The sequence below is a fragment of the Parablautia sp. Marseille-Q6255 genome, assembly GCF_951230155.1.
Classification (GTDB): Bacteria; Bacillota; Clostridia; order Lachnospirales; family Lachnospiraceae; genus Choladousia.
The window spans coordinates 57,672-115,342 of sequence record NZ_CATNVD010000006.1 but is presented as its reverse complement, the minus strand read 5'-3'; the positions used below and the strand labels follow the sequence as shown (position 1 = coordinate 115,342).

Annotated in this window: 50 protein-coding genes and 4 tRNA genes (2 of these 54 cut by a window edge); 16 read left to right on the top strand and 38 right to left on the bottom strand. The window is 49.1% G+C overall.

Going from position 1 to position 57,671, the window contains the following annotated elements; genetic code table 11:
• From QOX44_RS06075 to QOX44_RS06065, 3 genes are all read right to left on the bottom strand, one after another.
• Positions 1-10, bottom strand: the beginning of a protein-coding gene (locus QOX44_RS06075) for an HpcH/HpaI aldolase family protein (RefSeq protein WP_283682117.1). It extends 794 nt beyond the left edge of the window; 10 of the gene's 804 nt are visible here — the first part of the coding sequence; the start codon lies at positions 8-10; the stop codon falls past the left edge of the window.
• 41 nt (positions 11-51) lie between these two features.
• Complete coding sequence (locus tag QOX44_RS06070; protein ID WP_283682116.1) at positions 52-987, bottom strand: dihydrodipicolinate synthase family protein; 936 nt, start codon at positions 985-987, stop codon at positions 52-54.
• A gap of 221 nt (positions 988-1,208) precedes the next feature.
• Complete coding sequence (locus tag QOX44_RS06065; protein ID WP_283682115.1) at positions 1,209-2,732, bottom strand: PucR family transcriptional regulator; 1,524 nt, start codon at positions 2,730-2,732, stop codon at positions 1,209-1,211.
• 130 nt (positions 2,733-2,862) lie between these two features.
• Between QOX44_RS06065 and QOX44_RS06060 the strand changes: the two genes are divergently transcribed.
• Entirely contained in the window at positions 2,863-4,215 is a 1,353-nt protein-coding gene (locus QOX44_RS06060; RefSeq protein WP_283682114.1) for an aminomethyl transferase family protein, read from the top strand.
• Between the two features lie 125 nt (positions 4,216-4,340).
• Here QOX44_RS06060 and QOX44_RS06055 read toward each other — a convergent pair whose 3' ends face one another.
• Positions 4,341-5,513 carry an NAD(P)-dependent malic enzyme gene (locus tag QOX44_RS06055; RefSeq protein WP_283682113.1) on the bottom strand — a complete coding sequence of 391 codons (1,173 nt, stop codon included), beginning with the start codon at positions 5,511-5,513 and terminating at the stop codon, positions 4,341-4,343.
• A 227-nt stretch (positions 5,514-5,740) separates the two neighbouring features.
• On the opposite strand from QOX44_RS06055, the gene QOX44_RS06050 reads away from it, so the two are divergent.
• Positions 5,741-7,210, top strand: a complete 1,470-nt coding sequence (locus QOX44_RS06050; RefSeq protein ID WP_283682112.1) for a MotA/TolQ/ExbB proton channel family protein — start codon at positions 5,741-5,743, stop codon at positions 7,208-7,210.
• A 26-nt stretch (positions 7,211-7,236) separates the two neighbouring features.
• Positions 7,237-8,244 carry an OmpA family protein gene (locus tag QOX44_RS06045; RefSeq protein WP_283682111.1) on the top strand — a complete coding sequence of 336 codons (1,008 nt, stop codon included), beginning with the start codon at positions 7,237-7,239 and terminating at the stop codon, positions 8,242-8,244.
• 114 nt (positions 8,245-8,358) lie between these two features.
• Here QOX44_RS06045 and QOX44_RS06040 read toward each other — a convergent pair.
• Positions 8,359-8,429, bottom strand: a tRNA-Gly gene (locus QOX44_RS06040).
• 268 nt (positions 8,430-8,697) lie between these two features.
• Here QOX44_RS06040 and QOX44_RS06035 point away from each other — a divergent pair.
• The 4 genes from QOX44_RS06035 (at position 8,698) to QOX44_RS06020 (ending at position 12,524) form a co-directional block, all read left to right on the top strand.
• On the top strand, positions 8,698-9,153 hold the full coding sequence (locus tag QOX44_RS06035; protein WP_283682110.1) for a hypothetical protein: 456 nt from the start codon (positions 8,698-8,700) through the stop codon (positions 9,151-9,153).
• Positions 9,150-9,956: a serine/threonine protein kinase gene (locus QOX44_RS06030; protein WP_283682109.1), complete on the top strand. Its 807-nt coding sequence runs from the start codon at positions 9,150-9,152 to the stop codon at positions 9,954-9,956. The genes QOX44_RS06035 and QOX44_RS06030 overlap by 4 nt, the downstream gene beginning before the upstream one ends.
• A gap of 259 nt (positions 9,957-10,215) precedes the next feature.
• A complete protein-coding gene (locus QOX44_RS06025; RefSeq protein ID WP_283682108.1) occupies positions 10,216-12,087 on the top strand; it encodes an ABC-F family ATP-binding cassette domain-containing protein in 1,872 nt (623 codons plus the stop codon).
• 20 nt (positions 12,088-12,107) lie between these two features.
• A complete protein-coding gene (locus QOX44_RS06020) occupies positions 12,108-12,524 on the top strand; it encodes a hypothetical protein (RefSeq protein ID WP_283682107.1) in 417 nt (138 codons plus the stop codon).
• Positions 12,525-12,689: 165 nt separating this feature from the next.
• On the opposite strand, the gene rd is transcribed toward QOX44_RS06020, so the two are convergent.
• Entirely contained in the window at positions 12,690-12,848 is a 159-nt protein-coding gene (gene rd / locus QOX44_RS06015) for a rubredoxin (RefSeq protein ID WP_283682177.1), read from the bottom strand.
• Positions 12,849-13,067: 219 nt separating this feature from the next.
• Here rd and deoC point away from each other — a divergent pair, with 219 nt between their 5' ends.
• Complete coding sequence (deoC, locus tag QOX44_RS06010) at positions 13,068-13,730, top strand: deoxyribose-phosphate aldolase (RefSeq protein ID WP_283682105.1); 663 nt, start codon at positions 13,068-13,070, stop codon at positions 13,728-13,730.
• Between the two features lie 58 nt (positions 13,731-13,788).
• On the opposite strand, the gene QOX44_RS06005 is transcribed toward deoC, so the two are convergent.
• Entirely contained in the window at positions 13,789-14,895 is a 1,107-nt protein-coding gene (locus QOX44_RS06005; RefSeq protein WP_331488337.1) for an aminoglycoside phosphotransferase family protein, read from the bottom strand.
• A gap of 355 nt (positions 14,896-15,250) precedes the next feature.
• Between QOX44_RS06005 and QOX44_RS06000 the strand changes: the two genes are divergently transcribed.
• Entirely contained in the window at positions 15,251-16,171 is a 921-nt protein-coding gene (locus QOX44_RS06000) for an AraC family transcriptional regulator (RefSeq protein ID WP_283682103.1), read from the top strand.
• Between the two features lie 12 nt (positions 16,172-16,183).
• On the opposite strand, the gene cysK is transcribed toward QOX44_RS06000, so the two are convergent.
• Positions 16,184-17,116, bottom strand: coding sequence for a cysteine synthase A (gene cysK, locus QOX44_RS05995; RefSeq protein ID WP_283682101.1), 933 nt, complete (start codon positions 17,114-17,116; stop codon positions 16,184-16,186).
• Between the two features lie 181 nt (positions 17,117-17,297).
• Here cysK and QOX44_RS18070 point away from each other — a divergent pair, with 181 nt between their 5' ends.
• Positions 17,298-18,641, top strand: a complete 1,344-nt coding sequence (locus QOX44_RS18070) for a DUF1294 domain-containing protein (protein ID WP_331488336.1) — start codon at positions 17,298-17,300, stop codon at positions 18,639-18,641.
• Positions 18,642-18,771: 130 nt separating this feature from the next.
• On the opposite strand, the gene aspS is transcribed toward QOX44_RS18070, so the two are convergent.
• From aspS to QOX44_RS05945, 9 genes are all read right to left on the bottom strand, one after another.
• On the bottom strand, positions 18,772-20,571 hold the full coding sequence (gene aspS / locus QOX44_RS05985; RefSeq protein ID WP_283682099.1) for an aspartate--tRNA ligase: 1,800 nt from the start codon (positions 20,569-20,571) through the stop codon (positions 18,772-18,774).
• A 54-nt stretch (positions 20,572-20,625) separates the two neighbouring features.
• Positions 20,626-21,876 carry a histidine--tRNA ligase gene (gene hisS, locus QOX44_RS05980; RefSeq protein WP_283682097.1) on the bottom strand — a complete coding sequence of 417 codons (1,251 nt, stop codon included), beginning with the start codon at positions 21,874-21,876 and terminating at the stop codon, positions 20,626-20,628.
• A gap of 44 nt (positions 21,877-21,920) precedes the next feature.
• Positions 21,921-22,568, bottom strand: coding sequence for an HD-GYP domain-containing protein (locus QOX44_RS05975; RefSeq protein WP_283682095.1), 648 nt, complete (start codon positions 22,566-22,568; stop codon positions 21,921-21,923).
• Complete coding sequence (gene hemZ, locus QOX44_RS05970; protein WP_283682175.1) at positions 22,549-24,117, bottom strand: coproporphyrinogen dehydrogenase HemZ; 1,569 nt, start codon at positions 24,115-24,117, stop codon at positions 22,549-22,551. Before hemZ ends, QOX44_RS05975 begins: the two co-directional genes overlap by 20 nt.
• 5 nt (positions 24,118-24,122) lie before the next feature.
• Positions 24,123-24,749, bottom strand: a complete 627-nt coding sequence (locus QOX44_RS05965) for an MBL fold metallo-hydrolase (RefSeq protein WP_283682094.1) — start codon at positions 24,747-24,749, stop codon at positions 24,123-24,125.
• Between the two features lie 49 nt (positions 24,750-24,798).
• Positions 24,799-27,102, bottom strand: coding sequence for a RelA/SpoT family protein (locus QOX44_RS05960; RefSeq protein WP_283682093.1), 2,304 nt, complete (start codon positions 27,100-27,102; stop codon positions 24,799-24,801).
• Positions 27,103-27,166: 64 nt separating this feature from the next.
• Positions 27,167-27,691, bottom strand: a complete 525-nt coding sequence (locus tag QOX44_RS05955) for an adenine phosphoribosyltransferase (RefSeq protein ID WP_283682092.1) — start codon at positions 27,689-27,691, stop codon at positions 27,167-27,169.
• A gap of 103 nt (positions 27,692-27,794) precedes the next feature.
• Positions 27,795-28,310, bottom strand: a complete 516-nt coding sequence (locus QOX44_RS05950; RefSeq protein WP_283682090.1) for a DUF1700 domain-containing protein — start codon at positions 28,308-28,310, stop codon at positions 27,795-27,797.
• 104 nt (positions 28,311-28,414) lie between these two features.
• Positions 28,415-29,029 carry a YitT family protein gene (locus tag QOX44_RS05945; protein ID WP_283682088.1) on the bottom strand — a complete coding sequence of 205 codons (615 nt, stop codon included), beginning with the start codon at positions 29,027-29,029 and terminating at the stop codon, positions 28,415-28,417.
• A 171-nt stretch (positions 29,030-29,200) separates the two neighbouring features.
• Between QOX44_RS05945 and QOX44_RS05940 the strand changes: the two genes are divergently transcribed.
• A complete protein-coding gene (locus tag QOX44_RS05940) occupies positions 29,201-30,196 on the top strand; it encodes a ribokinase (protein ID WP_283682086.1) in 996 nt (331 codons plus the stop codon).
• 29 nt (positions 30,197-30,225) lie between these two features.
• Positions 30,226-30,837, top strand: a complete 612-nt coding sequence (locus tag QOX44_RS05935; protein WP_283682085.1) for a KpsF/GutQ family sugar-phosphate isomerase — start codon at positions 30,226-30,228, stop codon at positions 30,835-30,837.
• 116 nt (positions 30,838-30,953) lie between these two features.
• On the opposite strand, the gene QOX44_RS05930 is transcribed toward QOX44_RS05935, so the two are convergent.
• The gene (locus QOX44_RS05930) at positions 30,954-32,603 is read right to left on the bottom strand and encodes a Na/Pi cotransporter family protein (protein WP_283682082.1); all 1,650 of its coding nucleotides are present in this window, start codon (positions 32,601-32,603) and stop codon (positions 30,954-30,956) included.
• Positions 32,604-32,861: 258 nt separating this feature from the next.
• Here QOX44_RS05930 and QOX44_RS05925 point away from each other — a divergent pair.
• The 3 genes from QOX44_RS05925 (at position 32,862) to fba (ending at position 34,164) form a co-directional block, all read left to right on the top strand.
• Positions 32,862-32,933 (top strand) — tRNA-Gly (locus QOX44_RS05925).
• A gap of 28 nt (positions 32,934-32,961) precedes the next feature.
• Positions 32,962-33,033, top strand: a tRNA-Gly gene (locus tag QOX44_RS05920).
• Positions 33,034-33,195: 162 nt separating this feature from the next.
• Positions 33,196-34,164 (top strand): class II fructose-1,6-bisphosphate aldolase, encoded by a 969-nt coding sequence (gene fba / locus QOX44_RS05915; RefSeq protein WP_283682080.1) that lies wholly within the window; start codon positions 33,196-33,198, stop codon positions 34,162-34,164.
• An 88-nt stretch (positions 34,165-34,252) separates the two neighbouring features.
• On the opposite strand, the gene QOX44_RS05910 is transcribed toward fba, so the two are convergent.
• From QOX44_RS05910 to QOX44_RS05850, 13 genes are all read right to left on the bottom strand, one after another.
• Positions 34,253-35,038, bottom strand: coding sequence for a nitroreductase family protein (locus tag QOX44_RS05910; RefSeq protein ID WP_283682079.1), 786 nt, complete (start codon positions 35,036-35,038; stop codon positions 34,253-34,255).
• Positions 35,039-35,270: 232 nt separating this feature from the next.
• Positions 35,271-36,647, bottom strand: coding sequence for an MATE family efflux transporter (locus tag QOX44_RS05905; protein ID WP_283682076.1), 1,377 nt, complete (start codon positions 36,645-36,647; stop codon positions 35,271-35,273).
• The gene (locus QOX44_RS05900; RefSeq protein WP_283682073.1) at positions 36,644-38,131 is read right to left on the bottom strand and encodes a HEAT repeat domain-containing protein; all 1,488 of its coding nucleotides are present in this window, start codon (positions 38,129-38,131) and stop codon (positions 36,644-36,646) included. The genes QOX44_RS05905 and QOX44_RS05900 overlap by 4 nt, the downstream gene beginning before the upstream one ends.
• A gap of 68 nt (positions 38,132-38,199) precedes the next feature.
• Complete coding sequence (locus QOX44_RS05895; RefSeq protein ID WP_283682071.1) at positions 38,200-38,961, bottom strand: peptidoglycan recognition protein family protein; 762 nt, start codon at positions 38,959-38,961, stop codon at positions 38,200-38,202.
• Between the two features lie 307 nt (positions 38,962-39,268).
• Positions 39,269-40,723: an IMP dehydrogenase gene (gene guaB / locus QOX44_RS05890; protein ID WP_283682070.1), complete on the bottom strand. Its 1,455-nt coding sequence runs from the start codon at positions 40,721-40,723 to the stop codon at positions 39,269-39,271.
• A 116-nt stretch (positions 40,724-40,839) separates the two neighbouring features.
• Positions 40,840-41,337, bottom strand: a complete 498-nt coding sequence (locus QOX44_RS05885; protein ID WP_283682068.1) for a DUF6106 family protein — start codon at positions 41,335-41,337, stop codon at positions 40,840-40,842.
• Between the two features lie 36 nt (positions 41,338-41,373).
• Complete coding sequence (locus QOX44_RS05880) at positions 41,374-42,057, bottom strand: hypothetical protein (protein ID WP_283682067.1); 684 nt, start codon at positions 42,055-42,057, stop codon at positions 41,374-41,376.
• Positions 42,058-42,165: 108 nt separating this feature from the next.
• On the bottom strand, positions 42,166-43,785 hold the full coding sequence (groL, locus tag QOX44_RS05875) for a chaperonin GroEL (RefSeq protein WP_283682065.1): 1,620 nt from the start codon (positions 43,783-43,785) through the stop codon (positions 42,166-42,168).
• Between the two features lie 58 nt (positions 43,786-43,843).
• The gene (locus tag QOX44_RS05870) at positions 43,844-44,128 is read right to left on the bottom strand and encodes a co-chaperone GroES (protein ID WP_283682063.1); all 285 of its coding nucleotides are present in this window, start codon (positions 44,126-44,128) and stop codon (positions 43,844-43,846) included.
• Positions 44,129-44,506: 378 nt separating this feature from the next.
• The gene (gene codY, locus QOX44_RS05865; protein ID WP_283682061.1) at positions 44,507-45,286 is read right to left on the bottom strand and encodes a GTP-sensing pleiotropic transcriptional regulator CodY; all 780 of its coding nucleotides are present in this window, start codon (positions 45,284-45,286) and stop codon (positions 44,507-44,509) included.
• A 145-nt stretch (positions 45,287-45,431) separates the two neighbouring features.
• The gene (gene topA / locus QOX44_RS05860; RefSeq protein ID WP_283682046.1) at positions 45,432-47,492 is read right to left on the bottom strand and encodes a type I DNA topoisomerase; all 2,061 of its coding nucleotides are present in this window, start codon (positions 47,490-47,492) and stop codon (positions 45,432-45,434) included.
• 51 nt (positions 47,493-47,543) lie between these two features.
• Positions 47,544-48,632, bottom strand: a complete 1,089-nt coding sequence (gene dprA, locus QOX44_RS05855) for a DNA-processing protein DprA (protein WP_283682045.1) — start codon at positions 48,630-48,632, stop codon at positions 47,544-47,546.
• Between the two features lie 43 nt (positions 48,633-48,675).
• Entirely contained in the window at positions 48,676-50,199 is a 1,524-nt protein-coding gene (locus QOX44_RS05850) for a YifB family Mg chelatase-like AAA ATPase (RefSeq protein WP_283682043.1), read from the bottom strand.
• A 216-nt stretch (positions 50,200-50,415) separates the two neighbouring features.
• On the opposite strand from QOX44_RS05850, the gene QOX44_RS05845 reads away from it, so the two are divergent.
• Entirely contained in the window at positions 50,416-50,670 is a 255-nt protein-coding gene (locus QOX44_RS05845) for a hypothetical protein (RefSeq protein ID WP_283682041.1), read from the top strand.
• 23 nt (positions 50,671-50,693) lie between these two features.
• Here QOX44_RS05845 and QOX44_RS05840 read toward each other — a convergent pair whose 3' ends face one another.
• From QOX44_RS05840 to QOX44_RS05810, 7 genes are all read right to left on the bottom strand, one after another.
• Positions 50,694-51,335 carry an endonuclease III domain-containing protein gene (locus QOX44_RS05840; protein WP_283682039.1) on the bottom strand — a complete coding sequence of 214 codons (642 nt, stop codon included), beginning with the start codon at positions 51,333-51,335 and terminating at the stop codon, positions 50,694-50,696.
• A 91-nt stretch (positions 51,336-51,426) separates the two neighbouring features.
• On the bottom strand, positions 51,427-52,836 hold the full coding sequence (locus tag QOX44_RS05835; RefSeq protein WP_283682037.1) for an amidophosphoribosyltransferase: 1,410 nt from the start codon (positions 52,834-52,836) through the stop codon (positions 51,427-51,429).
• A gap of 232 nt (positions 52,837-53,068) precedes the next feature.
• Positions 53,069-53,142, bottom strand: a tRNA-Arg gene (locus tag QOX44_RS05830).
• A 175-nt stretch (positions 53,143-53,317) separates the two neighbouring features.
• Positions 53,318-54,730: a L,D-transpeptidase family protein gene (locus tag QOX44_RS05825; RefSeq protein WP_283682036.1), complete on the bottom strand. Its 1,413-nt coding sequence runs from the start codon at positions 54,728-54,730 to the stop codon at positions 53,318-53,320.
• A 177-nt stretch (positions 54,731-54,907) separates the two neighbouring features.
• Positions 54,908-56,227: a sensor histidine kinase gene (locus QOX44_RS05820; protein ID WP_283682035.1), complete on the bottom strand. Its 1,320-nt coding sequence runs from the start codon at positions 56,225-56,227 to the stop codon at positions 54,908-54,910.
• Positions 56,228-56,230: 3 nt separating this feature from the next.
• Entirely contained in the window at positions 56,231-56,911 is a 681-nt protein-coding gene (locus tag QOX44_RS05815) for a response regulator transcription factor (protein ID WP_283682033.1), read from the bottom strand.
• A gap of 126 nt (positions 56,912-57,037) precedes the next feature.
• A protein-coding gene (locus QOX44_RS05810) for a Na/Pi cotransporter family protein (RefSeq protein ID WP_283682031.1) crosses the window boundary here: on the bottom strand, positions 57,038-57,671 show its final stretch. The gene runs 1,196 nt beyond the window's last position; 634 of the gene's 1,830 nt are visible here — the last part of the coding sequence; the start codon falls outside the window, past its right edge; the stop codon is at positions 57,038-57,040.

The window sequence follows — 57,671 nt, the reverse complement described above, 5'->3', positions numbered from 1 at the left end:
CTCTTCTCATCACTTTCCCTCTTCTTTGCTGCTTGTGTCTGTTGTTTTTTATTATTTACAGTACTCCTCATACGTCCGGTTGCACAGACGGTCCATCATGCGGACCTCCTCTTTCCATGTCTCAAACAAAAGAGAATCATCCTGCACACGGCATTTCGTTGTCATCGGGAGCTTCTCGATCTCTTTCAGATGCCATTTTGCATTTACCGGATACAGCTGACGCTCGATCAGTGATGCTGCCATCAGGACCTCCTGTACGCGGTCTGCATTCTCCGGCTTGTCATTATAATGCTCGCACAGCCATACCCACAGCTCCGGATGGAAGTTTGCCATAATACCGCTGTAGCCAGCTGCTCCGTCACGCAGAGACTCAAGTGCTGTCGTCGCATTCGCATTATAAAGCTTCAGGTTCGTACCCTCGATCGCCTTCAGTTTCTCGCGGATATCAGCTGCCACACAGCAGGTATCCTTCAGGAAATAGAAACGGTTCGTCTTTGCGATCTCTGTGATCACCGGGATCGAAAGCAGTCTCTTGTATGGTCTCGGACACTCATATACGCCCAGCTTGATCTCCGGATCGATCATCTTCTCCAGCTTGTGATAATTCTCGATCCATACCTCATCGCTCTCATCTTCTTTTGCCAGACGGTTCGTCAGCAGGATCACCGCATCTACTCCCGTCTTCCACATTGTGTTGATATCCTTTGCCTGATCCTCAAGGCTGTCAGAAGTATGTCCGCTCGCAACAACCGGAACTCTGCCTGCCGCCGCATCTACTGTGATCTCGGCGATCCGCATTCTCTCCTCAAAGCTCAGCTCATGGATCTCACTCGACTGGCATGCAGCGAAAAGTCCTTTCACACCGCTCTCAATATACCAGTCAACCAGCGCGCGCAGCGCCTTCTCATCAATCTGGTTATCCTCTGTAAATGGAGTAAGCATAACCGGCCATACTCCACCCGGAAAATTATTCTTTGGATATTCCATTTTTTCTCCTCCCGTAATGCGCACATTTTCTTGTGCCGCTATCGCTCTGTACTCCTGTACTACAGCTATGCTACCACACAGTCCCATCCGTGTCTATTGACACATTAAGAAAAAGTAAAGATCGATTTTTGTATATTTCGCACAAAAATTCGCTGTTATATTTACTGTTCCAGCATACCCATTCAGAACCTGCGCTGTTGGAACAATAGCCGCAAAACGTGTTATATCTCTCCTGCAATATAGCACGACAAAAGCAGCCCCATGAGTTCATCGTCTGTCAGATATTCAAAACGCACATCTAATATTTCTTCCAATCGATCCAATCGATAAATCAGGGTATTTCTGTGCATTCCAAGTGCCTTTGCCGCATGTGCAATACTCCGGCCATTTGCAAGAAATGATTTGAGACAGTCAGGCAATACCTGATCTGACTTTTTCCTGCTTTCCTTCAACATTAAAATCGCCGGATGACAATATTTTCGTACTTCTTCCTTTCGCCCGAGCGCATTTATAATGTGTTTCACTTGCACATCTTTATATTTCAGGATTCTCAAATTTCCTTCTTCTGAATCTTCATTTTGATAAGCAAATGATGCCGCATAACAGCTCTGTTCACAAAAATACTGGCTATTTTCAAGCCCTCTAAACGAATAACTCACTCCACAATAAAAATCATATTGCAAAAGAAATTTCTGTAATGTTTCTCTCTGCCTTTTGCTATCCAGATCGTAGTCCAATTTTCGTACTGCAATTATGATCTGCTTATTATAAAGCCCTGTCACCGATTTAGGAAACTGCATATGAATCAGATTCATAAAAGAAGATAGTTCCATTTCCGAATGCGCCATATCTGGAAAGTCAAACGCAATCAGATAAAAAATATCCTCTGATTTCCAATGATATTTGTTTAACAATTTACGAATTGCATTTACATCATAGTCCCTATTCACCAGACGATTAAATGCTGTAGTAATGATTGTTCCTGATTCAACCGCATTGTACTGTGTACGAAAATAGAGTTCAAGCATATCGCGGATCATCTCCATAATCGCAATCTGCCCCTTTGAAAATGGTCCATTATTATCCAGTGCACCAATCGAACCGATTACGAGGTTCTGATCATATAAATTAATAGCATAATAAACATGCTGAGAATCTTTTTCCGGTCGAAACAAAACATGTCTGTGGCCTGCCAAATCCATCTGACTGCGGATTTTTTTCCATTCTTTAGGAGAATAAAAATCATAAATATTTAAATAGTTCCCATTCATAGTATCCCAGATCGTTCCTTTCGGAATCGTCTCATATCCCTTAGATCGTACAAGGATAAAACCATTGCCATCCATTAAACTAAATGGATTACGCACTTTAGTGGCCATAAGATCAATAATGGACTGTATATCTTCTCTTTCTAACATTTTCAACAAAATCTGTTCCTTCCAAAATGAAAATTCATCCATAATACTGCTGATCATTTGAATAACCATTTCACTTTTGCTCATTTCAGCTCCACAAAAGATATAACAATACCCTGCTTTAAGTCCATTTTCTATCAAGATATCCAGCAATTCCTCATTTCTTTTGTCAAATACCCATATATTTAAAGAAATATCCTGTATTTCAAACTGTTTTTTGTCATATGGATACACAGCACCCTGAATAAGCCCTTCAGATTGTTGCCTGTTTTCAACTGTTATTCCTTTTTCCTTCAGTTTTTCAATGATTATAGACAGACTAAGCTTCATAATATCCCCTTTTCGGTTAAAAATAACTAAAATTGCTTCTTAATCATTATAATACAACCATTTCTTTTTACATACAATCCGTATAAAATGAAGTCATCAAATAAAATCAATCACATTATGGAGGGAAAAAATGGCAGAAATAATGAATCCAGCATTAGAAGGCGCAACATTATTCATACCGCAGGGACCTGACTACATAGCTCCCTATTCATATACTGGTGTTGATGATGAAATCAAAGCATATCAGACAAGCGCCTGGATCGGCACAGCGCTTATGACATCGCCAATTTATGATGTGTGCGGGCCGGACGCAGCAAAATTATTAGGTCAGGTATGTACAAACGATTTTTCAACACTGGGAATGAATGGACTCCGACATGCTGTTATGTGTAATGAAAAAGGACAGATTTTAACAGATGGTGTTGTTATTCGCATTGAGGAGGAACGTTACAGAACTTATTGGCTAGACCCTGTCATCTCCTACTATGTCACTTCATCTGATCTCAATGTATACGGAAAAGTAATGACAGGAAAAGAATATTTCATTCAGATTGCAGGTGAAAAATCTCTTGAGATTCTTGAAAACGCGTTCCAGGCCAATCTGCACGATATCAAATTCGCAAAACACAGAATTCAGGACGTTAACGGAAAAAATATTCGTATTATTCGTCTTGGGATGTCTGGAAACCTTGCATATGAAATTCATGGTGATATGGAAGATTATGCTGAAATCTACAACCTGGTATGGGATGCCGGTAAAAAATTCGGTGCAAGAAAGCTTGGACTTCAGGCCTACAATCTGTTCAACCATACAGAAGCCGGTTTTCCAAACATTAATCTTCATTACCCTCTGCCCTGGTTTGAGACAAGTGAAGAAATGTCAAAGTACATGTATAGCGTACCCCATCTTTCTTTCTTCAACTTAAACCGCAGAATTTTCGGAAGTGTCGGCGACGAACTTCAAACACGCTTTGTGACACCTTATGATGTTGGTTGGGATTTTCTTGTAAAGAATAATCATGATTTCATTGGTAAAGAAGCACTGATAGAAATTTCAAAAAAGCCTTCCAGAACTTGCGTAACGCTGGAATGGAATGCCGAAGATGTCGCTAAAGTATTCGCAACAATGATCCAGCCCGGCGATGAACCATGCGAAGATATTTCAAAACCATCTGATACAGGCTATAATCTCTGCGTTCGAGAATTTCGTTTCGAATACAGGGCGGATAAAGTATTTGCCGGCAATAAGGAAATCGGCATTACATCCGGACGAATCATTTCCTATACATACAATAGTATGATCTCCCTTGGATTTATCGCACCGGAATATGCAGCCAAAGGTACCGAATTGGAAATTCTCTGGGGTACGCCTGGTACTCGTCAGATGAAGATTCGTGCAAAAGTAACAAACCTGCCTTATAATCAGGATTATATCCGTAATGAAAACCGGGATGTTTCTGATATTCCAGTTTTTAAAAAATAATTTTTATTGATGCACAATCTCGGTTTCTATTAAATTTATAAAGACCTGTAGAGTATTTATGAAAACATGTCATCATTACTCCACAGGTCTTTGTAGTTTTTTAAAGTCTTACTGTCAATCCTTCCTTAAATGCGTGCCACGCCGCTCTTCACTGCCGCCTCTGCAACTGCCTTTGCGACTGCATCCTTTACACGGTTGTCAAATGCTGCCGGAAGAATATAATCCGCACTGAGCTCTTCCTCACTTACAAGCTCTGCGATCGCACGTGCTGCGGCGATCTTCATCTCATCGTTGATATCAGATGCGCGCACATCAAGCGCACCGCGGAAGATTCCCGGGAACGCCAGCACATTGTTGACCTGGTTCGGGAAATCGCTGCGTCCTGTTGATACGACTGCTGCTCCGCCTGCCTTTGCCTCATCCGGGAAAATCTCCGGCGTTGGATTCGCACATGCGAAAATAATCGGATCCTTTGCCATCGTCTGCACCATTTCCTTAGTCAGAGTACCCGGAGCAGAAACACCGATAAATACGTCGGCGCCCTTGATCACCTCTTCGAGTGTCCCCTTCTCGCAGTTCTGGTTTGTGATCTCCGCCATCTCCTGCTTGATCGCATTGAGTCCTTCACGTCCTTTATAGATCGCGCCTGTGCGGTCTGTCATGATCACATTCTTCAAGCCCATGCTCATCAGCAGGCGGATGATCGCGATACCTGCGGCACCTGCTCCGCTTGTGACGATTTTTACCTCGCTGATATCCTTCCCGACGAACTTCAGCGCATTCAGAAGACCTGCCAGAGTGATCACTGCCGTACCGTGCTGATCATCGTGGAAGATCGGAATATCGCAGCGCTCTTTTAACTTCTTCTCAATCTCAAAGCAGCGCGGCGCACTGATATCCTCAAGGTTGACACCGCCAAAGCTGCCTGCGAGCAAAGCTACTGTATTTACAATCTCATCTACATCCTTGCTGCGCACGCAAAGCGGGATCGCATCTACATCGCCAAATGCTTTAAACAGCACACATTTTCCTTCCATAACCGGCATACCTGCCTCCGGTCCGATATCCCCAAGGCCAAGCACTGCTGTTCCATCTGTCACCACTGCAACTGTATTCCAGCGGCGTGTCAGGTCATAGCTCTTGCTGACATCCTTCTGTATCTCAAGACACGGCTGGGCAACGCCTGGAGTATAAGCAAGTGAAAGTGCTTCCTTGCTGTCAACCGCTGCTCTCGGTGTCATCTCAATCTTTCCCTTCCATTCTTCATGAAGCCTTAAAGATTCTTTTGCGTAATCCATTGTCCTTTTCCTCCTGCCATGATCTTTATGTTTCATTCTGCCCTCTTCTTAGTACCTGTCCGGGCATTTTTATCAGTTTCATTTCTATTTTACCTTTTTTTCTACCGCCGTCAACACTTCTTTTTGTGATTCGTATTTTTTTCTTAAAATTTTCAGTTTCGCTTTACGGCAAAGATTTCTTTTCTTATAATTAATTGTATAAAATCTTCAAAAAAGGGGGCGTTTTTTTGTACATCAGAAGATCTATTTCTGTCCTTGCCGCTGCTGTTTCGATCGGCATCTGCATCTTTATCACCTATATCAGCCGGGATGTGGAGTTTTCGACGATCCTGTTTAATCTGTCTTTTCTTGCTATTATGCTTGCTATGATCGCAGCCGCCTGCCTGATCGGTCTGCGCCGGCTGATCCAGGACTGCCGCGCGCTCAGACGTGCTGCCGAGTCCCTCAAAGACGGCAGCGCACAGCTTCTGCCGGACGGCACAGGTGATGCTCCGCTCTTTGACAACGCATTTCTTGACAGCTGCTACAGCCAGTACTGCCAGATGTCGCACAGCAACCCTGATGTCTCCTGCGACATTGCAGGTTTTATCAACGAAGATGTGATCGAAGAGCATGCGCATCGGAGTCTGCTTGAACTGATACCGGATATCCTGACAAGCCTGGGCATCCTCGGCACCTTTGTCGGGCTCGTTATGGGACTGCGCGAATTTGACCCGTCCGGTTATGAACAGATGGCCGGTTCTATCACTCCCCTGATCAACGGCATCAAGGTAGCCTTTATCACCTCTATCTACGGTATTTCGCTTTCACTCGCCTTCTCCTTTAACCTGCGCAGTGAATTTGCGAACCTCTCCGCACAGATTGAGGAATTTCTCGATACCTTTTACCTGTATGTAAAGCCTCCCTATGAGATGGATTCCCTCTCCAGGCTGCTGGAGGGACAGAAGTCACGGGAGGATATGGCACATGACCTCACTGCCGTTTTCGTCGAACAGATGGGAAAGAGCTTTGAGGAAGCGATCACGCCGGCATATGACCGCATGACAGAGGGGATCCGGCACATCGTAGATACTTTTACCCAAAATCAGGCACAGGTGATGACACAGATCTGCGAAACCGTTTCCCGCCAGATGAAAGAAGAGCTGCGCGAGGATTTTTCGCAGCTTCACAGCACTGTCACCCAGCTTCAGCAGGCTCAGGCATCCTGCACGGATTTTATGGATCACTCGCTGTCCCGCATACAGCAGGCATTTGTCACTATGAAGGAAAATATGGAGCAGACGGAGACATACTATGCCAAAACGATCCAACAGCTCTCTGACGCTCAGTCAGATGCTCTGCGTATCAATCAGGAGCAGATGCAGACCTATCAGGAATACGTCCGTTTTCTGTATGAATCCATCGAGCAGTTCTCCAGCGTCTGGGAAGCAAACAGTGCTCAGCTAAAGGAATATTCTGACAAGATCTCAGATATGGGTCCTGTCCGCTCCAATCTCCTGCTGCGCGAGAGCCTTGACCGCATTTCGGCTCAGTTAAAGGAGATCCAGAAGCATCAGCTTGCTTCTGATCTGAATGCAGAGCTTACCGCAGCCAATGATTCTCAGACAGCCATGCTCTCAAAGACACTGCGCAAGCTGGATGAGCTTGCAGATATAATAGAAACCCCGCGGCTCTTCCGGGGCATGCGCAGAAAATAGCAGTTTTAAAAAACGAGGGATATCCAATGTATAAGAAACGAAAGAAAACCTATGAGCGTCACAATATCTGGCGCTCCTACTCAGATATGATGGCCGGACTGCTCCTGCTCTTCGTACTTGTCCTGTGTATTTCCTTTATGCAGGCACAGAAAAATTATCAGGAAGCGCTTGCCGAAAAAGCCGCGCATCAGCTCACACAGGATCAGCTGCTCGCCGAGCTCCAGGAGCGCGAAGCGCTGCTTGCAACGCAGCAGACGGAACTGGACGAGCAGAATTCCCTGCTTGCCAGTCAGCAAAATGATCTGGATGAACAGGCAGCGCTTCTTGCCAGCCAGCAACAAGACCTCGATGAGCAGTCTGCGCTCGTCCTTTCCCAGCAAAAAGAACTCGAAAAGCAGAATGCCCTGATGGCGCAGCAGCAGGCGGCGCTCGATGAACAGGAAAATCTGATGGCGCAGCAGCAGCAGAAAATCGAGCAGATCATTGGCATCAAAGCAGATCTGATCTCTGATCTGAAACAGGAGTTTGACCAGCAAAGTCTAAACGTTGTGATCGATGAGACAGATGGGTCGATTGCCCTCGACTCCAATGTTCTCTTTGCCTACAATGAGAGTGTACTGACCGAAGAGGGCAACGCTATGCTCGGAGAAATCCTTCCGGTCTACTGCAAGGTACTGATGTCTGAAAAATACCAGAGCTATCTTGCGGAAGTCCGCATTGACGGCTACACAGATACGGACGGCGATTATCTCTACAACCTGCAGCTCTCCCAGGAGCGTGCGCTTGCAGTAGCAAACTATCTGTTCGTGAACGCCGCTTCTTTCCTTACCGGCGAAGAGCAGGAACAGCTCAAGGCCCGTCTCACTGCCAATGGGCACTCCATGAGCAATCCCGTGTACGATGAGAATGGTCAGATCAACATGGATGCCTCACGCCGCGTAGAGATCAAATTCAGCTTAAAAGACGAAGAAATGATCAATGAACTAAAGCAGGTCATGGATCAGGCATCGCAAAAGACACAGGCCGAAAACTGATCGATCGACGTTCCGGGCACCGCACAAGATCTTCTTTGCAAAGTAAAATACTCTGAAGGCCGGGAATCCCCGACTTTCAGAGTACAGATCAGACGCTGCCCCAGGCAGCAAAAAAGCGGGTGATGGGAATCGAACCCACGTATCCAGCTTGGAAGGCTGGTGTTCTACCATTGAACTACACCCGCATGATACCGAAGCTTTTCAGCTTACAGCAACTATTCTGTTTGACAACGGTGATATTCTATCTCAGTTTTTCTTTTTTGTCAAGCCCTAATTTTATCTTTTTTTCAGTCACCTGCCTGTGTTCTTATAGTAGACTTTTAGCTCTATGATTTCAAACAAATTGTCTCTCCCTTCTGCATGTGATATAATTTTTACAACTAATAATACTGTGCAGTGCATGTCTTCACGTTTCTGTTAGTTTATTATGAAGATAAAGCTGAGGTGATTTTTATGAAAAACCAGCAAAAAAACGGACTGACCACTTCGCAGCTTCTCTCTATTATCAAAAAATCAGGACATTTTTCAGAAGTGACCGCAGCCTACCACGATAAAGAGACCGAACCTGTTTTCTGTCATTTTCTCTATCATCTGATGGATAAATACGCAAAGACCCCGAAGGAGATCATCAGTGCCAGCGGGATTGAGCGCTCCTATTTCTATCATATCCTGAGTGGTCAGAAAACACCCGGACGCAACATCATCCTTCGGATCTGCCTGTGTCTGCCGGCCACACTCAGCGAGACAAACCAGCTGCTGCGTCTGGCACATCAGGGTACACTGTACGCCAAGGTTCGACGCGATGCGGCTGTTATTTTTGCGATCGAGAAGAAATATACCATGCAGCAGACGAACGACTTTCTGATCAGCGAGCAGGAACTTCCTCTGTACAGGGAGGAGCACTCATGAAGAGATTCCCGGAGCATATCCCAAGGATCCTCCCGCCAGCGCTCTCCCGTACCTACACGATCCGTTCCTGTCTGAAATATACAAAGCAGTCCGCTACTTATCTGCTGTCTACCAGAGCCTCAGCTCAGGAATACCTGCTGAAAACGGCCGTTCCTTCCGTCTATTCGGACATGCTGGCCAATGAAAAAAAGATTTTGGAGCATATCCACAGATCCTCTGACAGCGTGTTTGCGTGCGCATTCCCGCTTCCGGTCTATCTGGCTGTCCACAGAGGGATCACGTATTATATCCGTACCTACATCCCGGGTCAGACACTGGAAGATCTGTGTGAGATTAATTATACCAGACCCGGTATCGATCCCGATCTGGCTCTGGAGTACGTAATCTCGCTGACCAGACTGCTCCAGTTCATGCACAGCATGGAGCCCCCGCTCATCCACCGGGACATTAAGCCGCAAAATGTCGTCATTGATCCCGATGGCGGCTGTCATTTTATAGATCTGGGGATCTCGCAGCTTTACCGGACGGAGCTGTCCGATGATATTACCATCATGGGCACAAAGCTCACCGCGCCTCCGGAGCAGTTTCGCTGCCATCACACCGATATCCGCAGCGATCTGTATTCTCTCGGTATCCTTTTTTACTACTGTCTCACCGGAGAATACAAGGTAACGGATGCAATCCTCGACGAGCTTGGGCCGCATCTGGCACATATCATCCAGAAAGTGACGCGTCCCTGCCCAAAGGAGCGCTATCAGAGCGCCGCAGAGCTTCTGGCTGCGCTTCAAAGCGCCCGTACCTAATATGATTTTCCCCCTCAAAGCAGGAACAGCGAGGTGACCCTTTGCGTCCCCCGCTGCTTTCCTGTTTTTCTTTTCCCTTCTTTTTTTATTTCTTTTGAAATTCTGGTGCCAATTTTCCCCAAAATGCGGTATACTGGCTATAGCCTTTTATGACAATACAAAGGGAATCTGGCGCGCATCAGGATGCGACCCGGTGCCGGAAGCTCAAAGCATACTTCCGCACCGTTTTTATATTATACAGACTGAGGAGATATTTACTATGAATCTGCTGACAGCCGAACATCTGACCAAAATCTTCACCCAGCGCGTTCTTCTTGACGATGCTGATTTTTCCATCAATGAAGGAGAAAAAATCGGCATCATCGGTATCAATGGAACCGGAAAATCGACGCTTCTGCGTATCATCGCCGGTCTCGAAGAGCCTGATCAGGGTACCGTGACCCGGGGACGCAATATAACAGTCCGTTATCTTCCGCAAAGCCCCGTTTTTGACGAGGGAGCTACTGTTCTGGACGCGATCTTAAAAAATAATGTAAACAGCATGAATGAATGGAGCGCCAAGAGCGATGCGCTCGCAGCGATCAACCGGCTCGGGCTTCCGCCTGCTTGCGAAAAAGTCTCCCACCTTTCCGGCGGGCAGCGAAAAAGGATCGCACTGGCCAACGCTGTCCTTGCCCCGGTTGATATTCTCATCCTTGATGAGCCGACAAACCATCTCGACAGCGAGATGGCCGGATGGCTGGAAAACTACCTCGTTGATTTTCGCGGAGCGATCGTGATGGTCACACATGACCGCTATTTTCTTGACAGCATCGCGACCCGGATCGTAGAGATCGACAAAGGACGGCTCTACAGCTATCCCGGTGATTACGCCAGCTATCTGGCGCTCAGATCCGAACGCCAGGATATGGAGATTGCTTCGGAACGCAAGCGCCAGAGCCTGCTGCGTACAGAGCTTGCATGGCTTGCCAGAGGGGCGCGCGCACGTTCTACAAAGCAAAAAGCGCACATCGACCGTATCCGTGCCATGCAGGCAGTACAGGCTCCCACAGAAGACGCCCGCATACAGTTAAGCTCTGTGAGCAGCCGCATGGGGCGCACGACGATCGAGCTTGACCATATCTGCAAATCCTACGGAGAGAACTGCCTGATCCGGGACTATACCTATATTTTTCTGCGCAATGACCGTATCGGCATCACAGGTCCTAATGGATGCGGAAAAAGCACTCTGCTCAAAATCATCAACCAGATCATCCCACCAGATGAGGGTACTGTGACGATCGGGCAGACGATCCGTATCGGCTACTTCTCACAGGAGAGTGAGGATATGGACACCTCTCTTACCGCGATTGAATATGTCCGGGAGGTCGGAGAATACATCCAGACCGCCGATGGACGCATCACTGCCTCTCAGATGATGGAGCGCTTTCTGTTTGACGGGACCATGCAGTGGTCCAAAATCGAAAAGCTCTCCGGCGGTGAAAAACGCCGTCTTTATCTGATGCGCGTACTGATGAGCGGACCAAATGTACTGATCCTCGATGAGCCGACCAATGATCTGGATATCCAGACACTTGAGATCCTCGAGGAATATCTGGATCACTTTGACGGCATCGTCATCACAGTATCGCATGACCGCTACTTTCTGGATCGTGTCGCACGCCGGATGTTCGCTTTTGAAGGAAACGGATCCATCCGCCAGTACGAGGGCGGATACTCCGATTATCTGAATGCACGCAGCCAGGAGACCTCTGCCGGAACGTACGCACGAAAAACAGAGGCAAACGCTCTTTTGGGACAGTCATCACTGGCAGATACCGCTGATAGCGCTGAGAGTATGGCGCCTCCAAAAACAGTCTCCGACAGCCGGAGCACCTGGGGCGGCACAAAAAAGCTGAAGTTCTCTTTTAAAGAACAAAAAGAATTCGAGGTGATCGACAGTGAGATCGCCGCACTGGAGGAACAGCTTGCCGCGCTGGAGTCAAAAGAAGCCGCCGCTGCCACCGATTATGGAAAGCTGAATCAGATCCTTCTCGAAAAAGAACAGGTACAGCTGCAGCTCGATCAGAAGCTGGAGCGCTGGGTCTATTTAAACGAGCTGCATGAAAAAATCTTGTCAGGTTCTGACTGATACGTTTAGGAGGATGAGTTATGGATTGGAAAAAGACTTGCTTTTTGTCACTGGATCGTGAAAAAATGTTTGAAACTCCCCAGCACCGCACACGGTTCAAAGAGCTTTTCGACTGTTACTGCCATTACCCCTTTTTCACAAAAGGGCTGTGCAAATGCATCTATCTGGCTGCATGGGATGAAAAGCATTTCTGCATCATGCTTGAGACACTGACAGAACTAAGCCTCGGCAGAGAAAAAGACACAAAAGAAATGAGTATTAAGGGCGAGGCGCTTACAGAAGAGCATACCGATGGTGAATACTACATCTATCTTCTCTCCGGTGCACTGCTCAATGATGAGCCATACGACACAGCTCTGCCGCCTGACCTCGATCAGGAGTCCCGGCACATCATCTCCCGCGCACTGCACGCCTCGCAGATCATTGACAGTCTGTAATACAGAGCACACTTTTGCCGCGCAGGTGTATACTACAAAGCAGAAAAACGGGAGGCCACAGAGCGTATCGAAAAAGATACTCCGCAGCCTCCCGCCTGTTTTCCTGCAAACACGCCATCCCCTGCAGCCTGGCAGGTCAGCAAAACTCTGCAGGTAGCTTATGCATTACGCTTCTTCAAACTCATCCTTGCCTACGCCGCAGATCGGGCACACCCAGTCTTCCGGAAGGTCTTCAAATGCTGTTCCCGGAGCAATCCCGTTATCCGGATCACCTACTGCCGGATCATACTCATATCCACACGGTCCACATACATATTTCTTCATATTCATTTACCTTGCCTTTCTTAGATTATTTATTCCTGCTGTGCCTCCTGCACAGGGCTGTGCCGGATCACACAGACAGAGTCTTTTCATAACAATAGTATTATAAACATTTTCCCTGCAATTCGCAACTCCTTTTGTTGTAAAATATCCTGTTTTGTGTTAGTATAACCTATCGGACACAAAAAGCGTTTCATCTCCAAATATAGAAAGGATATTCTCATGGAACACTCAGAAATCTTAAAAAAAGTAGACCACACCCTGCTGTCTCAGACTGCTACATGGGCAGAGATCCAGGCGATCTGTGACGATGCGATCGCATATGGCACTGCCTCCGTCTGTATCCCGCCCTCCTATGTAAAGCGCGCAAAAAGCTATGTGGGCGACAGGATAGCCATCTGCACAGTCATCGGCTTTCCAAACGGATACAGTACTACTCCGGTAAAGGTTTTCGAAACACAATCTGCACTGGGCGACGGCGCAGATGAGATCGATATGGTGATCAATCTCGGAGATGTCAAGGACCGGAATTTTGATGCGATCGAGGAGGAGATCCGCATGATCAAGGAAGTCTGCGGCGACAAGATCCTCAAAGTGATCATTGAGACCTGCCTGCTGACCGACGGCGAAAAGATCAAGCTCTGCCAGATCGTAACAGCTGCCGGAGCGGATTATATCAAAACTTCTACCGGCTTCTCGACTGCCGGTGCTACATTTGACGACGTCGCATTATTTGCAGAGCATGTGCATGGCGGCGTCAGGATCAAGGCAGCCGGAGGCATCAGTTCCTTTGCAGATGCAGAAAAATTCATCTGTCTCGGAGCGGACCGTCTGGGGACGAGCCGGCTTGTCAAGCTGGAAAAGGCTGAGAATGATCCTGCCTGACATAAAAGACTCCCTTCTCAGAAAGCAGCACGTCATGCAGCTTCTGAGAAGGGAGTTTTTATTTGTATTTGCGCACGATCGCCTGCAGCTCTTCCAGCTTGTCTTCCATATCCTTCACAAGCTTAAACTGGGTTCTTGCACGGTCCAGATTGTGTCCTTCCCGGTGGATCTTAAAGTAATGATCTCCCTCCAGATAATCTGTCAGGAACCGCATTCCGCACTCAAACGTCATCAGGATCGCGCCGTACGGAAGCGCCTCGATCTCTGCATCTGTGAGCGCTCCTGCACATCCCTCGATAAAGCCCTTCGCGTACAGCTCATACAGATGCAGATCGCACCACACCTTGGAAAGATCCGGCTCATCTTCTGCCCCTGTGCTCGCGCCAAAGCGGATCGAGTCGCCGAAATCATTGACTGCAAGCCCCGGCATTACAGTGTCAAGGTCGATCACACAGATCGCCCTGCGTGTCCGGGTGTCGATCATGATGTTATTCAGTTTTGTGTCATTGTGTGTTACACGCAGAGGGAGTGTGCCGTCTGCCTGCATATCGCACAGCTTATGCGCCAGTTCTTCGCGGTCAAGTACAAACTGGATATCTGCCGCAACCTCTGCTGCGCGATGGCACACATCCGCCTCCAGAGCTGCCTGAAATTTTGCAAAACGATCTACTGTATTGTGGAAATCCGGGATCGTCTCATGAAGTGTATCTGCCGGATAGTCCGCAAGCATTCTCTGAAAATGTCCAAATGCGACAGCACTCTGATAGAAATCCTCTTCCTTTTCTACCTGATCATACGTCACCGCACCCTCAATAAAATGATACGTTCTCCAGTAGTCACCCGTTGAATCCACGTAAAATGACGATCCGTCATTTGTTGGCACAAGATTTAAGGTCTCCCTTTCCGGATCCCCTCCGGCTTCCTGGATCTTTTTCCGCAGCCAGGCAGTCACATGGCTTACATTTTCCATCAGCTCCTCCGGCTTTTTGAAAATGTCCTTATTCATTTTCTGGAGAATAAATCTCTTTTCCCCTGCTTCATCCTCATACGTCAGGCGATACGTGTCATTAATATGTCCGCTCCCGTACACAATACATTCCTTCGGCTGTGTCCCCGGAAGTGAAAAATTTTCTATGACTTCTTTTATGATCTCCTTGTTTTCCACAAAAGTTCCCTCCCATTTTTTCTTCCGTACTCCGCCCTGTCAGCTGATCACGGTCTTTGTTGATTCCATTATATCATTTAATAATAATTAATATTTGCACGATTCTTCTTTTGCTTTACATTAAATATAAAAGACTTTCTCTGCTTCTCTGGCTTTGCACTACTCTTAGCGTCAGTGAACAGAAGCGTGTTGCCCCTTGTCCACTGACGCTACAATTCTTTTTTGCATAATCAGCCTTTTATTTTATCCTATTATTCTCTGTAGTTCAAAAATCTTTGCAATTTTGCTATAATTTACTGGAATATTCGATCATTTTATGACAGGGCGCTGCCCATACATACGAGAAGGAGTCCATATGGCATACAAAAGTATTCCTCTTAAAACGGATCTTGAGATAGAAGATATTTTCACGGTTCATTACTTTGAGTACCGCAGTGATTTTCATTTTGCAGGAGAGCGTCACGATTTCTGGGAATTCCAATGTGTCGATAAAGGCGAGGCGCAGGTCCGCACCGATCACAGCGTACATCATCTGAACCGCGGGCAGATCATCTTTCACAAGCCAAACGAATTTCACACAATGACCGCGACCGGAAAAACTGCTCCGAATATCATGGTGGTATCTTTTTCATGTCACTCACCGTATATGAGCTTTTTTGAGGGGAAGGTACTCACACTCTCTGATACGGAACGCAGCCTGCTGGGCTCCCTGATCGCAGAAGCGCGCCGCTGCATCTCCTCCCCTCTGGATGATCCGTACCTGGAAGAAATGGCGACGCGCTCTGACAGTGTGTTCGGCGCACAGCAGCTCATCCGTCTGTATCTCGAACAGCTGCTCATATCCATGATCCGCAGAAATATGCTGCAAAAGCCCTATATACAGATAGAAAGCCCTGCCGATCCTCCGCATTCTGCGACGTACAATAAGATTCTGTTTTACCTGCAGGAGCACATCCAGCAGTACGTGTCGATCGAAGAAATCTGTCACGATAATCTGATCGGACGCTCCCAGCTTCAAAAGCTGTTCCGGGAGCAGCATCACTGCGGCGTGATCGAATTCTTTTCACGAATGAAGATCGAATTTGCCAAGCAGCTGATCCGCGAAAATCAGATGAACTTTACTCAGATTTCCGATTTTCTCGGGTATTCCTCGATCCACTATTTCTCCCGGCAGTTCAAGAAAATATCCGGGATGACCCCCTCCGAATACGCCACCTCGATCAAAGCGCGTTCAGAGCGGCTGGGGCGCAGCGAAGCGGATCGTACCTCCCTTTAATTCTTTGCATACCTATTCTGTAAAAAGCGGCGTTGAAAAGTATCTGTCTCCTCCATCCGGGATCAGGGCAACGATCGTCCGCCCTTTATTTTCCGGACGCTTTGCCAGACATATAGCTGCATGCAGCGCCGCTCCCGATGATATTCCGATCAGTATCCCCTCTTTTTTCGCAAACAGTCTTCCCGCTGCGTAGGCATCTTCTGTCTCTACCGGGATGATCTCATCATATATCGATCTGTTGAGGATCTCCGGCACAAAATTCGCACCGATCCCCTGTATCCCGTGTGCCCCGCTCCTTCCTTCTGAGAGCATCGGGGAAGAGGCAGGCTCCACTGCGACTATCCGGATCTGCGGGTTCTTTTCTTTCAGATATTCTCCTACTCCCGTCAGTGTACCGCCTGTTCCGACTCCGGCCACAAAAATATCAACTGCGCCTTCTGTATCCTCCCAGATCTCCGGTCCCGTCGTGCGCCTGTGCGCCTGCGGATTCGCCGGATTTACAAACTGGCCCGCCAGAAAGCTTCCCGGTATCTCCTGCGCAAGCTCTTTCGCTTTTGCTATCGCCCCAGACATCCCCTCTGCTCCCTCTGTCAGTACGATCTGCGCTCCATATGCTTTCAGGATATTTCTGCGCTCCACACTCATCGTCTCCGGCATGGTCAGGATCACCCGGTATCCGCGCACTGCCGCGATCGCCGCCAGCCCGATCCCTGTATTTCCAGAGGTCGGTTCAATGATCACAGAGCCGCTGTGCAGTTTTCCGCTGCGCTCCGCCTCCTCTATCATAGACAGTGCAACTCTGTCCTTGACGCTCCCGGCCGGATTAAAGCCCTCCAGCTTCACCAGAATCCTTGCTGTAAGCGCCAGCTCTCTGCGCAGCCGGTCAGCTTCCAGAAGCGGCGTATGTCCGATCAGTTCCAACGCATTTTGATAAATATTCCCCATCACTATACCTCCTACTTTTCCTACTGATATACTATGTTTAAACATTATACGGATTCTCTGCTCTTTTGTCAATAAGCGATTCCATCCTTTTGATTTTTGGCAAACAGTTCACAAGATTTGACAATTGCATCATTTTATATTAAAATGATACAATATCTTGCACTTATTGTTGGAGGGATTTATGCAGACATTACTTATTATTTACATCATCGCGATAAATCTGATCGGATTTTTCATTATGGGGATCGACAAAAGCAAGGCGCGCAGAAACAAATGGCGTGTGCCGGAAAAAACGCTCTTTCTCATCGCTCTCGCCTTTGGCAGCATCGGTATTCTGACCGGTATGTACGTATTCCGCCACAAGACCAGACATGCCACATTCCGGTTCGGGATCCCGGCGATCCTCATTTTGCAGGTAGCCCTTATCGTACTGATCTTTTCATGGAATCTGAGACGCCTGGGACGCCCCCAGAAGGCCGTGCGCAGCGAGCTCGAGCGCATCCAGGAGCTCGACCCGGATACGATACAGGCCTTCGTCTCCTACGAAAATCTTATAAATTCTAACCTCACCTCCGGTACAGTCAACGATAAAACTGTCGAAGCAGTCAGCCTCTTTTTCAAAAATTTTAACTACAAAATCCAACAGGAACAGACCGATCACGACAAAGCGACCGTCACCGTCCAGATTACCAATATAGACATGTATGCTCTGGCCCAGGATCTGTGCCGCGCTATTTTAGAAGAATCTGTCGATATTTACAAGGATCCCTCTGAGCCGCAGACAGATAACTACTACGATCTGCTGTATCACATGCTGTCCTCTCATACGTACGAGACGACTGATACGACCGCCGTTTTTCATCTGCAAAAGGACGAGTCCGGCTGGGTCATCCTTGCTGACCGCGCGCTGGAGGATGCACTCGTAAGCGGTTTCATTTCCTATATCAATGATCCTCACATCCTCCCGGTCTCTGAGATCCTGTCCATTCATCTGGACGCGTTTTGTGAGCTGACCGATGAGCAATGGAAGGATTACCTCAAAATCAATGATGTTTTTTGCACCTACAACGAGGAATATGCTCCGAAAATCGATGCAGAATATCTCCGCCAGCTTGCGCAGGCCTTTGATTATGAGATTATCCGCTGTCAGGAAGACGGAAATACCGCACAGGCCGTTGTGCGTATCCGCAGTATTGATATGGAAAATGTCCTTTCCATATATAAAGAAAAGCTGCTGGCTTACGCTGCCACGACACGCTCCCTGCGCGATGACAGTATCTCTTTCTCCAATGAGACTTCCCGTCTGCTCCTGGAAGCTTTGCAGGAAAATGACCAGACGACCGCTACAGACATTACTATGACCTTTCACAATAATGGCACGCTGTGGGAGATCCAGTTTGATGATGCCTTTACAAACGCTCTGATGGGTGACATGCGCGGAGCGATCGATGATTTCAATGAGGTCACAAAAGAGTCTCTCATCATGAATCCATCTTCACAGAGCGCCTCGTATCCCGCTTCCTGATGACAGATCCAAAAAGCTGCTGCACCACACATATACCAACAGATGTGTGATACAGCAGCTTTTCTTTTTCTGCATTTATGTTCTTGTCTTTTTATACTCGTTTATAGTCTTTTATGACTGTGTACGATCTTTATTCCTGCGTCTCTTCGGACCTTGTACATGCAAGGCAGAGCTCTGCGAGCTGCTTTTCATCGACTGGTCCCGGCGCCTCTGTCATAAGGTCTGACGCATCCTTTACTTTCGGGAACGCGATGACCTCACGGATGCTGTCGCAGCCTGCCATCAGCATGATCAGACGGTCAAGCCCAAATGCCAGACCTGCGTGAGGCGGCACTCCGTATTTAAACGCATTCATCAGGAATCCGAACTGCTCCTGCGCCTGTTCCTTTGTAAAACCAAGCATATCAAACATCTTGCTCTGGATGTCATTCTGGAAGATACGCACGCTTCCTCCGCCAAGCTCTGTTCCGTTTAAGACGATGTCGTATGCCTTTGCACGCACTGCTCCCGGATCGCTGTCCAGTTTGTCCAGATCCTCTTCCATAAGCATAGTGAACGGATGGTGCATGGCCACGTAGCGCTTTTCCTCCTCATCCCACTCAAGCAGCGGGAACTCTGTCACCCAGAGGAACTTGAAGTCATCTTTTTTAAGAAGCCCCAGGTTCTTTGCGATCTCAATACGAAGCGCACCGAGCACATCCCATACGACTTTATTTTTATCAGCGGCAAACAGCAGAAGATCTCCCGGCTTTCCTTCCATTGCAGCTACGAGCGCATCAAGCTCCTGCTCCGTCATAAACTTCGCAAAGGAAGATTTATACGTGCCGTCCTCATTGATCGCAAGGTAGGCAAGTCCCTTTGCCCCGTATCCCTTTGCAAACTCAACGAGCGCGTCGATCTTCTTGCGCGGCATATGCCCCTGGCCCTGCGCATTGATACCGCGCACGCTGCCTCCTGCTGCAAGCGCATTCGTAAATACAGAGAATCCACAGTCCTTTACAACCTCTGATACATTGTGAAGCTCCATCCCAAAACGCAGATCCGGCTTGTCCGAACCAAAGCGGTCCATCGCCTCCTGCCACGTCATCCTCTGGATCGGAAGCTGTACATCCACACCGAGGATCTCCTTAAAAATGCGGGCAAGCAGACGCTCATTGACATCTATCACATCATCCACATCTACAAAAGAGAGTTCCATGTCGATCTGAGTAAACTCCGGCTGACGGTCCGCGCGCAGGTCCTCATCGCGGAAACACTTTGCGATCTGGAAATAGCGGTCGTATCCAGAACACATCAAAAGCTGCTTAAACAGCTGCGGAGACTGCGGCAGCGCATAGAAGCTGCCCGGATGTACACGGCTTGGCACAAGATAATCTCTCGCCCCCTCCGGCGTACTCTTGATGAGGATCGGCGTCTCGATCTCCAGAAAGCCCTCATCGGTCAGGAATTTGCGCACCTCTGTCGTCACCTTACTTCTGAGCATCAGGTTTCTCTGGATATCCGGTCTGCGAAGATCCAGAAAACGGTATTTCAGACGAAGCTCTTCCTTTGTCTGGCTGTTTTCCTCAATCGGGAACGGCGGCGTCTCGGATTCAGACAGAATACGCAGCTGTGTCGCACGCAGCTCGATCTCTCCTGTCTTGAGATTCTCATTGACAGCGCCCTCTCTTGGCTCGATCCGTCCTACGACAGCGATCACGTACTCGCTGCGGAGCGTTCCCGCCTTTTCAAAGCCCTCTGCCCCAATATCCTTCTCATCAAAGATCACCTGCAACAGCCCCGAACGGTCACGCAGATCTACAAACACCAGACTTCCCAGATTTCTTCTCTTCTGCACCCATCCCATGACAGTAACTGTACTGCCGCAGTCCGCCTTTGAAACCTCTGTACAGCGGTGGGTTCTTTTCAAACCTTTCATAGCTTCGGCCATTTTCTCATTCCTCCTACGTTTTATACAGAATCGCTTTCTTTCTACTGGCTGATATCACTGTTTCATGATATACGCCGCAATACCGTCAAGAGCCACCTCGACCTGCTCTCCTGTCTCCATATCCTTGATCTTCACACAGTTGTCTTCAAGCTCCTGCGTACCAATGATCACCGTCTTTTTCGCCCCAAGCTTATTCGCATATTTCATCTGGGCTTTTACGCTGCGGTCCATATAATCTGTCTCTGCGATGATCCCCTGGCGGCGCAGCCCATCGACGATCCGGTATGCGCGTCCGCGCGCTTCTTTTCCGAGAATGCCCACATACAGCTCTACCGGATCTGCCGGCGGGAATTCGATCCCCTCTTTTTCCATAAAGTAAAGGATGCGCTCGATCCCCATGCCAAATCCAACTGCAGGAATATCCTGCTTTTCATCGATCTCATGCACGAGCCCGTCATACCGGCCGCCGCCGCACAGAGTAAAGCCGTTGGAATCCACAAACTCAAATACTGTCTTTGTATAGTAATCAAGACCGCGTACGATACCGGTGTCGATCGTATATTCAATACCGAGCTCGTCGAGCAGCGCCTTCAGCTCCTCAAAGTGTGCCCGGCACTCCTCGTCCAGATAATCGATCGTGCGCGGCGCGTTGGCTACGATCTTCTTGCACGCATCGACCTTGCAGTCGATCACACGCAGAGGATTCTTCTGCATACGCTCCCGGCATGTCGGACAAAGGCTGTCCTCATGCTCCTTCAAATAGGCAAGCAGCGCCTCATTATATGTCTTGCGGCAATTTTTGCAGCCAATGCTGTTGATATGCAGCTTTGCATCCCGAAGCCCCAGCTTTGCGATCAGCTCTGTGATCAGAGTGATCAGCTCCACCTCAGCAAGCGGGCTTGCGGAACCGACAAATTCTACCCCGAACTGATGGTGCTGACGCAGTCTGCCGCTTTGAGGCTTCTCATAGCGGAATGCCTGCGTCACATAGTACAGCTTCGTCGGTCCCGGCTGGGCATACATATTATGCTCCAGATAGGCGCGGATCGCTCCTGCCGTCCCTTCCGGCTTCAGTGTGATGCTTCTGCCGCCCTTATCCTCAAATGTGTACATTTCCTTTTGCACAACATCGGTCGTCTCACCGACGCCGCGCGCAAAGAGCACCGTATGCTCAAACATCGGCGTAATGATCTCGCTCATGTGGTACGTCTTTGCGATCTCCCGCGCTGTCTTCTCGACGATCGCGCGCTTGCGCATATCCTCTCCGTACCAGTCCTGCACGCCTCTGGGTGCCTGTGTTATCATAATCTCTCCTCCTCATATAAGGTATCCCGGCATCTGCCGTGTGGTTACGCATCCTCCAGGAAGGAACGTTCTCCTCCAAATGCCTGCTCCAGTCTCTGTGCCAGAGCGGATGTGTCCAGTATCTGTTCCAGATCTGCCGTATGTACTACATTCATAAATGCCAGAAATACCTGAATATCAAAATTTTTTGATTCCTCTATCATCATCTGCATCGCTGTCTGTACATCAAACGCACTGCGATACGGGCGGTCCGAGGTCAGAGCTGCAAAAACATCACAGACCCGGATGACCCGCGCCCCAAACGGGATCTCCTCCCGCGTCAGATTCATGGGATATCCCGATCCGTCACAGTTCTCATGATGCGATTTTACCATATCAACAATTTTCTGAGAATACCCTTTTTGGGAAAGGATGTCGGCGCCAAGCGCAGAATGTCTGCGGACATAGCGCATCTCTTCGATGATCAGCGTCTCCTGCTCCTTGCCTGTGACGTACTGAGCCAGCTCCAGCTTTCCGATATCGTGCAAAAAGCCGGCTACTGCCAGGTCATGACAATCCTCCTGCGAAAGCCCGAGCTCCTTTGCTACCAGACAGGCGAGATTGCTGACGGTCACTCCATGCGCGATCTCATTGACAACGCTTGGACGGATGATGCGGTACTTTTTTCTGTACTCATGATGCGTTCCACTCATGCAGTCCCGCCCTCTTTCTCTCTATCATCTCATCAATACGTTCGATATAATTTTTGATATCTTTGACATTCTCGATCCGCTCGATACGGTCCTTTGCCCATACAAGCTTCGTAGAAGCGCCCGCCCCCAGTGCCAGGATACTCTGCAGCTCTTCCATGATCAGGATATTGTAAATGCCTTCCCGACCTTCCTTTGCATATCCGACGTTTTCAAAGTTTCCGGCCATATTTTTCTGCCGGTACAGATAATATGGATACAGCCCAAGCTTCTGTGCGTATTCTGCAGTCATATCCATGATCTGTGCATTATTTGTCATCGTCATTTCTTTATGCTCTTCCTTAAACAGGCGCAGTCTGGCAGCCCGCTTTACAGCGAGAGAATGTACGGTAATGCTGTCAGGATCCAGTCTGGAGACCTCCTGCATCGTATGCTCTACCTCTGCCCGCTCCTCTCCCGGCAGACCCACGATCAGATCCATATTGATGTTGTCAAACCCCAGCTCTCTTGCCAGATAAAATGCCTCTTCTGTCTGCTCTACGGTATGTCTGCGTCCGATCAGATCAAGCGTTTTCTGGTTCATGGTCTGAGGGTTGATCGAGATCCTGGAAATCCCGTGCGCACGCAGCACCTCAAGCTTTTCTTTCGTAATACTGTCCGGTCTGCCTGCCTCCACGGTAAATTCTCTCAGCTTATCAAAGCAGAACCTCTGCTCCAGCTTCGTAAGCAGACGATCCATCTGGTATGGCTCCAGCGTCGTTGGCGTACCGCCGCCGATATAGACGGTATTAAGCTCTTTCCCTGCAAATGCTTCTGAAGCATAATCAATCTCTTTGCAAAGTGCGTCGAGGTAAGTATCTACCTGATCCCTCCACAGATGCAGCGGACTGGAGCTAAAAGAGCAGTACAGGCAGATGCTCGGACAAAACGGGATCCCCACATACAGGCTGTATCCATTTTTAAAATTAATGTCCTGCATGATATGGCGCTCCCGGTTCGCGATCATAATGGCAAGCGCCGTCTTTTCCCGGCTCGTATAGTAAGTGTCCCGCATATATTGTGCGATCTGTGAATTTTTCCAGCCCTGCTCCAGAAGCGACATCGGTATTTTGGTCGGACGTATGCCGGTCAGATTTCCCCACGGAAGCTCTGCTCCCGTATACCGCACGAGCAGCTGGTATAAAAGCTTTTTCAGGATATTTTTGATTTCTTTGCGCTGTGTCCCCGGCTCTACGGACACCTCGTCAAAAAGCATAACGCCCTGCGCAGTCTCAAAGCGCACCGAGATCCCCGAAATGTCGTCCTTGGAAATACGCTGTTCCTCTCCCGTATCTGCGCTTTTGCAGTCTGCTTCACATGCTTCCGGCAAAAAGCAGATCACCAGCCGCAGCGGCTCCTGATCTGATCCTTTTCCCTGTATGTCCCGGTCTGTCTGCATCTCCTTTGCAGAACCGACACAGGAAATATGTACCTCCTGCTCCGGATAAAACGCCTTGACGAGCGAGTGTACATCGTATTCAAAATTCTGTCTGTTTAACTGTACTGTAATCATGTTCATTAATACGGATTATACCGTTTCTCATAGCCAATATTGGTTGCTTCATTGTGCCCCGGATATACAGCCGTATCCTCCGGAAGCACAAACAGTTTCGTATGGATGGAATCCCGCAGCGCACTCATGCTGCCCGTCGGAAAATCTGTCCGCCCAACGCTTGCGCAAAACAGCGTATCGCCGGAAAACAGTACCGCTTCCTCCGGGATATAGTAGCATGCGCCTCCCAGCGTGTGGCCCGCAGTAGCGATCACCTTCACAGCAATCCCTCCCAGATCCACCTGCTGCCCATCGCAAAATGTCTGATCCGGCCTGACGGTCACAGGATCACCAAACATTGCTGAAAGATTTTTCTGTGTATCCTCAAAAATCTCCTGTTCCTTCTCCGGCCCGCATACCGGTATGCCATATCTGTCTGCAACACATCTGGCTGCCCCGATATGGTCAAAATGACCGTGCGTCAAAAGCACTGCCACCGGCTGCGCGTCCATCTGCGCTATTTTGCTGATGATACGTTCCGGCTGTGCGCCCGGATCAATGATTATCAGTTTTTTTGTCTCCCGGTGCATAACGAGATAGCAATTCGTCGCCATCGCACCAAGCACCAGCGTCTCTATCTGAAGCTTCTGCATACTTTCACCCTTCGCTGTCTGAGATTGTTTTGCTGTCCGGACTGACCGCTCATCCTGTCGTACGCTCTACATCGATCACGCTCTCCACCTGGCGGATCTTTTCGATCATATAATTCAGCGTATCCTTATCAGATACCTCAAAGGACATCGCGATCGTCGCGATCCCCTGCTTATTTGTTCTGGAATTTACGGATGTCACGTCGATCTTTCTCTCCGTAAACAGCTTCGTAATATCGACCAGCAATCCGGTGCGGTTCGTACTGTAGATCATGATCTCTGCGAGATACATGCCCTTGTCTCCTGTGACCGCATCCTTCTGCCATTCCGCGTCAATGATACGCGCACGCTCCTCCTCCGGGAGGTTGATGATATTGATACAGTCTGTCCGGTGTATCGTCACACCGCGCCCCCGCGTCACAAACCCGATGATCTCGTCTCCCGGGATCGGACTGCAGCACTTTGCAAACCGGACGCTGATATCATCGATCCCCTGTACGGTGATCCCGCCCTTCATTTTCTGGACACGGACCGGAGCGGCCTCCTTCGCGTTTTGTACAGCCTCGATGATCTGCTCATCCGTGACCTCTTTTTTGTGGTCCTGATCATAGCCTTCCATCAGCTTATTGACAACCTGGCCCTCCTTCAGTCCTCCGTGTCCGAGTGCCGCGAGCACAGAATCCCAGTCCCGGAAGCCATATTTTGTCAGCACGCGCTCCATATATTCCGGCTTCATAATATCTGACTGGACGATCGATTTTGACTTGCAGTACGCTGCAAGCATCTCCTTGCCCTTTACGATATTATCTTCTTTTAATTCCTGCTTAAACCACTGATTGATCTTGTTCTTCGCCTGAGAGCTCTTAACGATCTTGAGCCAGTCGCGGCTTGGTCCCCGTGAATTCTGCGATGTAATGATCTCAATGCGGTCTCCGTTCTGGATCACGTAATCGATCGTCACCAGCTTGCCGTTGACCCTGGCGCCGATCATGCGGTTTCCGACTGCGCTGTGGATGCTGTAGGCAAAATCGATCGGTGTGGAGCCGTTTGGAAGGTTTTTCACATCACCGGAAGGCGTAAAACAGTATACGCTCTCAGAAAACAGGTCGAAATCACTCTTTAAGAGACTCATAAACTCCCGGTTGTCCGACATCTGCCAGTCAAGCACCTGACGCAGCCACGAGAGCTTCTCCTCCTCGCTCTTCGTGTCAACGCTTTTGCCGCCTGCAGCCTCTTTGTACTTCCAGTGCGCCGCAATACCATACTCGGCTGTCCGGTGCATCTCAAACGTCCGGATCTGGATCTCAAACGGGGTCCCGTTCGGTCCGATCAGCGTCGTATGCAAAGACTGGTACATATTCTGCTTCGGCATTGCGATATAGTCCTTAAAACGGCCCGGGATCGGCTTGTACATCTCATGGATAACGCCGAGCGCCGCATAGCAGTCCTTTACCGTATCGACGATAATGCGGACTGCAAAAAGGTCATATATCTGATCCAGCGTCTTCTGCTGGTTCACCATCTTCTTATAAATACTGAAAAAATGCTTGATGCGTCCGTCAATCTGCGCCTTGATGCCGGCAGCCTCGATATGCTTGCTGACCTCCTCTACAATGCGGTTGACAAACGCCTGTCTCGCATCGCGCTTCAGCGCGATCTTTTCTACCAGATCATAATATACTTCCGGCTCCAGATACTTCAAAGACAGATCATCGAGCTCGACCTTGATCTTGGAAATACCCAGACGGTGGGCGATCGGCGCATAAATATCCATCGTCTCCCGCGCCTTTTCCCGCTGCTTCTCCGGACGCATGTACTTGAGCGTACGCATATTGTGGAGACGGTCCGCCAGTTTGATCAAAATGACACGGATGTCCTTGGCCATAGCCAGGAACATCTTGCGCAGATTCTCTGCCTGCACCTCCACCTTATCTGCCGAATAACTGAGCTGTCCCAGCTTTGTCACCCCATCGACCAGCAGCTCTACCTCTTCTCCGAACTCCTCTTTGAGCTCCTCGGAGGTCATGACCGTATCCTCGACTACATCATGCAAAAGCCCGGCGACGATCGTCTCCTTGTCAAGCTCCAGATCGGCCAGAATAATCGCAACGCACAGCGGATGTATAATATACGGCTCACCTGATTTTCGGCGCTGATCCTTATGCGCATCATACGCGATCCGATACGCCTTTTCAATCATCGAAATGTCGTCCGACGGATGATACTTCCTGACACCATCGATCAGCTCCTGATACAAAATATCAGGGCTCGTAAAATCCTCCATCGTCTTCACGCTGGCATCTGCTTTTTTTATTTCTTCGACTCTTTGCTGTTTTGTTCTCGTATCTACCGCCATAGACCCACCATCTTCTCTAGCTTTGGTCCCGAATACCAGACGCTTTGCGCCATCCCGGACTGCTTTATTTTCCTTCGTAACAGATCACTGATTCTACATCGTATTTTGCAAGCTTTTCCCTGCCCTTCAGTCCGGCAAGCTCCATCAGAAATACGATCTTTACGACCTCTCCGCCAAGCTTCTCGATCAGCTTGACCGCAGCCTCCACAGTACCGCCTGTGGCGATCAGATCATCGATCACCACAACCTTCTGTCCCGGACGGATCGCGTCTTTGTGCATCTCGATCTGCGCTGTGCCGTACTCGAGGGCATACTCCATAGAAACTGTCTCACACGGCAGCTTGCCCTTTTTGCGCACCGGAACAAACGGTTTGTTCAGATTGTATGCGATCGGGACCCCAAAAATAAAACCGCGGGATTCTGTACCTGCCACAACGTCAAAATCCACACCGGCCAGCTTTTCCTGCATCAGATCGATCGCGAGCTTCAGCCCCTGCGCATCCTGCAAAATACTTGTCACATCCCGGAAAATGATCCCCGGCTCCGGAAAATCCGGTATACTTCTGACATACTCTTCTATCTTTTTCATTCTTCCCGCTCCTTTTTGGCTTCATACAGCCTCATTATAAAATGCACTGCAAAACAGTATAACATTTTTCCCCTTTTTTCGCAACATCCAAACCGGCCGTGCCTTATCGCGCCAGAAATCGCTTATAGAGCCAGTACAGTCCCGCTCCCAGAAGGATAAACGGCAAAAGCTGCCACATAACTGCAAAAACTGTGCCAAGGATCATGAATATAACAAGAAGCACGAGGATCAGGACCAGCCACTGCTTCCATCCAAAGCCATGCACCTTTACGTTTGCGTTAAAAGAGGAAAACGGATCCTTCTTCTCCTGCGCATCTTCATAGGACTCCTGATAAGTACCGTCTGCATTTTCTGTATAAACGGTCTGCGTATCATAGCCCTGTGCTTCACCGTAGCCGCTGCCGTATGCCTCTTCCTTTTGCTGGTCAACCTGCAGGATCGTACGCGCGATCAGTCTGGGATCTCCCAGCTCCAAAAGCACCTGCTCCTCTGTCTTTCCACCGCGCACCTGCTGTTCGATATAGTTTGCATAATAGTTCACATTGCTGCGTACCTCTTCCTCAGACAGCTCACGGTTAAGCATCCGTCCAAGTGCATCAAGAAATTCATTTTTTGTCATACATGCCCTCTTTTTCTTTCTTTTTTATAAGATACCCTGATAGCCCGCTTTAAATCAATATCATCAATTTCTTATTTTTTACTACTATCTCCTGTAAAAGTCAATCATTTTTGTGTTCTGCCCCGCCTGGAGGGGATTTTTTGCACTGCTCCGATGATCTGTCCGGAAAGGATCACAGTCAGTAAAGAGTATGCGATCCGCTTTACTGGAATATAGCTCAGTGATAAAAGAAGCACGATCAGATCACTCGTCAGATAGATCCACTGCACTTTCACCCTCGTCACATGCGAAAGGCTCATGGCCAGCGCATCATCTCCGCTCGTCGCTCCTCCGACCCTCACACAGATCCCGGCTCCCACGCCGACAAATGCTGCGCCAAGTACCGCGGCCAGAAGCGGCATCTGCGCGATCTTTGGCCAAAGCGGATCGAACTGCTCACAGATCCGGTAAGCCACAGAAAAGCCTGCGCTGGCAACGAACGAATATACCAGAAACACCCTGCCCAAAAGCTTCCACCCAAGAGCGTAGCATGCGCCGTTCATCACAAACCCTGACACGGCCGGCGATATCTGCAGCCAGTGATCCAGCAGAAGCGTCATGCCAAGCACACCTCCCTCTGTCACACCGGAAAGCGAATGGATATTGTAAAGTCCAAACGCCTGAACCGCGCTTCCGAGCAGCGCAATGATACAGTAACTGAATTTTATTCCTGAAAACAATCTGAAATTACTCCTCTCTCTTCTCTCTCTGCTTTATGTCACCAGTATATAATAAAGAGACAACGCCGTCAAATATCCTGAAATATCTTTTGCACATCTGTTGATTTTTCTTATATTTTTTGATATCCTAACTTTATTGCAGCAAAGCAAACAGAAAGGAGTTACGAAACAATGGCAAAACCAAAAATTCTCGTAGTCGGCAGCTTTGTAATGGATCAGATCGCCACTACGGAAGTGTTCCCGCGTGAAGGACAGACTGTCCTTGGCGGTACCTTTTCAAAGGCTCCCGGTGGAAAAGGAGCCAATCAGGCAGTACAAATGGCACGTCTCGGCGCCGACGTTACAATGGTCGGAAAGCTTGGTCATGACAGCAATGGAGAAGACATGGTAAAGACCTGCAAAGAAGCCGGTATCAATACAGAATATATCCTGTATGACGATAAGCTTCCATCCGGATGCAGCGTCATCATCCTTGAGGAGGCTCCGGGTAAGCAGACCGTAAACCGTATTATCGTCCTGTCAGGTTCCAATATGAGCATCACGGCAGAGGATGTTGCATTCTTAAAGGAAAAAATCGCAGATTATGATCTCGTTGTGCTTCAGCTTGAGATCCCGATGGAGATCAATGAGCTGGTAGCCTCTTATGCATATGAAAAGGGTGTTCCCGTTATGCTCAACTCTGCGCCGAGCGCACCGCTGTCCGACGAGCTGCTCTCTCACCTGACGTACATCTCCCCGAATGAGCACGAGGCGTACGATATGGTAGGGATCCGCATCTCCCACGAGGGTAAGGGCGTCAATATGGAAGAAGCAAAAGCTGCCACTGCAGCGCTCAAAGCAAAGGGTGTAAAAAATGTCCTGATCACGCTCGGAGAAGCCGGTGCGATCCTTGACACAGAAAAGGATGGCATTTTCTACAGCCCATGCGCAGAAAACATCATGGCTGTTGACCCGACTGCTGCCGGCGATTCCTTCGTAGGCGCACTTTCCGTAGGATTAAGCTGCGGCTGGGGCTACGATGAAACACTGAAATTCGCCAACCATACAGCAGCGCTTACCGTATCCGCTATGGGCGCTATGCCATCTCTTCCGACGCTGGAAAAGGTAGAGTCCTTCCTTCAGGAAAGAACAGGGCACGTTCCGGATACTTCAGCTTTAAAAGCATGATTTTTTAATTTAGGAGGCTTACAACGATCATGGATACAAAATGCAAAGAAGCTTACTCATTTTTTCTTGATACAGTAAAAAATGATCTGAGCGAGTTTATTGACCAGATGGATTACAGTGAGATCGAGGCGGCAGCTGATCTGATCACCGAAACACAGAAAAACGGCGGCCGCGTCCACGTATCAGGTATCGGCAAACCGGGACATATCGCAGGCTACATATCCTCCGTCATGTCCTCGACGGGCAGCCCGACTTATTTCCTTCACGGCACAGAGGCTGTGCATGGCTCCTGCGGTCAGCTTGTACCAGGCGATGTAGTGATCTTTATCTCAAACAGCGGCGAGACTGCTGAAATGCGCTCCACAGTCCTTGCAGTAAAGAACAACGGCTGCAAGATCATCGGAGTCAGCGGAAACCGCGATTCCTGGCTTGCAAAAGAAAGCGCTGTCCACCTCTTTGCCGGCGTCAAAAAAGAGGGAGGCCCGCTCGGACGTGCTCCAAGAATGTCCATTCTTGCAGAGACACTCGTCCTTCAGGCACTCAGCGTTGCGCTGCAGGCAGATAAGGATATCACGCCACAGCAGTATGTGAAGTGGCATCCGGGCGGAGCGCTCGGAAAGCTGCGCGACGACGAGAAATAACTTCACGAAGAAAGCGATCTGCTTTCTGGCGCAATAAAAAAGCCGGGGCTTTGCAGGATACGCCGCATCAGGCGCTGCAAGGTCTCCGGCTTTTTCTTTTTTCTCAGACGAAAAAGTCATTTAACATATGTTTCTGCTCTTGCAAAGGCGGATATGGCCTCTGCCCCGTTTGCCTCCGCGATATTCACAGAATGGTTCACCATGCGCAGATAGCTGTTCAACGCTTCCACAAAGGTAAGTCCCTGCGCAAACGAACACTCTTTATTTTTCAGCCTCTCCATATGATTCGTCTGTGCAGCTGAAATCTTCCGGCGTATCAGACGCTCCTTATTGCGGATCTGCTGCCATTCATCCATCGTCAGCCCCTCTCCGCCAAACAGGCCAAGCGTTGCGTCAAACAACTCCAGATCCAGCCTGGATATCTCCTCCAGCTCTGCCTGGGCAGCCTCTGAATACAGAAAATTTCCCTCCACACATTTTTCATTTTGCTCCATGATCTTCACCGCATGGTCGCCGATCTGCTCCAGATCATTGATCACATGAAAGGCACAGCCCATATAGTGCGATACAGTTGCCGGCAATGCAACAAAATTCACCTTTGTCAGATAATCTGTGATCTCAGACGCCAGATAATCTACGACCTCTTCATTGTCGTTTAATTGTCCTGCCCGTGAAAGATCATGCGCGATCAGTCCCTCCGAAGCACATTTAAAATTCTCCCGCACCAGCTCCGCCATCCGGTGTACCTCCTTCCCTACCTGAAGGCAGATGACAGCCGGAGCGCCATCCATATTTTTATCAATATACTCAAGACAAAACGCGCTCTCATGCGCCTGCTTCGGTATAATATGATAGGTCCACCTGACCACCATATTGACAAGCGGCAAGAGGATCACGCCTGTCACAATTTTAAAGAGGATATGGTATACCGCGATCTGGAACATCCCATTGGGCACAGCCCGCTCAATCACCTGCGTAAGCGGCGTAAGGATCGTAAGCGGCATAAATATCGCCGCACCGACAATATTGAAGATCAGGTAAATGACTGCCGCTCTTTTTGCATTATTTTTTGCATTAAATGCAGACAGAAGCGGCGGTGTCGAAGAACCGACATTGATCCCGCAGATAATAAAAGAAGCAAAGTACAGCGGCATCAGTCCCTGCATGGCAAGTGCCTGCAGCACTCCGACTGCAGCAGAAGAGCTCTGTATCACCGCGCACAGGACAACCCCGACTGCAAATCCGAGCAGCGGATTTCTTGCATTCATGATAAAATCCTGAAATGGAGCATAATCCTTCAGCGGTGACATCGCCGCGCTCATCGTATGCAGTCCCTGAAACAAAATACCAAACCCCAGGATAACCTGTCCCACATAGCGATTCCTCTTACGCTTTGCATATAAAAGCATCGCCGCGCCCAGGCAGATACATACCGGAGCGATCCCCGATACGTCGAGCGCGATCAGCACACTCGTGATCGTTGTCCCGATATTGGCTCCGAAAATCACTCCTGTCGCCTGTGCAAGATCCATGATCTCCGCATTGATAAAGCCCATCACCATAACCGTGGTCGCAGAAGACGACTGGATCACGATGGTTACCAAAGCCCCGAGCAAAAAGCCCATCACCCGGTTCCGCGTCAGCTTTTCCAGAAGATCCTTCATCTTTGGGCCGGCGGCAAGCTCCAGCCCTTCTCCCATATACTTCATGCCAAACAGAAAGAGTCCCAGACCACCTAATAATGAAATAATACTGTTAATCCCCATGTTCTGCCCATCAAGACTGCATGATCCTCTCCTCAGTCTTTATCCTCCCTGTATTCATTTTTATGCTGCTTTGTGCTTTTCCGTTACAGCACTATCAGAATATCATATCTATGTAAAAAAATCAAAGGTAAGGTAAAAAATGTAAAGTTTATGTAATTTTATGTAAAATTAAAAATTTTTTCAAAAAAGTAATTGACAACCCATGGTTTCTGTAGTATAGTAACTACTGTTCGCTGGAACAACTACTTAAACAGATATGCGCGAGTGGCTCAGTGGTGGAGTATCGCCTTGCCAAGGCGAGGGTCGCGGGTTCGAATCCCGTCTCGCGCTTTTGCTTCCAGCAAACAAAATTACATATGCGCGAGTGGCTCAGTGGTGGAGTATCGCCTTGCCAAGGCGAGGGTCGCGGGTTCGAATCCCGTCTCGCGCTCTTCTCTCAAAACGGAATCTGATCGTCAGGTTCCGTTTTTTCGTATCGAAAAAACGATTTTTTTCAAAAATTTTATGAAAAACATATCGTAAATCCTGGGAATATGTGATAAAATAGATACGATAATGATATCAAACTTAAAATATAAGGAGGATCATTCCAATGGCTTTAGTAACAACAACCGAAATGTTTAAGAAAGCCTACGACGGCGGTTACGCTATCGGTGCTTTCAATGTAAACAACATGGAGATCGTTCAGGGTATCACAGAAGCTGCCGGCGAATTACACAGCCCGGTTATTCTTCAGGTATCCAAGGGTGCTCGCGCTTACGCAAACCACACCTACCTCGTAAAACTGGTAGAGGCAGCAGTACAGGAGAACCCGGATATTCCGATCGCTCTGCACCTGGATCACGGCGATACTTTTGAGCTCTGCAAGAGCTGTATCGACGGCGGATTTACATCTGTCATGATCGACGCTTCTTCCAAATCTTTCGAGGATAACATCGCGCTGACAAAGCAGGTTGTAGAATACGCTCACGCTCATGGCGTAGTAGTTGAGGCCGAGCTTGGTACTCTGGCTGGTGTAGAGGACGAGGTAGTCGTAGAGGCCGGCAAAGAGGCTTACACACGTCCGGAAGAGGTAGAGGAGTTCGTTTCCAGAACAGGCTGCGACTCTCTGGCTATCGCTATCGGTACAAGCCACGGCGCATACAAGTTCAAAGCTTCCCAGTGTACACGCAACGAGGACGGCATCCTTGTTCCGCCGCCACTTCGTTTTGACGTTCTGGAGGAGTGCATCAAGCGTCTTCCGGGCTTCCCGATCGTACTGCACGGATCTTCTTCCGTACCGCAGGAGTTCGTAGCTATGGTAAATCAGTACGGCGGAAACATGCCGGATGCTATCGGTATCCCTGAGGCAGAGCTTCGTCACGCAGCTGAGCTGGCTGTCTGCAAGATCAACATCGACTCTGACATCCGTCTCGCTATGACAGGTAATATCCGCAAGTACTTCGCAGAGCATCCGGATCACTTCGATCCGCGCCAGTATCTGAAACCGGCTCGTCAGGCTGTTAAGGATATGGTTGCTCACAAGATCAAAAACGTTCTCGGCAGCGTTGACAAAGCTTGATCAAAGCTTTAACAGATATTCAAAAAAAGAGCGGTGCTCCTCACTAAGAGGGGGCCGCTCTTCTCTCTTTTCCATAATCCTGTCTTTGTCAGCTGTATGACGGTACTGCCTTTCTCCCGACAGCTGTCTTCTCCTGCACCCTTGTGCAAAGTCTTTCCAGATCCTTCCGCCTGCATACGCTCACAAGGCAGCGCGATCCATCTGCATCCACAAAAGCGAGGTCCATCCACAGCTCCTCTGCCGCCGTCATAATGCGTGCCGCCGCGATCCCCGCCTCCAGCTCAGCCAGCGACGTTTTTCTGCCTGAAGCCACTTTCGGCACAATACAGATCCGTCCATCCTCGTGAACTGCGCGAACCGCCCGCAGCGCTGTCGGAAACCTTTTCTTTGCGTAGCGCAGTACTTCCTCAGACCAGCGCTCGTGATAGTCATGGTACACGCACGGAAGCTCCTCTGAATCTGCCCTTTTCTGGCAGCGTCCTGCAGGAAGGGATTCTCCGAAGGCGACAGCTGTAAGACATTCATATCCCTGCTCTTCCTTTGCCCACACAGGGACACTGTGCGGAAGCACTGCCGGAATCCCGAGGAAACACAGATATGCCAGAATCTGCCCCGCGATATAGCCCGCATTCATATATGCATGTGGAAGGTCGTCAGAATACACAAGCAGGTAATAAGTCGAAGCAGCGCCGTGCTGCCGCCCCGCCCTCATACCGTTTCCGGCAAAGAGACGTATCTGTATGTCTGCCGGAGTATGCAGCGGCTCTACGCCGTGCGCAAAATCCAGAATACGCTCCAGAAGCCTTTTATCCAGCTTTGGCACGCCTGCCTGTATACCCGGCTGTTTTTTTCCCGATTTGAACAATAACCGCATCTGATTCCCATCCATTTCTCTTTATGTAACATTTTGTTTTTCTCATTTTTAACATTTCGTAATATTATTGTAATATATTCATTTAGAAATAGCAACTACTTTTTTATTTTTTCTTGCGATGAAGAAAAACGCATGCTCCGGCCCCGTATCATTTCGTTTGCAACGAAAAATACTGCATCGCGCACGCTGCGCTCTGCAGTATTTTTCACAATTTTCTATATTACTTTTTCTGCTATTCCACAATATTCTGGAGCCATACGCCCTTTTTCACAAGCACATATCCGATCACACACTTTATGATATCTACCGACTGGCAGATGATATACGTCGCCAGGATCGGCAGTCCTGAATATCTGCTCAGTACAAATGCGAGCGGAATACTGCATACCCATATAAATCCAGAGTCAAAGCAAAAGGTGACAACCGTCCTGCCGCCGGAGCGCAAAGTAAAATACGCAGAGTGCAGGAATGCCTGGACCGGCATCAGACAGGCGCCTATGATAATAAACTTCATCGCAAGGCTGCGCACCTGCGGGGATGTATTGTAGATTCTGGGGAACACCGGCGCCAGCAAAACCAGGATTGTTCCGATCGCAAAACAGCTCGCTACCGAAAAGAAGATCAGCTTCCGGTCCGTATCCTTCGCTTCTTCCATCCTGCCCGCTCCTAAAAGCTGCCCGATAATGATCGCCAGCGCATTCCCCATAGCCAGCCAGATGACATTGCAGACATTTGATATGGTAGAAGCAATATTAAGCCCGGCGATCACGACAAGCCCATACATGGAGTAACACTGCATAAGAACAGCCATGCCGACAGACCAGAGCACCTCATTGATCATAAGCGGAGAGCCTTTGATCAGGATCTTTTTCACCAGATCAGACGGCACGCGAAGCGTACGGTACGCTCCTTTTATAAACACGAGACGCTCCGAGCGGCGATGCGTCCATACAATGATCATTGTGCACTCCACAAATCTTGAAACTACCGTAGCGATCGCTGCTCCGGCCACGCCGAGACACGGCGCTCCAAATTTTCCAAAAATCAGAACATAGTTGAGCGATGTATTCACTACTACAGCGGCGATCCCGGCCCGCATCGGCGCTACGGTCTCTCCCATCTCCCGCAAAGTACTTGCATATATCTGCGTCGCCGCATAGGGGAGCATACCGATCAGCATGATCCTTAAATACTGCACGCCATAACCAAGTGTCGCATCAGCGCTTCCGGTGATCCCGTCCTCATGCAGATAGAGGGTGATCAGCGCCCCTCCTTTTACATACATCAGCCAGATACTGACCACCATAAGGATGATAATGGAAACGATCTTAAAGCGAAAGGTATCACGCACACCCTTCATATTATTGCTTCCGAAGTATTGCGCGCCAAAAATCCCCGCCCCGGATACCATGCCAAAAATGCTGATATTCAATATCAGAAGGAGCTGATTCGCCACCGCTACCCCGGACATCTGCTCCGTGCCGACACGTCCGATCATAATATTATCCAGCATCGCCACAAAGTTAGTTATTCCGTTCTGCACCATGATCGGTACTGCGATCGACAGCACCATCGCATAGAAGGCTTTATTTCCAATGTATTTTTTCATCGCGCCCCCCTGCAGATCACGAACAGTGTCGTGCCATTTTTTTCATTCAGAAGGAAAGATTTTTCGATCCTGCAGTCCGCATATTTCTTTACCTCCCTGCGAACAAGCTCCGGCTGCGTCGCATACAGGACCATAACGGCCTCTTTCTTTAAAAGCTGCGAGGCCTTTTCAAAAAAGCGCTCGTAGAGGCACGCTATCTCCTCTGTGCCTTTTGCCGCCGTCACCTGCGGCAGATCTGTAAAAATCTCGTCAAACAGATACTCATGCTCAAATTCAAAAAAATCCTTATTGATATAGTAGACACGACATCCTGCAAGCGCAGTGTTCACATGCGCCTTCTGGATCGCTTCGCCAAAGATGTCGATCCCGTACATGGCTCCCGCGCGCACGGCACGATGACGCTCAATAAGCATCGTACCTACCCCGCAAAATGGATCGAGCACCTGCGCCCGCTCTTTCAGATACGGCTGCGCCAGTTTTGCCGCAAGCGCAGCATTGACCGGCGCGATCGAGGCTGCCACGCTTTCCTGACGGTAAGAAAAGCGCTTTTCCGGAATCGTATAGAATTTCAGCATAGCTGCAAAGGTGCCATCCCTGCGCTCCAGCAAACGGAGCTCCATTTCATAGTCTGTCACAGAATTGACCAGACTGCCGCCTGCCGCCTGCTCCAGTGCATCTGACACCTTCCTGATGTAGCCTCCCTTTTTCTCCGGAGCCATCCTTCCTCTGAGCTCGATCCTGAATAAAAAGGGCGTGCTGCCGCTGTGGAGCCTCTTTGCAAGCTCCAGAACCTCCTGCGCCAGCGCAGCGCCTACCTCCTGCGGCTTCTGTACAGAAAGCGTCCGTTCTCCGATTGGAAAGAGCATCTCACTCCAGGTGCGGATCCCGCAGACTTCTCCTGCCGTGATCCCCCGTACCCGGATCCCTCCGGCGAGCATCGTGATCCTGTGTCCCTCTATCTGCGACGCGGTCGCCTCCCGCTGACACCGGTTCGTTACCAGGATCATATCACACGGAATATTCTGTCCGGTAAATCTGTGTCTCCGGCTTTTTTTGTACCTGAGCACCATTTCCTGCAGCATACGTCTCTCCCCGGCAACATGCTTTGCATCCTCATCCGTTGTCTCGGCCGCACGCAGCTCCTCCAGGCGCAGCTCCAGCTCGTCCAGATATGGCCGGTAATCCATCTGCGCCATTGCTTTTAAATAATCTGCACGCACAAAACGCGTTTCCTCCGTCTGGTATGCGTCAAAAAGAACCGGAAGCAGATCTTCCGATTCCATTTTTCCCAGAATAAGCGCGGCATTCTTTCTGACCTTGGGATCATTATCCTTTAACAGCCGCACCAGTACATCAAACTCGCCGCCTAAAAGATATGCAAATGCTCTCCTGTCTCTGTCATCTTTCAGACAGTCCCGCAGTGCGATCAGATTTGCCCGCACATCCCTGCCCGCACAGATTTCCTCATAATATTCTCTTACCATTCTTCTCCTCACCTGACTGCATCCCCGGCTTGCGGGGCACGCTCTTTTCTACGCTCGCCTTTGCCAAATCACTGCGCCTGCTTTGCCGATCCCCGGCACTCTTCCACATACGCCATCACGTCGTCCCGGAATTTCTCCCACTTGTCCTCATGCTCCACATAATACAGCGGACATTCTTTTCCTGTCACATCATAATGGCGGATAATATCTTCCCGCTCCAGACCGTATTCTTCTACAAGATACGCCGTCAGCTTCATACAGGACTCATACGTCTCCTCCGTAAACTGCCCGGTCTCATCCAGATGGCAGTTCTCGATCGATACGGAAAGATGATTCATGGAATTGGACGCGTATGCGATCTCTCCCGGAGGAACACACTCGATGATCTCTCCCTCTATTCCCACGACAAAATTTGCACTCATGGATGTATTTTTCAGATCCTTCAGGCTTTCAAAATAATCATGGTTTTCCTGCGCCGTTGTTCTGGGATTCCCGAGATAGTGGATCACGACCTTCTCGATCGCGTCTACCTTTTCCCCGGGACGCGAATATTCATTGATCGTAAGCAGCTGTTCATCAATATCCGGTCTGGGTACTGCATTTACAGGCTCGGTCTGCCCTTCTGTCTCGATGCTGAGTTCATCTGCTTCCTCAAGCAGAAGATCCACATCCGTATCCTCCTTTGGGATCATACGAAATAAAAGTAATACCGCAAGCGCAGTGAGCAATATCGCCACGATCCACACTGCCACGTGATCCCATCGGATATGCCCGCCGTTTTTCCGGTCTCTTTCTCTGTTCCTTTGTATCTGATTCTTCCTGTTTCTCATGATCGTTACAACAACTCCAAATCTGAATTTCATTTACGCTTTAGTATACAACATTTTCTCTCCATACGCACCCCCTTTTTTCCGGTTTTCACATATTTCTTCTATATTCGACATCTTCACCTGAAAAAAACTGCTGTGCGCCGCATCCCGATGCACTGTCCAGGAGCACATTCCCAAAAGCGTCCAGGCCTTCAGTCATATGCTTACAAACAGCGCCGGTATACGTCACCCAGCAGTCTGTATCTCTCATTTTCTGTCTTACGGTTCTATGGCTATTGCCCTATCCGTCCAAGCACTCTGCGCACACTTACTGCTCTACGCTGTAATTCGGCGCTTCCTTTGTGATATGAATATCATGCGGATGAGACTCTTTCAGTGAAGCAGCTGAAATCTTTACAAATCTGCCGTTCTTCTTCAGCTCCTCGATCGACGGAGTACCGCAGTAACCCATACCGGAACGCAGACCTCCAAGAAGCTGGAATACTTCATCTTCTACGCTTCCCTTATATGCCACGCGGCCTTCTACACCTTCTGGAACAAGCTTTTTCGCATTTGTCTGGAAATAGCGGTCCTTGCTGCCGTTTTCCATCGCAGCGATCGATCCCATACCGCGGTACACCTTGTACTTTCTTCCCTGGAAGAGTTCAAAGGTTCCCGGACTCTCATCACAGCCTGCAAACAGACTTCCCATCATGCAGACGTTGGCTCCTGCCGCGATCGCCTTCGTCATATCGCCGGAGAACTTGATGCCGCCATCTGCTATGATCGGGATACCGTATTCATTCGCTACCTGATAGCAGTCCATAACAGCTGTGATCTGCGGTACACCGATACCTGCGACCACACGTGTGGTACAGATCGAGCCCGGCCCGATACCTACCTTGACTGCATCCGCACCCGCCTCGATCAGCGCTCTTGTCGCCTCTCCGGTAGCTACATTTCCTGCGATCACCTGCAGATCCGGGAATTTTTCCTTTACCATGCGCACACAGTTGATCACGTTTGCGGAATGGCCATGCGCACTGTCAAGCACTACCACATCCACCTGAGCCTCTGCAAGCGCAGCGGCACGTTCCAGCACATTCGCTGTAATACCGATCGCGGCGCCGCACAGGAGACGTCCCTTACCATCCTTTGCAGAATTCGGATACTTGATCTGCTTCTCGATATCCTTTATTGTAATAAGACCTTTCAGATTAAAGTTATCATCTACGATCGGAAGCTTTTCCTTTCTCGACTTGGCAAGGATCTTCTTTGCCTCCTCCAGCGTCACGCCTACCTTTGCCGTGACCAGTCCTTCTGAGGTCATCGATTCTTTGATCTTTTTGGAAAAATCCTCCTCAAACAAAAGATCACGGTTCGTGATGATACCGACCAGTCTGCCGTTTTCCGTGATCGGCACACCAGAAATACGAAACTTGCTCATCAGATCGTTCGCGTCCGCCAGTGTGTGCTCCGGTGAGAGATAGAACGGATCTGTGATAACTCCGTACTCGGAACGCTTTACCTTGTCTACCTCTTCCGCCTGCTGCTCGATCGACATATTTTTGTGGATAATGCCGATACCGCCCTGTCTCGCCATCGAGATCGCCATCCGATGCTCGGTTACCGTATCCATGCCGGCACTCATCATCGGAATATTCAGTTTGATTTTCTTTGTCAGCCACGTACTGAGATCTACCTGATTCGGGATTACCTCTGAATACGCCGGCACTAAAAGCACATCATCAAACGTAATTCCTTCGCCAATAATTGTTCCCATGTTTTTTCCTCTCTTTCTGAATAAGGTCTTTCGTGTCTTGCTGCTTTGATTAACTACTCTAACAAATTCGTTTTTCAATGTCAACTGCTGATTCACATTTTATACAGAAAAATTGACTACATAAGATTTACTTTTCTCGGAGCCATGCGGCGCATATCATTCAAAATCGCATCATTCAGCTCCACTTTGATCACATCGCGCTTTCCATCTTTATTATAGACCGCAATGTATTCATTTTTTTCATTCTTACCTGATGTGTAGTCCTTTATCTTTTCACTCCGGTAAGAATCCAGCGCATGAGACTTCGCCGGAGCGATCACTTCCAGCGTCTCCACATCATAGCTTGCAACCTTTTTGCGCTTCTGTCTGGAATAGATCACATCAATATCCAGTTCCCCGTTCACATAAAGATACTCATACTCCACATCCAGACGCGGGATCAGAAACATATAGGCCACAAACCCGACTGCGATCGCCAGCGCAAGGATCAGTGGATTCAGAAACATCGCCGCCAGTACCAAAAGCACCAGAAGTGCTATGATCCCGACCTTCAGCAGCTTTTTCCCAAGCGTCATCTCCTTTTTGACCAGAATTTCCTGATACAGATCACTCATTTTCTTTCCTCCTGTGAGTTTTTCTATGCTTATTTTTTATTTTTCCTGACTGCACAGCAGATAATCCACAAACGCAATGCTCATATCTGTATTCACCGAATTAGCCATCACTGCCGCATAGATCTTTCCTCCAAAATACGCGTTCTGACTCGCAAGCACCGGTGAGTCTGTGACCTCCACTGCGTAGCATGCTCCGCCTGCATCCTCCTCCAGACGTTCCTGCCACTGCTCCTTTTGCTCCGGTGTGAGTAATCCTGAAAGATCCATCAAGAATCCATCCTCCAGATATGTCTCATATGCCAGCTCATCCAGAACCACGACATCTATCGCCTGCGCCCCGATCAGCGTAGTCAGCTTCATCTGCTCCGCCATACTGCTCTGTGACTGCGGCGCATCTTTTCCCTCTTCTATAAGCGTTGTATTTACTGTCGCCACCTGATGCTTATCCAGTCCGCCGACATAGTCCGCAAACTCTGCCGACATCTCCTTCGCATCTACTTCCATTGCATTGCAGTTTACAAGATATGCCTGCAGCACTTCCTCGATCTGCATATTCTGGAATATGGTCACACCAATATGTATCAAAAGGATCAGCCCTATCAGGAGCGCCATCTGAGCCTTATAATAATCCCACACGTAGCCGATCCGCTCTTTCCATGTCATCTTGGACAATTTTTTCAGCTCTTTCTTCACGCTGTCCCGCCATGTGCCGTCTTCCATCTGTCTCTCCTTTTCGGATATTTTTAGGTATTCCGACGGATATTGTAGCACAAAAGAGGGTAAACGTCTATTGTTTACCCTCCTTTTTAGATTTTATTTAGATTTAGATTACATCATTCCCATGCCCGGGTTTGCCGGCATTGCCGGTGCATCTTCTTTGATATTTCCTACTACAGACTCTGTTGTCAGCAGTGTGGATGCAACGCTCGTTGCGTTCTGCAGTGCGCTTCTTGTAACCTTTGCCGGATCAAGGATGCCTGCTTTTACCATATCTACATACTCTTCTTTGTATGCGTCAAATCCTGTGCCAACCTCAGACTCACGTACCTTATTGATGATAACAGAGCCCTCCAGACCTGCATTTGCTGCGATGTGGTACAGCGGAGCTTCCAGAGCTTTCAGAATGATCTTCACGCCTGTCTTCTCATCGCCCTCCAGCTCATCTGCCAGTTTGGCAACCTTATCTGCAGCATGGATGTATGCAGAACCGCCGCCTGCGATGATTCCTTCCTCTACTGCTGCTCTTGTAGCTGCAAGCGCATCTTCCATACGCAGTTTTGCTTCCTTCATCTCTGTCTCTGTAGCAGCACCTACACGGATCACTGCAACACCGCCTGCCAGTTTTGCAAGACGCTCCTGAAGCTTCTCTTTGTCAAACTCAGATTTTGTTGTCTCGATCTCTGCTTTGATCTGAGCAACTCTTGCAGCGATCGCATCTTTATCACCAAGACCGTCTACGATGATCGTGTTCTCTTTCTGAACCTTTACAGATTTTGCTGTTCCGAGCATCTCCAGTGTAGCTTCTTTCAGCTCAAGACCTACTTCCTCGGAGATCACGCGTCCGCCTGTCAGGATCGCGATATCCTCAAGCATTGCTTTTCTTCTGTCGCCATATCCCGGAGCCTTTACGCCTACTACCTGGAACGTACCACGCAGCTTGTTGAGGATCAGTGTCGTAAGTGCCTCACCCTCGATATCCTCTGCGATGATCAGCAGCTTCTTGCCAGACTGAACGATCTGCTCAAGCAGCGGAAGGATCTCCTGGATATTGCTGATCTTCTTGTCTGTGATCAGGATATACGGATCATCCAGAACAGCTTCCATCTTCTCCATATCTGTTGCCATATATGCGGAGATATAACCTCTGTCAAACTGCATACCTTCTACAAGGTCAAGCTCTGTCTGCATTGTCTTGGATTCCTCGATCGTGATAACGCCGTCACGGGAAACCTTCTCCATAGCGTCAGCTACCAGCTCTCCTACCTTCTCATCACCGGAAGAAACAGCTGCTACTCTTGCGATCTGCTCCTTGCCTGTAACCTTCTGGCTCATTGCCTTGATCGCCTCTACTGCTGCATCTGTTGCCTTCTTCATTCCTTTTCTGAGAACGATCGGGTTTGCGCCTGCTGCCAGGTTCTTCATTCCTTCATTTACCATAGCCTGAGCCAGTACTGTTGCTGTTGTTGTACCGTCGCCTGCTACATCGTTTGTCTTAGATGCAACTTCCTTGATGAGCTGTGCGCCCATGTTCTCAAATGCGTCTTCCAGCTCGATCTCCTTTGCGATCGTCACACCGTCATTTGTGATAAGCGGTGATCCGAACTGCTTGTCAAGAACTACGTTTCTTCCTTTCGGTCCTAATGTCACACGTACCGTATCTGCCAGTTTATTTACTCCACATTCCAGAGCTGCTCTTGCGTCAGCGCCAAATTTGATTTCCTTTGCCATTGTAATCAGCCTCCTGTTTTATTTATACGAATTGTTGTCCTTCTGCCGTTTCCTGTATTTACTCCACAACTGCAAGAATATCGCTCTGTTTTACGATAATGTACTCTTCCTCGCCAAGCTTTACTTCATTTCCGGCATATTTTGAATAGATCACCTTATCGCCTGCCTTAACCTGCATGGTCACTTCTTTTCCGTCAACCATACCGCCCGGTCCGACTGCGATCACTTCCGCTTCCTGCGGCTTCTCCTGTGATTTACTTGTCAGGATGATACCTGATTTCGTTGTCTCTTCTGCTTCGAACTGCTTTAATACAACTCTGTCTCCTAACGGTACTAATTTCATATTTAATTCCTCCTTAGATGAAAGTTCCTCTTCACTTTATTAGCACTCATTTAAGTCGAGTGCTAACGAACATCCTTATATTAGTTAAAATATGTAAATATTGCAACTTCTATTTTGGTTGTATATTACCTGTTTTTATCTCTAATCCTTTTATTTTCTTTATTTATCTTTGTTTTTCTTATGTTTTCTTTTTCTTGTAGAAAATCTATAGAAAACCGTCTTGCAGCATGCAGGAGAACAGCTCAAATACAACATGCAGAATACGGATACGACAGCGGAAATAAAAAAAGAGGGAATATTGCAAACTGCTGTTCCCGGCGGATTCTGGATACCGTCGGAATACCATCTGCAATATTCCCTCTTTTACGCTTCATGCTTTCATAATCTTGTTTTTTTGATCTCTTCCAGTTCGTCGAACACCACATCATTGAGTACTTTAATGTAAGTACCCTTCATCCCCGATGACCGTGATTCGATCACCCCTGCACTTTCAAACTTGCGCAGCGCATTAACGATCACAGAGCGTGTAATGCCGACTCTGTCTGCGATCTTGCTCGCAACAAGGATCCCTTCTGTTCCATCCAGCTCATCAAAAATGTGGATGATCGCTTCCATCTCAGAAAAGGACAGTGTACTGATCGCAGATTTTACAATCTGTACTTTTCGGTTTTCTTCGGCATTCTCCTCGTTTACCGAACGCATCATCTCAAGTCCTACCACCGTCGTCCCATATTCACTGAGTATGATATCATCAATATCATACTGCTCTGCGTATTTATACATAAACACAGTGCCAAGACGCTCTCCCGCAATGTCGATCGGATTAATGATCGCCTGGTATTTTCTGATATTCTCTCCCTCAAATCCAAGCGTTTCCAGATTGACATTTTCTTTCGTAGAGAGGACTCCAAGAAGCCGTTCGTTCAGCATTGGATCAATATGACCGCCGACGCGATCAACGATCAGTTCTTTGATCTCTTCCACACCATCGCATACTCCAACGCCAAGCACCTTTCCTTTCCGGCTGATAACGAGAATGTTTGAATTCAAAATGCCGGTCAGGACATCACAAATATCATTGAACACTACTTTACTCGTATTGTTGTTATGTAACAACTGGTTAATCTTTCTGGTCTTATCCAATAATTGAACGCTCATCACAGGCCTCCTTCGCATATTATACAGTTAATTCTCGTTTCATTTTATGATACCATGAAATTTTCAGAAAATCAACAGATATTATGATTATTGGCGGCATTTATTAGAAAACTTACTCTTTTCTTTATTTTTTCAACTATTCTTTCTATTTCTCACTGATATATCCGCAGGTCTTATCCGCACATACGACACGATTTCCCTTTTCTACCATGTAGCCGCCGCACTGCGGGCACTTCTGCACTACAGGCTTCTGCCAGGACATGAACTCACATTCCGGATTTCCCTCGCATCCGTAATATCTCCTGCCCTTTTTTGTCTTACGGATCACAACATCTTTTCCGCACACCGGGCAGGGAACCCCTATCTTTTCCAGATATGGCTTCGTATTGCGGCAGTCCGGGAATCCCGGGCAGGCAAGAAACTTTCCATGAGGTCCGTACTTTACTACCATATTGCGGCCGCACAGATCACAGACCACGTCTGTCACCTCATCCTCGATCGTCACCTTCTCCAGATTCTTCTCTGCCTCTTTTACCGCCTCATCGAGATCCGGATAAAAGTTTTCCACAACAGTCTTCCAGCTGATCGTTCCTTCCTCAATAGAGTCCAGCAAAGACTCCATATTCGCAGTAAAGCTCACATCCACAATACTCGGAAACGCTTCCTTCATAATATTGTTGACAACCTCTCCGAGCTCTGTCATATAAAGATTTTTATTTTCTTTTGCCACATACCGGCGCGCAATGATCGTAGTGATGGTCGGAGCATACGTACTCGGACGTCCGATGCCCTGCTCCTCCAGCGCCCGCACAAGAGAAGCCTCCGTATAATGAGCCGGCGGCTGCGTAAAGTGCTGCTCTGCCTCGATCCCCATCTCAGAAAGCTTCATCCCCGGCTCTATTTTCCCGGCGATCACATTGTTTTCCTCTTTTGTCTCACTGCTTTCTGTATATACGGTACGAAAGCCTTCAAAGGCAACTCTGGAAGCCGCTACGGTGAAGCGGTAGCCGCCTGCCTGGATCTTTACAGATGTCGTCTCATATCGGGCCGGGGCCATCCGGCTCGCCATAAAACGTTTCCAGATGAGCTGATAAAGCCGAAACAGATCACGGCTCAGTAATTCCTTTACACTTGCCGGAGTACGGCTGACATCTGTCGGCCGGATCGCCTCATGTGCATCCTGGATCTTTTTGCCACTGGTCTGTGCCGTTCTTTTTTCCGCGACAAACTCACTGCCATACTGACTGTCAATATATTCTCTCGCTGCCTGGTCCGCTTCTTCAGAGACACGAGTGGAATCCGTACGGAGATACGTGATCAGCGCAACTGTCCCGCTCCCTTTAAGCTCTACTCCTTCATAGAGCTGCTGTGCCAGACGCATGGTTTTCTGTGTGGAAAAATTCAGCGCATTGGCTGCCTCCTGCTGCAGAGTACTTGTCGTAAACGGGAACGGCGCCTTTTTTGTACGCTCTCCTTTTTTCACCTCGTCTACAAGAAACTCCGACTGCCTGATCGCTTCTACGATCTCGTTTTTCCGCGCTTCTGAATCGATCGTTTCCTTCTTGTCCGTGCCATAAAACTTCGCCGTCAGCGGCTTTTTCTCTCCCGGCGCCAGAAGCTTCACATCAAGCGACCAGTATTCCTTTGGAATAAATGCGTTGATCTCATCCTCACGGTCTCCGATGATGCGCAGAGCGACCGACTGTACACGGCCTGCACTCAGTCCCCGTTTTACCTTCTGCCACAGCAGCGGACTGATCCTGTATCCCACCATCCTATCCAGCATACGGCGCGCCTGCTGTGCATTCACCAGATCCATATCGATCGGACGCTCATGCTTTAAGGATTCCTTGACGGCAGTCTTGGTGATCTCATTAAATGTGATCCTCCTGCGTTTCTTATCATCCAGCTTGAGTGCCTCCGCCAGATGCCAGGAGATCGCTTCTCCTTCACGGTCCGGGTCAGTTGCCAGATAAACCTTGTCCGCCTTCTTTTCTGCTTTGCGCAGCGCGGCAAGAATATCCCCCTTTCCACGGATCGTAATATATTTGGGCTCATAATCATGCTCCACATCAAAGCCGAGCTGGCTTTTTGGCATATCTCTTACATGTCCGTTCGATGCAAGCACCTCGTAATTAGAACCAAGAAATTTTTTAATTGTTTTCACTTTTGCAGGCGACTCTACGATCACCAGATATTTCGGCATAGCCATTCCCTCCATAAACAGCGCCGCTGTGTCTGCATTTTCTAAGGAAAATCATACACGCACATAATAATTTCGCTGTGTTTCTTTTGCCAGTCCCTTCATCTCCAGCGCCAGCAGCGCATCGCCAAGCTCTGCCAGAGACAATGCGGTGCATGCTTCAAGCTCCCACAGACTTCTGGACTGCAAACCGAGACTACTATACACTAATTTTTCCGCCGGTGCAAGTGCAAAATCTTCCGATAATTTATTTCTTTTCTTTTTATAGCCTGAAAAATTCGTATCCATAAATGTTTCAACAGACAACAGTACATTCGCGCCCTGAGCTATCAATTCATTGCACCCCTCACTCAGCTCATCCTGAGGGCGCCCCGGAACAGAAAAAACGGTACGCCCCTGCGCCGCGGCAAATCCGGCAGTGATCAGCGAACCGCTTTTTTTACGCGCCTCGATGACTGCCACCACATCTGACAGGCCGCTGATGATCCGGTTGCGCGCCGGAAAATGCATCCGCAGCGGTCTGGTTCCCGGCGCAAGCTCTGAAAGAACGCCGCCGCTCTTCACCAGACGCTCCAGAAGAAGCTGGTGCGATGCAGGATAACAGACGTCAACGCCACACCCCAGTACGGCAAAACTCTCTCCGCCTGCCTCCAGAGCCGCCCACTGCGCCGCTCCATCGATCCCGTAGGCGGCTCCGCTCACCACCGCCCCTCCTGCGCGCGCGATCTCTTCTGCAAGCTGCTCCGCCAGCTCCTTTCCCCGATACGTACACAGCCTCGCTCCCACGATCGCAACACTTTTTTTCTGTCCGTCCGGCAGCCGCCCACGGTAAAAAATCCCATACGGTCTGTCCTCAAGCTCCAGAAGCTTCTGCGGATATTCTCTGTGCCTGCAGCTTCTAAATAGTATTCCCTTTTCTCTGTTTCTATGCGCGATTTCCTCCGGTGAACCTGCTGCGCGAAACTCCAGTACCTTTTTTACAAATGCACAGCCCCTCTTTTGCAAATGAGAAAGCTCTGCCTGTGAAGCACAGTATACCCCCTGCGCACTCCCAAAACAGCGCAGCAGTATCTCCTGCTGCGTCCGATACAATCCGCTGATACTGCAAAGCCACTCCCAGTACAGCTCCAGATCCTGTCCCATATACGCTCCCTGTATCCTCCCCCTGCATGCGCTCCGCTTCTCCCTACATCAGCGCTTCTGCCGGCCGATACAAAAGCGCTTCACTGATATGCTTCATCTCAATGTGCTCTGCTTCCTCCAGATCTGCTATCGTCCGTGCGACGCGGATCATACGATGATACGCTCTGGCGGTCAGGTGCTTTTGCTCATATATCTGCCTTAACTGCCCCTGCGCTTCCTGCGGAAGAGGACAGTACTCCCGAAGAGCAGCCGCAGACAGATCTGCATTAAACCGGAAGCTGCTGCCTTTGTATCGGCGTGACTGGATCTCATGCGCCCGCAGTACTCTTTTTCGTATGGCTGCCGTTTGCTCTTCCTTCGCATCGCCCGTCAGCTCGTCATAGCGCATCGGATGGACCATGACATGCAGATCGATCCGATCCAGCAAAGGCCGGCTGATCCGGTGAAGATAGCGCAGCACCTCTCCTTCGCTGCACCGACAGCGCGTCCGGTCAGGAAAATACCCGCAGCGGCACGGGTTGCGGGAAGCAACCAGCATAAAATCCGCCGGAAATACATACTGCCCTGTATTTCTTGAAATGCGCACCACGCCCTCCTCCATCGGCTGGCGCAGGATCTCCAGCGCCTCCGGCTGAAATTCTGCGATCTCATCCAGATATAATACTCCCCGGTGCGCCAGGCTGATCTCGCCCGGACGAGGCACCGCTCCTCCCCCGGACAGGGCGACTGCCGAAGCTGTATGATGCGGCATCCGAAACGGCCGCTCTGTCAGTATCCCCGCAGCCGGAAGAATACCTGCCACACTGTGTATCTGAGAAACCTCCAGAGCCTCTTCCGGCTCCATCGGAGGCAGGATCCCCGGAATCCGTCTGGCGATCATCGTTTTGCCTGCTCCGGGAGGACCGCCCAGCAAGAGATTGTGCATCCCGGCGGCAGCAATCTGGGCTGCCCGCTTTGCCATCCGCTGCCCTTTAATATCTGCAAAATCCGCCGCACACCCGGTTCCCTTTTCCCGGAAAATTTCTTCTATATTAGTACGTGTCTGTACCAGCTGACGCTGTGTCGTAAAGTGATCCGCTACCGCTTTTAAATGATCGGCTCCAAGTACTGTAATCCCGCTGATCGCGGCGGCCTCTCCTGCATTTGCCGATGGAACAATACAGATCCTGCATCCGCTTCGCCGCGCCTCCCTCACCATACCAAGAACTCCGCGAACGGCATGGATACTCCCGTCAAGTCCCAGCTCTCCGGCCAGAAAAACGCCATCCAGACACGTTCCCGGCACACAGCCGTATGCAGCCAGCACTGCCACCGCGATCGGCAGGTCAAACCAGGAGCCTGATTTTCGGATATCTGCGGGGGAAAGATTGACCGTCACCTTTTTCGGCAGCAGCTTATAGCCGGAATTTTTTAATGCGATCCTCACACGGTCCTGCGCCTCACGTACCTCAGACGCAAGATATCCAACCATAGAAAACTGCGGCAGTCCGTCTGATACATCTGCTTCGACAGATATGATCCTGCTGTCTATCCCGTGCAGAGCCGCCGAATTTACCTTACTGAACAATGTACATCCCCTCTTTTTACCGGCTTCTCTCCCATGTTCCCCAGTTATTGTGCAGCAATATTCATCTATATATTTTATGTTGCTTTTATCATATCATTAGTTGTTATTTATTGCAAGACCTATTTGAAAAAAACAGAAATTCCCATCATATTTTCAGAAATGCTTCAGATACTAACACTGCAAAACAAACAAAATCCTATACAGGAGGTGTCATCTATGCATTCAGATACTGACAGACAAGCCTTTCATCCGACACCGGAGGAGCCCAGAACAAAAAGAAAAAAGGAAGCAGAAAAAGCGGATCCAACCAGCCTTTCTGATTCCTTCTTTTCAAAAAGTGTCTGCTCTGCCACAGACTGCACAGGGCTGATCCCTGCACTTCCCTCCTCTGAAGCAGAGCTGGATGCCTACGAAGAAATGTACCAGTTCTGTCTTCAAAATGCGGCTTCCGATCCCGAACAGGACACATAACCTGCACCGCTGCAGCCATACTGCTATTTTTCTACGCCGTTTTTTGCGCAGATATCCGCAAGACAGCACCGGTCACAGTACGGCGCTGTCCTTGCTGTGCAGACCTCACGTCCATGATAGACCAGCCTGTGACAGAAATCGCTGCCCTCCTTTGGCGGGATGATCTTCCACAGAGCCATCTCCACACGTTTGGGATCCTTGATCCCATCTACCAGACCGATGCGGTTCGTAAGCCGGATGCAGTGCGTATCTGTTACGATCGCCGGCTTCCCGAATACATCGCCCATGATCAGATTCGCGCTCTTGCGGCCGACTCCCGGAAGCTTCAAAAGCGCGTCAAAATCATCCGGTACCTTTCCGCCGTATTCCTCCTTCAGCATGCGCATACACGCGCTGATATCCCGCGCCTTGCTGCGCCCCAGCCCGCACGGCTTTACGATCTCTTCAATCTCCTCCGGCCTGGCAGCAGCCAGAGCCTCTATATCAGGGAATTTCTCATACAGCTTTTCTACGACAACATTTACCCTCGCATCGGTACACTGTGCGGCCAGACGCACACTTACCAGAAGCTTCCACGCATCATCATAATCAAGCGTACAGCCTGCATCCGGATATTCTTCTTTCAGACGCCGGATCGTCTCCAGCGCCAGCTGCTCTTTTGTCATCTTTCTCCTCCATATCCTGTCCGGCCATATCCGGCAGGGCTCATTCCCGGTCAGCCCGGCTTTTTGTTCCCCGCCGCCCTTTTACAGGGGATCAGCCTTCTCCGTTAAAGCAGTAGGTACACAGCTTACACGGCGAAATGCCGATGGATGCTTTCAGATCATCCAGTCTGTGATAGCGCAGCGTCGTGAAGTTCTGCTCCTTTCGGATCGCTTCGAGCATCGCTTCATATCGCTTGCTGCACGGATCTGCATAATCTGCAAGCACTTCCTGGGATACCTCTCCTTCGCGTTCCCGGATCACGCGTCTTGTGATCAGATCCATCTCTGATTTTGACCGTGAAAAATTCAGATATTTGCAGCCATACAGAAGAGGCGGACACGCCGGGCGCACATGTACTTCCTTGGCGCCGCTCGCATACAGGAACTCGGTGGTCTCTCTGAGCTGAGTCCCCCGCACGATCGAGTCATCAATCAGCAAAAGCTTTTTGTTCTGGATCAGAGCCTTGACCGGGATCAGTTTCATCTTCGCGATCAGATTTCTCTGGCTTTGCTGCGTCGGCATAAAGGAACGCGGCCAGGTCGGCGTATATTTGATAAACGGTCTGGCATACGGAATGCCGGATTCATTTGCATACCCGATCGCGTGAGCGATACCGGAATCCGGCACACCTGCTACCACATCCGGTGAAATATTCCCCTTATCGCGTTTTGCAAGCATGCTTCCGCATTTGTAACGCATTTCCTCTACATTTACACCTTCATAGGAAGAGGTCGGATATCCGTAATATACCCAGAGGAAGGAGCAGATGCGCATCTCCTCTCTCGCTTCAGAAACCGTTTTTACCTCATCCGGCGTAATAAACACAATCTCTGATGGTCCCAGCTCCTTATAGTCGGTATATCCAAGATTGATATAGGCAAAGCTCTCAAAGGATACGCAGTACGCGTCCTCCTTCTTCCCGACTACCAGAGGCGTCCTGCCGTAACGGTCGCGCGCCGCATACAGGCCGTCCTTTGTCATGATCAGCAGCGTCATGGAACCGTCTATAATCTCCTGCACAAAACGGATCCCCTCCACGATACTGTCCTTTTTGCAGATCAGGGAAGCAACCAGCTCCGTTGCATTGACCTGACCGCCGCTCATTTCCTGAAAGTGTGCATTTCCATTCTCATAAACATACTCCAGCAGCTGATCCATATTGTTGATCTTTCCGACTGTCGTGATCGCAAAGCTGCCCAAATGCGACTGAATCAGCAGAGGCTGCGGCTCATAGTCAGAAATACATCCGATTCCAATATTTCCTTCCATTTCTGCCACGTCCCGGTCAAACTTCGTACGAAACGGAGAATTTTCGATGTTGTGGATCGCTCTTTGAAATCCCTGTTCTCCACAGACAGCCATACCGCCGCGTCTGGTTCCGAGATGTGAATGATAATCAACTCCGTAAAATAATTCCAGTGTACAGTCACTCTTAGAAGCAACTCCGAAGAATCCGCCCATAATCCAATCTCCTTTGCATGATCTGTGTGCTGCACAGCGCTTTTGCGCCTGCCGCCCTCATCTGTTATGTCTTATGAATTCATTACTACTTTATCATGAACCGCGAACGAGGTAAAGATTTTTTTGCGGTACAACAGGCAAAGCTTCCGCGGTTCAAAAAACACATTTACCACAAACGAAAAGGCACTCTGAATACTCAGAGTGCCTTTTCCCGCATCTGCGGTGCTTCAAGCGTGCGTTAGAAGATTCGAACTCCCGACCTTTTGGTCCGTAGCCAAACGCTCTATCCAGCTGAGCTAAACGCACATGTCCTTTAAGCATGTTTGATTATATATCAGGGTTTTCTGTTTGTCAACCACTAAAATGAAATTTTTTTATTTTTTTTGACTTTTCACACATTAGGCGGCTGTGACCCCTCATCCGGAGACTCCAGCCGCCTGTTTTTCTACCTGCTCTGTAGCTGTGGCTTTGTGCGTTATGATCATTTATACAGAAAGATCGGCATCCGCTCCTGCATGTTTTCATAAATCGTGGCTGCTGCCTGCGGCGGCAGATTGATACAGCCATGGGAGCCGCCTGTCTGATAGATGTTCCCTCCAAATTCATTTCTCCACGGCGCATCATGCAGCCCCTGCCCGTCATGGAACGGCATCCAGTATGTTACCTCTTCTCTCCAGGTATCTCCCTCCAGTACCTCCGGACTCGTCTTGTAAGGGATCATAAACACCCCTGTTGCCGTTTCGCGTCCATCCTTTGGAAGCCCTGATACGAAATCGCTCTCTACAACAACCTTTCCGTCAATATAGAACCAGAGATGCTGCTTTGTCAGATCCGCTTCTACATACGTGCCGACTACATCATCCTGCCCGTTTCGCTTATACCCCTTGACGGCATAGACCGGTTCACGCTCTACCGCCGTATTTGCGTAGATATCCTGGATCAGCTGCTGCGCCTCCGCATCGCAGTCGATCTGATACCCGTAATCACTCGACTCATAGTGGATTGTCCTGCCGTCATGCGTTGTAAAATCGCGCGCATGATAAAGCGTATCATAGCGGGCTGCCAGCTCGTAGACGTAATCGTAAACTGCCTCTTCATTCAGCGTTGCCTCCCCGCCTTCGATGTTGAGCCAGTTCTGCACCACAGACCAGTCCACCACCTCTTTTTTCTCACCGAAGGTCAGGGAAATCTTTGCCTTACAGTAGGAGTTATAGATTCCCATCATAGTATTCATCTCGCCGTCATCCTGTGTGACTGCCGGCAGGAAATAAAACGATTCCGGCACCTCGAGCGTCCCGTTCTTCTGCGGTCTGTCCGCTGCTACGACCTTGTCTGCGTAATCCTTTACCATCACGCGCAGATCCGCATCATCCATTTCATTTCCGTATACTTCCGGCTCAATATAATACTCTGTGCCATTATACTCAAGAGATGCATCCACGCTTGCCTTTCGCGGAGTTAAAAAGCGGGAAGCCGAGACTGCTTCGTTAAACGTGTCCTCGTCAAATTCAAACGGGATCTCCACCTCGAACTCATTTCCACCCATCAGGCTGAACAGCAGGCGCACATTCTGCTCGCGCATGCAGGATTTCAGCTCTGATAAAAGCTTCATCTCATCAACGGTATATCCCATATCCTCCAGCGTCAGTGTCAGCGCTTCCTGACCGCCTTCATTTATCGTAAGCTCCGGCGCACTGTAATCGCGTTCCAGGATCAGCATGACCTCCTTTGCCGTCTTTCCTGTCACGTCGTAGCCATTGATCTTTGTGTTTTCAAAAAACAGACCGCTGTTTGCCTGCTCATACAGATAATATCCCAGCACTCCGAGGCCGATACCGATCAGACAGAGCATAACAATAAGGGCTATCTTAACCCCTTTTTTCTTTTTCTTCAATTTCCGTCCCTTGCCCTTCTACCAGCATCTCACAGAGGAATCCCGATCAGGAAGCTGCTCTTCCTGATCTGATGCCAATATTCTGATGCTATTTTAATAAAATACTCTTTAATAATATTGCACCATTCTAAAAAAATAGTCAAGCGGGGGAATCTTAATTTTCATCTAAAAAAGCTGCTACACCGGAAACCACACAACCATCTCTGTGCCCTTCCCCACTTCACTGTGCAGCTCGATCCGGGCATCATGCTGTGCCACAATATGCTTTACAATAGCAAGTCCGAGCCCCGTTCCTCCGGTCAGCTTGGAACGGCTCTTGTCCACACGGTAAAAGCGCTCAAAGATACGCTCCTGACTGTCCGGCGGGATCCCGATCCCGGTATCCTTTACAGAGAGCATGACCTGATCTCCCCGCATTCCTACCGTCACATCCACGCGTCCCCCGACCCGGTTGTAGCGGATCGCATTATCGCAGAGGTTAAATACGAGCTCCTCTATCATGTCTTTATTGCCGTGTACGATGCTGCGTACGCCGTGGCAGGCGATATGGATCCCGTGATTTTCCGCATTGAGCTGCAGCATTTCCACGCAGGTCTGCGCAAGGTCATACAGATCCACATCTGTGTAAGGAGTCTCTGTATGTCCTCCATCCAGTTCTGACAGACGGATAATATCATTGATCAGAGTCAGCAGACGCTTGGCATTTCTGTGGATCTCGCGCGCAAAGCGCTGCACCTCATTTTCACCGGCGATTCCGGTCTCGATCAGCTCTGCATAGCCCGATATAGAGGTGAGCGGAGTCTTTAACTCATGAGAAACATTCGCGGTAAACTCCTGCCGCATCTTCGCGCCCTTGATAATATCCTCGTGCTGCTTCTGTATCGTTGTAATAAACGGGACGAGCTCCTCGTACGTCTCAAGCCCGTCAATGCTGTCAATATCCTGCGCCAGCTTCTCGATCGGCCGTACCAGACTGGTCGTGATATATCTGGAAAAGAGCAGACAGATCAAAAGCATCAAAAGCGCCACTCCCGCGATCCCGTACATGGTATTGCGAAATACGCTCCAGATACTGTCCTCCTCCTTGCTGATGCGCAGAATGTCGCCATTTTCAAGCTGAACGGCATAATAGTACATATCCCGGTGCAGCGTATCGGAATGACGGACCGCGTACCCCTCTCCGCTCTTTTCGGCTTTTTTGATCTCCGGACGGTCGGAATGATTGCTCATCTGATCGCTCCCCGCTTTGCTGTCATACGTAACGGTCCCGTCTGTGGAAATGACTGTCACGCGCAGATCAGGCTGCGGATCTGTATACTGCCTTTCCAGCTCTTCTCCTGAAGTCACCATGCCGCTGATCAGCTGTGCATACGTCTTCATATCTTCGACGATCTGTTCCCGGTACATATGATGAAAGATGGCAACCGCCATGATCAGAGTTGCCACCAATGTCAGAAAGACCGTCAGTATCAGGTATCGATTAATCTTTTTCTTCATATATTAATTTTCTCCGGTCAGCATATAGCCGACATTACGTACTGTCTTTATCATACTTCCGGCATTTCCAAGCTTCTGCCGCAGCGTCTTAATATGCATATCGAGCGTCCGCGATTCTCCCTCAAAATCCGTCCCCCATACGCGGTCCAGGATCATATCGCGCGCAGCCACAATCCCTGCATTTAAAAGCAGAAGCTTTAACAGCTCATATTCCTTGTAGGTCAGCTCGCACTGCTGATCATCCACAAATACGGCGCGCTTCTCATCATCCATAAAGATCGGCCCCAGACGGATCATCCGTTCCTCCTCCATCCCCCGGCTTCTGCGCATCAGCGCCTTTACCCGTGAGATCAGCTCCATCACGCCGAACGGCTTTGTTATGTAATCATCCGCTCCTATATCCAGCCCCTTTACCTTGTCAAGCTCTGTTGTCTTGGCTGTTGCCATGATGATCGGAAGCTTGCGCGTCTCCGCTGCAAAACGGAGCTTCTTTACGATCGTAAGACCATCCTCATCCGGAAGCATGATGTCAAGCAGCACAAGCGCCGGAACCTTTTCTTTCAGGCGAGCATAAAAGGCAGATGCACAGTCAAACCCCTGCACCTCATATCCTGCGTTTTTCAGAGCAAACATCTCGATCTCCCGGATATTCTCATCATCTTCCACAATATAAATCAATGCCATGAACCATCCCCCGCTTTCTTGCTTCAAGTGTATTCTAAAAATAAAGCGTTGGCAAGCGTCAGATACGCCTGCCAACCCTCGCAATCAACTGCTTTTGCAGAATCCTTTCCATGTGCAGCCTGCCTCTTAATGCGCCTGCTGCATTCTCGCGCGCATATCCACCTTCGGCGTCCCTTTTACGCGCTCTGGCAGAGAATATTTGCGCCGGTACTCACGGAACTGCTCTTTGAAGTACTTATTGTCCTCTTCCTTCAGAGAATTCAGATATTCATGTCTGCCAAATTCATTATTCTCTGCCTGGATCAGACAGACTGCAATGTTGGAGCAGTGGTCCGCAATACGTTTATAGCTTGTCGTCAGATCGGACAGGACGAAGCCAAGCTCGATCGTACAGCGTCCCTCTCTTAAACGGTCAATATGACGCTGCTTTACTTCATCGCCGATATCATCAATGACCTCTTCCAGCGGCTCGACCTTTTTGGCAAGCTCATAGTTTTCTGTCTTCATTGCCTCCATGGCAAGACTTACCACCTCTTTTACGGCTGAAGAGAATACCTCAAGCTCCTCCACTGCCGCCTCGGAGAACGCCAGATTTTTATCGTAGATCTCCTTTGCCGCATTTACGATATTTACTGCATGGTCGGAAATACGCTCCACATCACCAATGCTGTGCAGCAGAACAGACAGAGTATGACTGTCCTTCGTCTGCATTTCATTCTTCGCTACCTGCACCAGATAGGTTCCGAGACGGTCCTCGTAT

What these genes read in the sequence shown, in the direction of transcription:
- cysK (WP_283682101.1), bottom strand. Translation starts at nt 17,116, where the DNA reads ATGGGGAATATTTATCAAAATGCGTTGGAACTGATCGGACATACGCCG.
- groL (WP_283682065.1), bottom strand. Translation starts at nt 43,785, where the DNA reads ATGGCAAAGGAAATCAAATTTGGCGCTGACGCAAGAGCAGCTCTGGAA.
- dprA (WP_283682045.1), bottom strand. Translation starts at nt 48,632, where the DNA reads ATGGGACAGGATCTGGAGCTGTACTGGGAGTGGCTTTGCAGTATCAGC.
- QOX44_RS06030 (WP_283682109.1), top strand. Translation starts at nt 9,150, where the DNA reads ATGAAGAGATTCCCGGAGCATATCCCAAGGATCCTCCCGCCAGCGCTC.
- QOX44_RS06045 (WP_283682111.1), top strand. Translation starts at nt 7,237, where the DNA reads ATGTATAAGAAACGAAAGAAAACCTATGAGCGTCACAATATCTGGCGC.
- QOX44_RS05950 (WP_283682090.1), bottom strand. Translation starts at nt 28,310, where the DNA reads ATGACAAAAAATGAATTTCTTGATGCACTTGGACGGATGCTTAACCGT.
- QOX44_RS06025 (WP_283682108.1), top strand. Translation starts at nt 10,216, where the DNA reads ATGAATCTGCTGACAGCCGAACATCTGACCAAAATCTTCACCCAGCGC.
- QOX44_RS05815 (WP_283682033.1), bottom strand. Translation starts at nt 56,911, where the DNA reads ATGGCATTGATTTATATTGTGGAAGATGATGAGAATATCCGGGAGATC.
- QOX44_RS05880 (WP_283682067.1), bottom strand. Translation starts at nt 42,057, where the DNA reads ATGGAAGACGGCACATGGCGGGACAGCGTGAAGAAAGAGCTGAAAAAA.
- aspS (WP_283682099.1), bottom strand. Translation starts at nt 20,571, where the DNA reads ATGGCCGAAGCTATGAAAGGTTTGAAAAGAACCCACCGCTGTACAGAG.
- QOX44_RS05910 (WP_283682079.1), bottom strand. Translation starts at nt 35,038, where the DNA reads ATGCGGTTATTGTTCAAATCGGGAAAAAAACAGCCGGGTATACAGGCA.
- QOX44_RS06070 (WP_283682116.1), bottom strand. Translation starts at nt 987, where the DNA reads ATGGAATATCCAAAGAATAATTTTCCGGGTGGAGTATGGCCGGTTATG.
- topA (WP_283682046.1), bottom strand. Translation starts at nt 47,492, where the DNA reads ATGCCGAAATATCTGGTGATCGTAGAGTCGCCTGCAAAAGTGAAAACA.
- QOX44_RS05895 (WP_283682071.1), bottom strand. Translation starts at nt 38,961, where the DNA reads ATGAGAAACAGGAAGAATCAGATACAAAGGAACAGAGAAAGAGACCGG.
- QOX44_RS05900 (WP_283682073.1), bottom strand. Translation starts at nt 38,131, where the DNA reads ATGGTAAGAGAATATTATGAGGAAATCTGTGCGGGCAGGGATGTGCGG.
- QOX44_RS06000 (WP_283682103.1), top strand. Translation starts at nt 15,251, where the DNA reads ATGGCATACAAAAGTATTCCTCTTAAAACGGATCTTGAGATAGAAGAT.
- QOX44_RS05955 (WP_283682092.1), bottom strand. Translation starts at nt 27,691, where the DNA reads ATGAAAAAGATAGAAGAGTATGTCAGAAGTATACCGGATTTTCCGGAG.
- QOX44_RS05940 (WP_283682086.1), top strand. Translation starts at nt 29,201, where the DNA reads ATGGCAAAACCAAAAATTCTCGTAGTCGGCAGCTTTGTAATGGATCAG.
- QOX44_RS05820 (WP_283682035.1), bottom strand. Translation starts at nt 56,227, where the DNA reads ATGAAGAAAAAGATTAATCGATACCTGATACTGACGGTCTTTCTGACA.
- QOX44_RS05885 (WP_283682068.1), bottom strand. Translation starts at nt 41,337, where the DNA reads ATGAGTGATCTGTATCAGGAAATTCTGGTCAAAAAGGAGATGACGCTT.
- QOX44_RS06060 (WP_283682114.1), top strand. Translation starts at nt 2,863, where the DNA reads ATGGCAGAAATAATGAATCCAGCATTAGAAGGCGCAACATTATTCATA.
- QOX44_RS05835 (WP_283682037.1), bottom strand. Translation starts at nt 52,836, where the DNA reads ATGGGCGGATTCTTCGGAGTTGCTTCTAAGAGTGACTGTACACTGGAA.
- codY (WP_283682061.1), bottom strand. Translation starts at nt 45,286, where the DNA reads ATGAGCGTTCAATTATTGGATAAGACCAGAAAGATTAACCAGTTGTTA.
- QOX44_RS05870 (WP_283682063.1), bottom strand. Translation starts at nt 44,128, where the DNA reads ATGAAATTAGTACCGTTAGGAGACAGAGTTGTATTAAAGCAGTTCGAA.
- hemZ (WP_283682175.1), bottom strand. Translation starts at nt 24,117, where the DNA reads ATGATTACAGTACAGTTAAACAGACAGAATTTTGAATACGATGTACAC.
- QOX44_RS05935 (WP_283682085.1), top strand. Translation starts at nt 30,226, where the DNA reads ATGGATACAAAATGCAAAGAAGCTTACTCATTTTTTCTTGATACAGTA.
- deoC (WP_283682105.1), top strand. Translation starts at nt 13,068, where the DNA reads ATGGAACACTCAGAAATCTTAAAAAAAGTAGACCACACCCTGCTGTCT.
- QOX44_RS05965 (WP_283682094.1), bottom strand. Translation starts at nt 24,749, where the DNA reads ATGCAGAAGCTTCAGATAGAGACGCTGGTGCTTGGTGCGATGGCGACG.
- QOX44_RS05905 (WP_283682076.1), bottom strand. Translation starts at nt 36,647, where the DNA reads ATGAAAAAATACATTGGAAATAAAGCCTTCTATGCGATGGTGCTGTCG.
- QOX44_RS05960 (WP_283682093.1), bottom strand. Translation starts at nt 27,102, where the DNA reads ATGGCGGTAGATACGAGAACAAAACAGCAAAGAGTCGAAGAAATAAAA.
- hisS (WP_283682097.1), bottom strand. Translation starts at nt 21,876, where the DNA reads ATGATAACACAGGCACCCAGAGGCGTGCAGGACTGGTACGGAGAGGAT.
- QOX44_RS05845 (WP_283682041.1), top strand. Translation starts at nt 50,416, where the DNA reads ATGCATTCAGATACTGACAGACAAGCCTTTCATCCGACACCGGAGGAG.
- QOX44_RS06055 (WP_283682113.1), bottom strand. Translation starts at nt 5,513, where the DNA reads ATGGATTACGCAAAAGAATCTTTAAGGCTTCATGAAGAATGGAAGGGA.
- QOX44_RS05930 (WP_283682082.1), bottom strand. Translation starts at nt 32,603, where the DNA reads ATGGGGATTAACAGTATTATTTCATTATTAGGTGGTCTGGGACTCTTT.
- QOX44_RS06020 (WP_283682107.1), top strand. Translation starts at nt 12,108, where the DNA reads ATGGATTGGAAAAAGACTTGCTTTTTGTCACTGGATCGTGAAAAAATG.
- QOX44_RS18070 (WP_331488336.1), top strand. Translation starts at nt 17,298, where the DNA reads ATGCAGACATTACTTATTATTTACATCATCGCGATAAATCTGATCGGA.
- QOX44_RS05975 (WP_283682095.1), bottom strand. Translation starts at nt 22,568, where the DNA reads ATGAGTGGAACGCATCATGAGTACAGAAAAAAGTACCGCATCATCCGT.
- fba (WP_283682080.1), top strand. Translation starts at nt 33,196, where the DNA reads ATGGCTTTAGTAACAACAACCGAAATGTTTAAGAAAGCCTACGACGGC.
- guaB (WP_283682070.1), bottom strand. Translation starts at nt 40,723, where the DNA reads ATGGGAACAATTATTGGCGAAGGAATTACGTTTGATGATGTGCTTTTA.
- rd (WP_283682177.1), bottom strand. Translation starts at nt 12,848, where the DNA reads ATGAAGAAATATGTATGTGGACCGTGTGGATATGAGTATGATCCGGCA.
- QOX44_RS06065 (WP_283682115.1), bottom strand. Translation starts at nt 2,732, where the DNA reads ATGAAGCTTAGTCTGTCTATAATCATTGAAAAACTGAAGGAAAAAGGA.
- QOX44_RS05840 (WP_283682039.1), bottom strand. Translation starts at nt 51,335, where the DNA reads ATGACAAAAGAGCAGCTGGCGCTGGAGACGATCCGGCGTCTGAAAGAA.
- QOX44_RS06035 (WP_283682110.1), top strand. Translation starts at nt 8,698, where the DNA reads ATGAAAAACCAGCAAAAAAACGGACTGACCACTTCGCAGCTTCTCTCT.